The sequence below is a fragment of the Bradyrhizobium sp. HKCCYLR20261 genome (assembly GCF_051168435.1).
Taxonomy (GTDB): domain Bacteria; phylum Pseudomonadota; class Alphaproteobacteria; order Rhizobiales; family Xanthobacteraceae; genus Bradyrhizobium.
Map to the genome: position 1 here is coordinate 735497 of NZ_JBNPUZ010000002.1, position 41743 is coordinate 777239.

The window sequence follows — 41743 nt, forward strand, 5'->3', positions numbered from 1 at the left end:
GGCCTTCCGTTCCGTGATGTCCTGGACGATGCCGAAGCGCTCGCGGAACTTGCCGTCGACATCATCGATCGGCTCGGCCACCATCCGGATCCAGCGGATTTCACCGTCGGGGCGGACGATACGAACATCCTGCTGCAAGGCGCAGCCCGTGGCGATCGTGCGCTCGCGCGCGCGGATGAAGGTGCTGACGTCGTCGGGATGGATGATCTCGATCATCTTGGAGACGGCAACGCTGGACTGCGGCTCAAGACCGGTGATGTCGAACAGCTGCTCCGACCAGACGGACGATTCGCCCCCCTGTTCTGCCGTCCAATGGGCGATACGGCCGATCCGCTGCGCCTCGTTCAACAGGCGGGTCGTGTGCGCCAATTGTTCGTTCTGCCGCGCCAGGGCCTCCGCCATCGCAACCGCATGCCGGCTGTTGCGGATCAGCATCGATGTCAGCACGGCCATGACGATGATCGCGGCGACAGCGAGCATCAATAGCGAAACGATCAGGTCCGGCTGCAGGTCCGCGATCAACTCCACGGCCAAGATCACGAAGGAGGCGGTCGCGACGGAGATCGCCATCGTCCAGAATCGCGTGCGCGGCTCGGCGACAGCGGAAACGCGGCCGTCCATGCCGGTGCCGGACCTCGTGAGGGTCTCGTCGGAGACGACCTGGCTCATGCGCATTCCGCCGCACGTTTCAACGCGTCGGTCGTGGCGCCGATCGTATCGCTCATCAGCGGCAGCTGCGCCGCGATCTCCTCGGCCGTCGCCAGATCGAGTTCGATCACGCGCGCGATCTCGGCCAACCGTGCGGCGCCCAGGCTCGAGGAGGACCCTTTCAAAACATGGGCCGCCTTGCGCACCTGGTCCAGATCGCCCTTCGCGAGCGCCGTCCGGATGCCGGCGAATGTCTCGGCCGCGACCACAGGAAGCTGGGACAGCATGGCCCGCAACTCATCGGGATCGAGCGCGGCCTGCAGCAGGTCCAGTTGGTCCTGATCGATCAGCGGAACGTCGGAAGCCCCCGTCACGTCAGCGGCCTCCGCGAGATGAAGTCGTTGCCCGCGGCTTTGCCGCGCGGTCGGGCGCTCTCTCGGCGTTGTGACGCAACCCCGCGCGCCGGTCGAGGCAGACGATCGTGGTGTCGTCGGGCAGCGGGCTGGCTTCGCCAATCCCGGCCGCGCTGCACAGCCGATCGATCACCTCCTGCGGCGCGAGCGCGGGCCCGCATGCATTGAGCGCCTTCACAAGCCCATCATCGCCGATCCGCTCGCCCTTCGCATTGGGAAACTCGGACAGTCCGTCGCTGAACAGCAGCAGCAGCGAGCCGGGCGAGAACTTGCGGCGCGAGGTGCGATACTGCACGCCGCGTTCGACTCCGAGCGGAAAGCCGCTGGTGTCGCATAGCCGCGCCCGACCATCGATGCCCTGGACGAGAATGGCGGGCGGTGCCCCGGCGGAAGCACATTTGAGCACGTTGGCCCGATGGTTGACGACGACGTACATGAAGGTCGCAAACTGGCCGGTGCGCAACAGCCGGACGAGGCGCTCGTTCAGCATCGACAGCAGGGCACCGGGATCGTCGTGCAAGGCCTTGTATTCGTGGATCAGCGCGTGCAGCCGGAACGTATTCAGGGCCGCGTTGACGCCATGCCCCGTGAAATCGGCGAGAAAGATTCCGAACGCGCCATTGCTGATCGGCAGAATGCCCCAGAGATCGCCGCCGAGTTCCGAGGATGACCTGTTGTAGGTGGCCATGCGCAGATCCGCGGTGCGTGCCGCCCACTGCAGCGTCACCGGATCCGGCAGCAGCTCGACCTGCATGCGATGGGCGGCTTCGAGCTCCCGCGAGATGCGCTCGCGATAGTCGCGCAACTCGCGCAGCGAATTCCAGCGCTCGAGATGCACGACGACGCGGGCAATCAGCTCCGACGGATTGAGCGGCTTGGACAGGAAATCCGAGGCGCCCGCGGAGAACAGCTCCCCCATCTTCTTGCGGTCGACCGTCGCAGTCTGGACCAGGATCGGCACGTCGGCGAATTCAGGCTTGGCGCGGAGCCGGCGGCAGACGTCGAGGCCGCTGATGTCCGGCATCTGCATGTCCAGCAGCATCAGGTCGGGCCGAAAGCTGTGCACCTGCTCCATCGCCGACAGGCCGCCTTCGGCAAACTCGATGTTGGTGAATTTCTGCGCGCGCAGCACTCCGGCGACCAGGCGCCGACACAGCGGATCGTCGTCGGCAATCAGGATCCGCGCATTGGCAAGTCCCTCCGGCACGGCTCTCTCGTCGGCCGCGGGTTCGACCATCGTCATGACCGGACTCATCGGAGGAACTCCAGCCGCACCGCCGTTCCGCGATCGAGCACCGTCACGGCATCGGAGAACACCTGGAGTATCTCGAGGCCGCGACCCGACGCGCCATCCTCCGCGGCCGGCCGGACGTTGCTGTAGTCGTAGCCACGGCCGCTGTCACGGACCGTGACCTGCAGGGCGGCATCGGTCCAGGACGCCGTCAGCCGGATCGGCGCGCATCCGACATCGCGGGAATTCAGCCTGTCCTCAATCACGGTCTGCGCGGCGACGAGGCCGTCGAGACTGCCGCGCATCCGGCCATCGATCTGAAGGTTGCCGTGAAGCACCGCATTCATCAGCGCTTCCTGCACGGCGCTGCACACCCTGATCCGCAGATCCTCCGACAGCTCGATCCGGGATCGAATGGCCTGGACGAAGATCCTCACGACCGAATGGCGGTAGGCCGCCCGCGTCGTGATGAGCAGATCGAGCCGGTCTGCGGCGACGCCGTCGAGCACCACGTCCGCGTCTCCGGGCACAGGCAGGCCGGCCTGGACGCAAAGTGTCGCAGGCCGCGCCAAGGCGGCCGTCAGCGTCTCCTCCGAGATGCCGTCCCAACTCGCGCTTCCGGCGATCTCCACATCGGCCGAGACGGACATCGCGGATCACTCCTCGACGGTGAACAGCGCGTTGAACTTGGTGACGGAGAACATGCGCTTCACCTGCCCGATCGGCTTGCGCAGGATCAGCTCGCGATGATTCTTCTTCGCTTCGTCGCGCGCCAGGAGCAGCATTCCAAGCCCCGCGGAATCGATGAAGTCCAGCTTCGAGAGGTCGATGACCACCGATTTGCCGGGCACGGCGAAGAGCTCCGTGACCATCTCCTTGAAGGGAACGTGGTCGGTGAAGGTGAACTCGCCGCTCATCGCAATCTGGCCGCCCGCGCGGTCGATCTGTATCTGCATGATGTCCTCCTAGAACAATTCGACGGTGCCGGTGTCCAACGGCGCGACCGCGGTTTCACCGGGATCAGCGGGCTGCCTGCCCTCCAGGATCTGCGCAACGAAGCGCGAGCGCATTTCCCCGAGCGTGAAGCGGTCCAGCATGGCCTTGACCCATTCATTGTCGGTCGACAGCTCGGCCACCGGCACGTCGAGCGTCTGCTCCGTCGTCGTCTTCAACTCGTCGAGGGCCTCATCGACCACACGCAGCGTGTCCACCACATGCTCGAGCCGCTGCCGCGTCCGGTCCTGGAACTGAATCCCGGTCACCATGCCCGCGACATCGGCGGAGATGGTCTCGGCTTCCTTCATCGCTTCGGCGACGACCTCGTTCAGGTTGCTGCTGCGCTGGATCAGCGCGTTCATCAGCAATTCGAGACGGTCCTTGGCCATCAGGTTCTGCGACATGTCGATGGTCGCGACGCGCTGCAGCGTCGCATGGCCGTTGGCAATGCCTTCGGTGACGGCCTTGAGCTCGGTATCCATGTCGACCGACAGCCGCTGCGTCGCGCCCGACAATTCGCGCACCTCGCCGGCGACCACACGGAAGGCCGCACCGGCCGCACCGGCCCGTTCCGCCTCGATGCGGGCGTTGAGCGCGAGCATGTTGGTTACGCGGTTGATCTTGTTGAGCTCCTCCATGCAGCTGTCGACGCGGTTGACGTTCGCGTTGAGCTCGCTCAGCGCATAGACCATCGACATCGCGTCCTTGGACAACAGCAGGATCTTCTCGACGACGTCGCTCAACGTCTCCTCGAGCAGGCCGGCGATCCGGTCGATCGCGACCGCCTCGCCATCGACCTCGATGCCAATCGCAAGCCGGCTCAGGCTTTCGACGCGCTCGGTCTGCTGTCCGGCGCACACGGCGAGCCGCTGGAAACGGCCGCTGAGGCTGTCCGCCTCGGTCTCGACGATCGCCGACGTCTGCTGGATTTCGCCGACCAATGTCCTGATCACGCGCTGCTGCATGCCGGCAAACGCGATCCAGCGGCGCAGCAGATCGTCCTGCTTGGATTGCTCATCCGGCGCGAGCGGCTGCGACGGCTCCGGATCCGGCGGCCTCGTCGCGGCTGCGCTGCTCTGCTTCCAACCAAACATGCGCTACACCCTGACGCCACGCGCCGCGAGGGTTTCGCACCGCTTGAGAACGTGTTCTGCAATCTTGTTGAGCGGCATTTCGGCTTCGACCGCGCCGCATTCCTTGGCGGCCTTGGGCATGCCGTAGACCACGCAGCTCGCCTCGTCCTGGCCAATGGTCGGCGCTCCCGCCGAGCGCATCTCCAGCAGGCCCATCGCGCCGTCGCGGCCCATGCCGGTCAGGATCACGCCGATCGCATTGGGGCCGGCCGCATGCGCGACGGAGCGGAACAGAACGTCCACCGAAGGGCGATGGCCCGAGACGGCCGGCTCGTCGTGAACGCGGCAGACGTAGTTCGCGCCGTTGCGCGCCAGCTCCATGTGGAAACCGCCGGGTGCGATGTAGACATGGCCCGGCAGCACGCGCTCACCGCTGACCGCCTGCTTCACCGTGACCGCGCAGAGCTGATTGAGACGGCTCGCGAACGACGCCGTGAACATCGCCGGCATATGCTGCGTGACGACCGCGGCCGGCGCGTCCGACGGAAACGCCATCACGAGTTCCTGCAGCGCCTCCACCCCGCCGGTCGACGCGCCGATCGCGATGATCTTCTCGGACGAATTATACGAGACCCCCGGCCGCTGGATCGGCCGCACCTGCTCGCCGGACCGCGCGCGAATCTTTGCCGTCGAAGCCGCCTTCACCTTGCTGACGATCTCGTCGCGCATCGCCGGCAGGCCTTCGACCAGCCCGATCACCGGTTTTGCCACGCAATCGAACGCGCCCATCTCCAGCGCCCGGACCGCCGTATCGGCACCCTTCTGGGTGAGCGACGAGATCATCAGCACGGGCATCGGCCGCAGCGCCATGATCTTGTCGAGAAACGCCAGGCCGTCCATGCGCGGCATCTCGATGTCGAGCGTGAGGACGTCGGGATTGAGGCTCTTGATCATATCGCGCGCGACGATCGGGTTCGGCGCGGCGCCCACGACCTCGATTCCGGGATCGCTCGACAGGATCTCGGTCAGAACCTGGCGCACGAAGGCTGAGTCGTCGACGATCAGAACGCGAATGGCACTCATGTCTACTGCCTCAAAAGAGCTCGACGGATCCGGCGACAGGCTCGACCTGGATCTTGGATTTATAGGATGTCTCGTGGCGGACCAGCGCCTCCTGCTCGATGCGCGGCAGCTCGAGCAGCATCACGCGGCCGGTCGCGGGGAAGTAGTGGACGCGGCGCGGCGATGAGCCACGCAGATGGCTTGCCGCGATCGGCAGATTTTCCGCCGCGAGATACTCCTCGACGAAATCCGCGTTGCGGTGGCCGACCTTGGCGACGCCGTTGAGCACGTTGGCGCCGCCGAACACCTTGATCTCGAGCCGGCGGCGCGCACCGCCGCGCGCGAGCACGTCGTTGATCAGACGCTCCATCGCGACATTGCCGTAGCGCATGCTGTCGGACGCATTGCCCCAGGCGCCGAAATTCTCCGGCAGCATGAAGTGATTCATGCCGCCGACCTTGGTCTTGGGATCGCGGATGCAGGCCGCCACGCAGGAGCCGAGCACGGTGACCAGCATCTCGTCATCGGCATCGGTGACATAGTGCTCGCCAGGAAACACCTTGATGGCGACCGCGTCGAAGCGGCTGTCGCGATAGCGCCGGCTGCCGGTGGAGACCTCATCGGTCGCCGCCCCCGCCGCCGTTGTCCGCCGTCTTGTCCTGGTCTCGGTCATCGGATCCTCCGGTAGATCGTTCGGCCGACCAGTTCGAAACGGTCGGTGACGCCGAGCAGGTTCTCCGAATGGCCAATGATCAGCCAGCCGTCCGGCTTGAGGATATCCGCGTAGCGGTCGAACAGCCGCATCTGGGTCGGCTTGTCGAAGTAGATGACCACGTTGCGGCAGAAGATGACGTCGAACGGCCCCGACATCGGCCAGGGGCCGAGCAGATTGAGGTGCGCGAAGGTGATGAGATCGCAGAGCTCGTCGTTCATCACGACGTTGCCGTCCCGCATCCGCGTGAAGCGCTTGCGGTGGGTCTCGGGAATGCTCGTTGTCCGGTCCAGCTCATAGACACCCTCTGCGGCATGGGCCGTCACGTTGGTGTCGAGATCGGTGGCGAGGATCTTCAGGTCCCAGTCCATCAGGACCCGCGGGCCGGCCGCGACCGTCATCGCGATGCTGTAGGGCTCCTCACCCGTCGAGCAGCCGGCCGACCAGATACGCACGCGCTCGGTCTGCGCATTGCTGGTGACCAGGGCGGGAAGGATCACCTGCGACAGATAGTCGAAATGGTGGGCCTCGCGAAAGAAGTTGGTGTGGTTGGTGGTGACCGCGTTGATGAAATTGCGCAGCTCTTCGTCGCCCTTCGTGCTCTCGAGCAGACGGCAATATTGCGAGAAATTGGACATGCCGAGCGCGCGCAGCCGCCGCCCGAGCCGACCATGGATGAAGGCACGCTTGCGCTCGCTCAGCACGATGCCGGCCGTGTCCATCACAAGCTTCGACAGCTTGCGAAAGTCCTTGTCCTCGAGCGCGTACTGTTCCTGCACCATGATCTCCCTGGCCTTCGGGGAGACGCCCCCGCGCAAGCGGGGGCGTCTCTACGGCTCAGAATTCCTTCCAGTCCACATCGCCCGCCCCGACCACACGCCGGCGCGCGGTCTCGCCGTCAGAACTGCGAGGCGGGGGGGACGGCGCTCGCACCGGCGCCGGTTTGGCGGTCGCGCTGCGCATCGTTGCGAGCTTGTCCTTCCCGGCGCCGAGCGAGCGGTCGACCACCGGATTGCCGGTCTTGGCCGCGTAGGGCCGCCCGCGATCGAATTCGGGCAGCATCGCGAAGCGATTGACCATCTCGGCCATCGTCTCGGTCTGCTCTTCCATCGACTTGGCGGCGGCGGCGGCTTCCTCGACCAGCGCGGCGTTCTGCTGCGTGACCTTGTCCATCTGGGTCACGGCGTTGTTGACCTGCTCGATGCCACCGCGCTGCTCCTGCGACGCCGCCGAGATCTCGGCCATGATGTCGGTGACGCGCTTCACCGACTGCACGATGTCCTCCATCGTCTTGCCGGCGGTGTCGACCAGGCGCGAACCGGACTCCACCTTGGACACCGAGTCGGAGATCAGTCCCTTGATCTCCTTGGCCGCATTGGCGCTGCGCTGGGCGAGGTTGCGCACCTCGGCCGCGACCACGGCGAAGCCGCGGCCCTGGTCGCCGGCACGCGCGGCCTCGACCGCCGCATTCAGCGCAAGGATGTTGGTCTGGAATGCGATCTCGTCGATGACGCCGATGATGTCGGCGATCTTGCGGCTCGCATGCGTGATGCCTTCCATGGTCTGTACGACCTCGGCGACCACGGTGCCCCCCTTGATCGCGACGTCCGACGCCGAGGACGCCAGCTTGTTCGCCTGCTGGGCATTCTCGGCGTTCTGCCGAACGGTCGAGGTGAGCTGCTCCATGCTGGCCGCGGTCTCTTCGAGGCTGGCCGCCTGCTCTTCGGTCCGCTGTGACAGATCGGTGTTGCCGTTGGCGATCTCGCGTGCAGCACTTGACAGCGTGTGGGAGCTCTCGGACACTTCGGCGAGCACGGCGGACATCGCGTCGAGCAGCCCGTTCACGCCTTCGCAGAGCTGGGCGATCTCGCCGCTCTTGCCCTCCATCGGGATGCGCTCACGCAGATCGTTGTTCTTGGCCGCATCGACGACGGCCTGCGTCTGCCGCACCGCGGCCTGCAGCGATTCCGACGCCCTCACCTGATCGGTGATGTCGGCGGCGTATTTGACCACCTTGAACGGCTTGCCGGATTGATCGAGAATCGGGTTGTAGCTCGCCTGGATCCAGATCTCGCGTCCGCCCTTGCCGAGCCGCTTGAACTGGCCGGCCTCATATTCACCGCGGCCAAGCTTGTCCCAGAACAGGCGGTATTCCGCGCTCTGACGGTGGGCCGGCTCGACGAACATCGAGTGATGATGGCCCTTGATCTCGGCCAGCGAGTACCCCATCGACGTGAGGAAGTTGTCGTTGGCGTCCAGGATCGTTCCGTCCAGCGCGAACATGATCATCGCCTGCGAGCGATCGATCGCGGCAAGCTGCGAGGCCTGGCTGCGGATGTCGGTCACATCGGCCCATTCGAGCATGAAGCCGTGGCTGCCCTGGGCGCCCCGCATCGCATTGACGCTCAGCGAGATCTTGAGCGGGCCGACCGAGATGTCGGTCTTGAATGGCAGATTGGCTGGGTTGGCCAGCATCGTCCGCTGGTGCGCCGGGTTGCGATGGAAGATGTCGATGCAGGTTCCGAGCATCCCGTTCGGATCGAAGCTTGGCCAGACCTTGCGGAACTCCGCGAGATGCTGGTTGAACAGCTGCTTCGAGGCGTGGTTGAGGTAGGTGATCTTGAGGTCGTTGTCGACCAGCATCACGGCGCTGGTGACGCGTTCGGCGACCATGGTCATCAGGTCGTCACGCGGGGCAGCGGGTTGCCTGGGAGCGGACGGCTTGGCGGCGGGCTGCGGCCGGCTGCTGCGCGAGCGCGAGCGCGCCTTCGGCTTTGCGCTGTCTTCGCCCGGAGCGCCGTCGGCTGTGAAGTCCTGCATGATGTTGTCCTCGTAAGTGTCGCTCATGACGATCTCGCAAAAATGTCCTGTGATGGGTTCAGGCGGCGGCCGCCGCATCGGCCGGAGCGGCCTTACGCTTGACTGACTCTGCCGACATTCCGAACAGGCCGGACAGCGACACCAACGTCACCATCCGCTCCTGAATCGCGACCAACCCCTCCAGGAACTGATCCTCGACCGGCATGCCCATCTCGGGCACGTCGCGGATCTCCTTGGGATCGACCGAGATGATGTCGGAGACGGTATCGACCAGGAGGCCGACGGTGCGCGTTCCCGCCGCAACGATGATGACCACGTGCATGCTGGTCGGCACGGTCACGCCGGTGCCGAACCGCGCGCGCAGATCAAAGATCGGCACGATGATGCCGCGCAGATTGATCACGCCGCGCACATGTGGCGGCGCGTTTGGGATCATGGTCGTTTCGGTCCAGCCCTTGATCTCGCGGACCACCATGATGTCGATGCCGTACTCCTCCGCGCCAAGCGTGAAGGTGATGAATTGCTGCACGTTCTCGCCGACGGCCGCGTCCAGGCCGAAACCGACGGCCGGCTTGTTGTCAGGCTGCATGGGTGAGGTCCTTTGCGAGTTCAGCTGTCAATGGCTCCGGCGCGGGCAGCCGTCCCGGCATGCCGCGGACGTCGATCTCGTGCAGCCGGGCGACGTCGAGGATCAGCGCAACGCGGCCGTTGCCGAGAATGGTGGCGCCGCTGATGCCCTCGACCGGCTCGTAGTTGGCCTCCAGGCTCTTGACGACGACCTGCTGCTGTCCGAGCAGCTCGTCGACGACGATGCCGACGCGGCCGGCGCTTTCGCTCTGCACGATGATCACGATGCCGCGGCAGGGATCGCCGATGGCATCGCCGATCGAGAACACGCGATGCAGATAGACCAGCGGCAGATATTCCCCTCGCAAGGCGAGGACGTGCCCGCGGCCGACCACGGGATGGATGTCGGCGGCCAGCGGCCGCAGGTTCTCGACGATCGCCACCAGCGGAATGATGAACGTCTCGCGCCCGACCGAAACCACCATGCCGTCGACCACCGCGAGCGTGAGCGGGAGCGACAAGATGAATGAGGAGCCCTGCCCGAAGCGCGAGCGCACCGAGATGCGGCCGCCGAGCGCCTGCACGTTGCGCTTGACCACGTCCATGCCGACGCCGCGGCCAGAGATGTTCGAGATCACGTCGGCGGTCGAGAATGCCGGCAGAAAGATCAGATTGTCGATCTCGTCGTCGCTCAGATTGGCGCCGGCCGGCACGAGATCGCGCGCCCTGGCCTTGGCCAGGATCTTCTCGCGGTTGATGCCGCGGCCGTCATCCGACACCTCGATGACGATGCGGCCGCTGCGCTGCGCGGCGGACAAATGGATCGTTCCCTGCCGGGACTTGCCCGCGGCGAGCCGCTCGGCCGGCGGCTCGATGCCGTGATCGAGCGCGTTGCGGATCATGTGGGTCAGCGGATCGTTGAGCTGCTCGATGACCGTCTTGTCGATCTCGGTCATCTCGCCGGAGGTGATGATGCGCACCTCCTTGCCGAGCGTGGCGGCGAGCTCGCGCACGATCCGCGGCATGCGCGCGAACACCGACTTCACCGGCTGCGCGCGGATCGCCATCACGCTTTCCTGCAACTCGCGCGCGCTCTGGGCGAGTGCTTCGATACCCTGGATGAGCTGCGGATACTTGTCGGCCGGCAGCGAAAGGCCCTGCTCCGTCAGCATCGCCTGGCTGATCACGAGCTCGCCGACGAGATTGACCAGGCGGTCGACCTTGTCGACGTCGACGCGGATCGATTGCGCGACGCTGACGGCCGAAACGGCGGGAGCCGGTGCTCCGCCGGGCTCACCGGCCACCGTCTCGACCACGCTTGCGGCCGATTCGAGCTGCTCGATCTCGAGATCGCAATCATCCTCGACGAATTCGAAGACATCCTGGATGGCGCCGCGCGGGACGGCCGTCTCCAAGGTGAACGTCCAATTGAAGTAGGCCGCCTCGGGATCGAGCTGACCCAGCGCCGGAAGGCTTGAGCCGTCAACCACGGTCGTCAGCGTGCCGAGCTTGCGCAGCTGACGGATCAGCAGCAGCGGCTCGTTGGCCTTCTTCAGCATCTCCGTGTGCGGCCGGAACTTGATGCGATATTTCTGTTCGCCGAGCGACTTCGTCTCGACGGCGACATGGGCCGGAGCTGCACCAGAGGCCTGCCCGGCGCCCTGGAGCGCGTCCTGCATGGCCACGCTGATGTCGCTGGCGAAGTTCGGCGGCAGCTGCTGCTCCAGCCGCGCTGCCGTCACGATGTCCGCCAGCGCATCGCTGGCGCGCAGCAACAGCTGCCGGATCTCCTGGGACGCGGCGATCTTGTGGTCGCGCAGGGCGTCGAGCAGGCTTTCGAACGTGTGCGAGAACGCGACCAGGTCGGTACAGCCGAACGCGCCCGCGCCGCCCTTGATCGAGTGTACCGAGCGGAAGATCGCATGCAGCGTCTCGTCGTCCTCCTGCCCGGAGGACAGCAGTTCGAGATTGGACTGCAGCGCGTCCAGCAGCTCCGCACATTCCTCGAAATAGGTCTTGCGGAACTGCGCGACGGGATACGCTTCTTGGTCTGACGTTACGGACATACGCGGTTGACCGTCGCGATCAGTTGCTCGGGATTGAACGGCTTCACCAGCCATCCCGTCGCGCCCGCCGCCTTGCCGTCGGCCTTCTTGGCGCCATCGCTCTCGGTCGTCAGGATCAGGATCGGCACCGCACGATGCTGGCTGCCGGCCCTCACATTCTTGATCAGCGTGATGCCGTCCATGTTCGGCATGTTCAGGTCGGTGATGATCAGATCGAACTTGCCGCCGCCCAGAACATTGAGCGCCGCCTTGCCGTCCTCGGCTTCCGCCACGTCGAAGCCAGCCTTCTTCAACGTGAAGGAGACCATGTCGCGCATGGTCTTCGAGTCGTCGACTGCGAGAATTCGCTTGGTCATGTCACTCCATCCAATGATCTAATTCGTCGCCAAGTCCCAGCTCGGTCACCGCCGTTCGGAACAGCTCGGATGCCTGCGTGATCTTGAAAGATTTGTGGGCCGCGCCCGCACCGCGTGCGGCGGCGAGCAGGATCTGCACGCAGGGCGTGGACATCCGCTCGACGCCGCTCGCGTCGAGCACGATATCGCCAGCGCTCGCGAGCCGGACCATCTCGTCGCGCAACTGGGAGGCTTGCGTGAGATCCAGCATCTGCGGCAGCACGTAGGCGCCGTCGGCTACGTGGTTGGTCAAGCCAGGGGCTGTCGAGTTCGCGTCCGTCATGCTCGAAATTCCATGGAGCTTTTGAGCTCCGGCCGCGGCGCCAACGCGCCACGGACTAAAAAACGATCTTTGAGTTCACCCGACAGACACAGCCCTTGCGCGTCAACTCGTTCAAACTTCGCGGAAAGCGATTGTTGGATTGTTAAATATGAGAGCCGTATTAGTACGGCTCATCTACCCTGGCGTGTTTCGCTTTCCAGAAGTGAGGTGGAACACGCGCCGCCCTCGCGACGGCACAAATGCTTTCGAACGTGCGCAGCAGCCGTCGGCGCTGCGTTGAAATGGGTGAAGAGTGAGACATGCGTGATCGCCCCGGCCGTTCCGCCAAGCGTTAGCAACGCGGGTGTTAATGGAATCCGTGTCGATTGCTGAACGGGCGGTCCGGACGATTACGGGTCCGGCGCAGCAATGACCGGGATCTTACGGGCCGGCGACGGATGCACGCTGATGTGCAAAAGGCCAGCGTCGGTGACGCTGGCCTTTTTACGTCTCTGGTGATCGCCGAAACCGAAGCGTCGGCGCGGTGCGTGGGTCGTTATCGGCGCTGGTTGTAGACGTCGATGCAGACGGCGCCGAGCAGCACCAAGCCCTTGATGACCTGCTGATAGTCGATGCCGATGCCGAGGATCGACATGCCGTTGTTCATCACGCCCATGATCATGGCGCCGATGACCGCGCCGCCGACGCGGCCGACGCCGCCATAGGCCGAGGCGCCGCCGATGAAGCAGGCCGCGATGACGTCGAGCTCGAAGCCGAGACCGGCCTTCGGGGTTGCGGTGTTGAGACGGGCGGCGAAGATGAGGCCGGCCAGCGCCGCCAGTACGCCCATGTTGACGAAGGTCAGGAACACCAGCCGCTCGGTCTTGATGCCGGACAGCTTAGCGGCCTTGGCATTGCCGCCGACCGCGTAGATCTGCCGGCCGACCACGGTGCGGCGGGTCATGAAGCCGTACAGCGCGATCAAGGCGACCATGATCACCAGCACGTTGGGCAGGCCCCGATGCGAAGCGATCAGGTAAGTGAAGTACATCAGTACGCCGGCAAGCACGACGTTCTTGGCGGCGAATACGCCGAACGGCTCGACGTCGATGCCGTGCTCGACCTCACGCGCCCGGCCCTTGACGCTGGCATAGACCAGGATGAGCGTCAGCACCGCGCCGATCGCGAGCGACGTCGGGTTGAGATTGCCGGCGCCGGAGATCAGCTCCGGAATGAAACCGGACGACAGCTTCTGAAAGGTCGCGGGGAACGGACCGACCGACTGGCCCTGCAGCAGCGCCAACGCCAGGCCCTTGAACACCAGCATGCCGGCGAGCGTCACGATGAAGGACGGGATGCCGAAATACGCCACCCAATAGCCCTGCGCCGCACCGATCGCCGCGCCGACGATCAGGCAGGCGATGATCGCGAGCGGGAAATCGATGTGGTAGCGCACCATCAGCACGGCTGCGACGGCGCCGACGAAGCCGGCGACCGAGCCGACCGAAAGATCGATATGCCCGGTGACGATCACCAGCAGCATGCCCAGCGCCATGATGACGATGTAGCTGTTCTGCAGCACCAGATTGGTGAGATTGAGCGGCTGCAGCAGGGTGCCGTCGGTCATGATCTGGAAGAACAGCATGATGACGAACAGCGACATCAGCATGCCGTAGCTGCGCAGATTGTTCTTCAGGAAGCCGGCGTGGGGCTTCTCTTCCGGGAGTGAAACCGTCTTGTCGGTCATGGCTGGTGTCCTCCCGGCCGCTTAGGCGGCCGTCTCCTGGTTCTTAAGGGCTTCGTTGCGCATGATGGCGCGCATGATCTTTTCCTGCGTCGCGTCCGGGCCTGCGAACTCGCCGACGAAAGCGCCGTCGTTCATGACGCAGATCCGGTCACAGATTCCGAGCAGCTCCGGCATTTCCGACGAGATCACCACCACACCCCGGCCGGCGTCCGCAAGCTCCTGGATGATACAGTAGATCTCATATTTGGCGCCGACGTCGATGCCGCGGGTCGGTTCGTCCAGGATCAACACCTTGGGATCGGTCATCAGCCATTTCGACAGCACGACCTTCTGCTGGTTGCCGCCGGAGAGCTGGCCCGCCTCCTGATAGACGTCCGAGCAGCGGATGCGCATGCGGCCGCGGTAGCCGGAGGCCGCCTTGAGCTCGGCGATGTCGTCGATCACGCCCTTCGGCGCGACTTGGGAGAGGCTGGCGAGCGTGATATTCTTGCGGACGTCGTCGGCCAGGATCAGGCCGAGCTGCTTGCGGTCCTCGGTGACATAAGCGAGGCCGGCATCGATCGCGGCGGGCACGCTGGTGAGGTTGACATCCTTGCCCTCGAGCCGGGCGCGGCCCGAGATGTTCACGCCCCAGGAGCGGCCGAACAGGCTCATCGCGAACTCGGTGCGGCCGGCTCCCATCAGCCCGGCGATGCCGACGATCTCGCCGCGGCGCACCTGGAAGTCGACGTTCTTGATGACGCGGCGGTCCGAGTGCTGCGGATGGAACACGGTCCAGTTCTCGACCGTGAACACCGGCTCGCCGATCTTCGGCTGGCGCTCCGGGAAGCGATGCGCCATGTCGCGGTTGACCATGCTCTTGATGATGCGGTCCTCGAGCACCGGCTCGGCGCGGCAGTCGATGCCGTCGACGCTGCGGCCGTCGCGCAGCACAGTGATGCGGTCGGCGACGCGGGAGACCTCGTTGAGCTTGTGGGTGATCAGGATCGAGGAGATGCCCTGCTCGCGGAAGGCGACGAGACGATCGAGCAGCGCGGCGCTGTCGGCCTCGTTCAGGCTGGCGGTCGGCTCGTCCAGGATGAGAAGCTTGACTCGCTTGGACAGCGCCTTGGCGATCTCGACCAGCTGCTGCTTGCCGACGCCGAGATCGGTGATCAGGGTGTCCGGGGATTCCTTCAGGCCGACCTGCGCGAGCAATTGCTGCGTCCGGCGATAGACCTCGTCGCGATCGATGACGCCGAAGCGCGACGGCGCGTGCGACAGGAAGATGTTCTCCGCGATCGACATCAGCGGGATCAGCGCAAGCTCCTGGTGGATGATGATGATGCCGAGCGCCTCGGAATCATTGATGTCGCGGAACTTGCGTTCCTCGCCCTCGAAGATGATCTGGCCCTCGTAGCGGCCGTGCGGATAGACGCCGCTCAGCACCTTCATCAGGGTCGACTTGCCGGCGCCATTCTCGCCGACCAGCGCGTGGATTTCGCCGGGCTCGACGGCAAAGCTCACGTCGCGCAGGGCCTGCACGTTGCCGAAGCTCTTGCTGACGTTGCGCATTTCCAGGATTGCGGTCATCGTGTCATGTCTCTGTTCTGACGCCACTCAGTACTAGCGCCACTCGCCCCCGCCGCGCGAGCTCCAATAAGATGTCCCTCCCCCCGGAAGACCGGGGAGAGGGCTGCTTGTCTGTTAGACCGAGATCACTCGAACTGCGACTTCTTGTAGTAGCCGCTCTCGACCAGGACCTTCTCCCAGTTGCTCTTGTCGACCACGACCGGCTTGAGCAGGTAGGACGGTACGACCTTGACACCATTGTTGTAGGTCTTGGTGTCGTTGACCGGGACTTCCTTGCCGGCCAGCGAGGCGTCGACCATGTCGGCGGTCACCTTGGCGAGGTCGCGGGTGTCCTTGAAGATGGTCGAGTACTGGTCGCCGCGCAGCATCGCCTTGATCGACGGCACCTCGGCGTCCTGGCCGGAGATCACCGGCATCGGCTGATCGGCGCTGCCATAGCCCACGCCCTTCAGCGAGGAGATGATGCCGATCGAGAGGCCGTCATAGGGCGACAGCACCGCGTCGACGCGCTTCTTGCCGTAGAAGGCGCTCAGCAGATTGTCCATGCGGGCCTGGGCGGTGGCGCCGTCCCAGCGCAGGGTCGCGACCTTGTCCATGCCCTTCTGGCCGGAGCCGATCACGAGCTTGCCGGAGTCGAGATAGGGCTGCAGCACCGACATCGCGCCGTTGTAGAAGAAGTAGGCGTTGTTGTCGTCCGGCGAACCGCCGAACAGCTCGATGTTGAACGGACCCTTGCCGTCCTTCAGCCCGAGCTTGTCGACGATCGACTGCGCCTGCAGCACGCCGACCTGGAAGTTGTCGAAGGTCGCGTAATAGTCGAGGTTCGGCGTGTCGCGGATCAGGCGGTCATAGGCGATCACGGTGATGCCCTTGGCCTTGGCCTGCTTCAGCACGTCCGACAGCGTGGTGCCGTCGATCGCCGCGATGACCAGCACCTTGGCGCCCTTGGTCACCATGTTCTCGATCTGCGAGAGCTGGTTCGGAATGTCGTCCTCGGCATATTGCAGGTCGGTGGCGTAGCCGCGATCCTTCAGCACCTTGACGATGTTGTTGCCGTCGTCGATCCAGCGCGCCGAGGACTTGGTCGGCATCGCGATGCCGACGGTGCCCTTGCTCTGCGCCATGGCGGCGCTGGACAGCGCCAGGGCGCCGAGGCCGGCCAAAGCGGCGGCCATGATGGTCTTGAAATTCAGCATGCTTCACTCCCTCTTGGATTTTCGAACTCTTGAACTTTTCGAACTCTTGGATTTTCGATTTTCAACGAGACTACGCGATTGCGTATCTTGATACCAGTTAGCTGTTAGGCTGAACGACGCTCGACTTGATTGTTCCTCCTCTCAGATCGACAGCACGACGTCGGGCTCGGCGCGTCCCCTTGCGCCGACATCGAGAAGAAAGGTCTGGCCGTGGCCGGGGTCGGCCGCCTTGGCCGCCGCGTCCATGTCCTGCCAGGCCGATGTGACCAGCAGGCGCGACAGATCGGGGCCAACGAAGGCGGGACAACTGGCCTGGCTGGCGGGAACCGCGACGCTGCGCAGATGCTCGCCCTGCGGGCTGTAGACATCGACACAACCGCCGCCCCAGCGCGCGTTCCAGATCCGCCCCTCGGCATCGACCACCGCGCCGTCGAGACCGCCGATCCCGGTATGACGCAGCAGTACCTCCGGCTCGCCGCGCGGCAGGCCGGTCTGCGGATCGAGCGCGACCCGGTAGAGCACATTCTCGTCCGTGTCGGCGAAGTAGCCGGTCGCGCCATCAGCGGTGAAGCAGATTGCGTTCGGGATGGTGACGTTCGGAAAGAGACGGACGATCTCGCCGCGATGCAGCGCATAGATCGCGCCGAGCCCGCGCTCGGCCTTACGGCCCATGGTGCCGATCCAGAACGTGCCCGAGGGATGCACGCGCGAGTCGTTCGACCGCGTCGCCGGATTGTCGGCCTCGAGCGGGAGATACAGCGACAGCGCGCCGTCGGCGATGGTTCGGATATAGAGCCCGTCCTCGGCCACGATCAGTTGCCGCTTCGCATCGATCCGGCCGAGCGCGCTTGCCATCTTCCCCAGGACATGACGGCGAACCTCGCCGTCGCCGATCTTGGCTTCGAACAGCAGGCCTTCGCGGATGTCGAACCACCAGGCCGTGTCGGTCGCGGGATCGTAGGTCGGTCCCTCGCCGAGATGGCAGTGCTCAGCGCAAAGGATGGTGGTCGGCACCTGCTCCATCATCATGCGGACGCTCCCGTGGTCGAGAAGCGATAGATGGTCTGATGCTTGTAGACGTCATCAGGCGAGAGCTTGGCGCTCGGGAAATCCTGGCGGTTCGGCGTGTCCGGCCAGACCTGCGGCTCCAGGCAGAGCGCATCGGACTGCCGGAACACCCTGCCCTTGCCGCTCACGGTCGCGTCGATGTAGTTGCCGGAATAGACCTGGAGGCCGGGCTGATCGGTCAGCAGCTCCATGACGCGGCCCGAGCGCGGCGATTCCAGCCGGGCCGCGAAGCGCACGCCGTCACCCGCGCGCAGGCAGAAATTGTGGTCGTAGCCGCGGCCGCATTTGATCTGCGCATCGTCGGCGCGGATGCGCGCGCCGATCGCCTGCGCGTCGCGGAAATCGAACGGCGTGCCGGCAACGTCGTGCGGCGGTCCCGGCAGCGGAATCGCCGTCTCGTCGATCGCGAGATAGTGGTCGGCCGCCAAGGTCAGTCGATGATCGAGAATGCCGGTGCCGGCCGCGAGGCCATCAAGATTGAAGAAGCTGTGGTTGGTCAGGTTGACGATCGTGGTGCGGGTGGTCCGCGCCGCGAAGGTCACCGACAATTCCATCGGCCCAGTGAGCTGATAGGTGACGCGGACGTCGAGCCGTCCCGGATAGTTCGCCTCGCCGTCCGGGCTGACATAGAGCAGCGTCACCGAGGGCTGCTCGCCGTCCTCGATGGCGACGATCTGCCAGAGCTTGCGGTCGAAACCATCCGGGCCGCCATGCAGCGCATGCGCGCCGTCATTGGCCTCCAGGCGCACGTCGTCGCCATCCAGCGTGAAGCGCGCGCCGGCGATGCGGTTGGCGTAGCGTCCGACCGTGGCGCCGAAGAACTTGCGGAGCTTGACGTAGCTCAAGAGGTCGTCATGGCCGAGCACGACATCGTCGACGGCGCCGTTCGCGTCCGGCACCAGCAGCGCCTGCAGCGCGGCGCCGAAGGTGATGATCCGCGCCTCGAAGCCGCCGGCGCCACGCAAGGTGACGCGCTCGACCTCGCGGCCATCAGGCAGGCTGCCAAACACATCCCTGGTGATCCGGGTCTCGGCCATGGCTTAGTCCTCGAACGGCTCGACGATGTTGCGGCGGCCGAGCAGGAAGGAATCGGCCACCAGTCGGAGCGGCGCCAGATCGACGTCGCTGGCGCCAGTCTTGGTCAGCTCGACGAAGCGGCGATAGAGCCCGGGATATTCCCGCTCCTTCTCGTCGATCATCACTTGATCATCCGCTGTCATGCGCGCGCCGCCGAGCGACAGCTTCAGCTGCCCGGCATCGGTCTCGATGCGGATGTCCCAGCTCTGCGGCCCGGTCTGACGGAAGTCGAACTCGGCCGCGATCGGCAAATCGCTGGCTGTGGACATCGAGAGATTGGCTGCGATTGGCGCCTGGCAGTTCGACGGGAACGACAACTCGGCCTCGGTGACGAACACCGGCTCGGGCAGGATGCGCGTCAGGATCGACAGTGCGTTGATGCCCGGATCGAACACGCCGAGCCCGCCCGGCTGCCAGATCCAGGCCTGACCGGGATGCCAGACGCGGACGTCCTCCTTCCAGTCGATGCGGACGCTGCGGATCTCGCGCTGCGACAGCCACGCGCGCGCAGGCTCGACGGCCGGCGCGTAGCGAGAATGCCAGGTGGCGAACAGCGTGCGCTGCTTCTTCGCCGCCAGCGAGACCAGCGGATCGAGCTCGCTCACGGCGGCGCCCGGCGGCTTTTCCAGCATGACGTGCTTGCCGGCCTCGAGCGCGACCAGCGCCTGGGCGCGGCGCACCTGCGGCGGCGTGCACAGCGACACCGCATCGATCTCCGGCCCATCGCGCAGCAGCTCCTCGATCGAGCCGAAATGCGGCAGGCCCGGCAGAGAAGCGTTGCGGCTCGCCACCGCGGTCAGGGTCACGCCGTCGGTGGCGGCGATCGCCGGCACGTGCTGGTCTTTGGCAATCTTGCCAAAGCCGACGATGGCGACACGAAGCTCGCTCATGGCTCAGCGTCCCCAGCGCAGCACGAGCGGATCGAGCCGGCGCGCGATCTCGATCAGGCCCCTTTGCGTCGCCGGATGGATCGGCGGCTGCGGCGCGCGCAGCGTGTCGTGCTTGATCACGCCGCCCTCCTTCATCAGGATCTTGCAGGTCGCAAGGCCGCACTGCCGGTTCTCGTAGTTGATCAGCGGCAGCCAGCGCTCATAGGCCGCGGCCGCGGCGTCGCGATCGCCTGCGAAATAGGGATCGATGATCTTGCGGATGCCGTCGGGATAGCCGCCGCCGGTCATCGCGCCGGTGGCGCCGGCGTCGAGATCGGCCATCAAAGTGATCGCCTCCTCGCCGTCCCACGGGCCCTGGATGTCAGCGCCGCCCGCCTCGATCAGCGCGCGCAGCTTGTCGGCGGCGCGCGGCACCTCGATCTTGAAATAAGCGAGGTTCTCGATCTCCTTGGCCATGCGCGCGAGCAGCGGCACCGACAGCGGCGTGCCTGCCACCGGCGCGTCCTGCACCATGATCGGAATCGAGATCGCATCCGACACGCCGCGATAGAACTCGGTGATCGAGCTGTCGGGCACGCGGAAGGTGGCACCGTGATAGGGCGGCATCACCATGACCATCGCGGCGCCCTTGTCCTGCGCCCGGCGCGAACGCTCGGCGCAGACGAAGGTCGAGAAATGCGTCGTCGTGACGATGATCGGCACGCGCCCGGCGACATGCTCCAGCACTGTCGTCATGACGAGATCGCGTTCGTCATCGGTCAGCACGAACTGCTCGGAGAAATTGGCGAGGATGCAGATGCCGTGCGAGCCGGCATCGATCATGAAGTCGATCGCGCGCTTCTGGCCCTCGAGGTCGAGGCGGCCGTCGGCGTCGAAGATGGTCGGCGCGACCGGGAAGACGCCCTTGTAGAGCTTTTTGGCGGAAGCGGTCATGGGCCCCTCTTTAGTGATTGTCGCGCGGCACCGGCGAGCCGGTGCGGCCGACCAGGAAGTCGAAATCCACGCCGCGATCGGCCTGCAGCACGTGATCGATGTAGAGCTTCTGATAGCCGCGATCGGCATGCGGCTTCGGCGGCGTCCAGGCGGCGCGGCGCGCGGCCAGCTCCTCGTCGCTGACATGCAGATGCAGCCGGCGGCCGGGAACGTCGAGCGTGATCATGTCGCCGTTCTTCACCAGCGCCAGCGGTCCGCCGACGGTGGCTTCGGGCGCGACATGCAGCACCACCGTGCCGTAGGCCGTACCGGACATGCGCGCGTCGGAGATGCGGATCATGTCGCGCACGCCCTGGCGCAGCACCTTGGCCGGCAGCGGCATGTTGCCGACCTCGGCCATGCCCGGATAGCCCTTCGGGCCGCAATTCTTCAGCACCATGATGCAGGAGGCGTCGATGTCGAGATTGTCGTCGTCGACCGCGTCATGCATCTCCTCGACGCTCTCGAACACCACCGCGCGACCGGTGTGGTTCATCAGCTCAGGCGAGGCCGCCGACGGCTTGATGACGGCGCCGTTGGGCGCGAGGTTGCCGTTGAGAATCGCGATGCCGGCCTCCGTCTTGAACGGCGTCTCGAACGGCGTGATCACCTCGGCATTGTAGTTCGGCGCTTCCGCAACGTTGTCCCACAGCGTCTTGCCGTTGACCGTGCGCGCGTCCTTGTGCAGTAGGCCGCGCTCGCCGAGCGCGCGCAGCACGGCCGGCAGGCCGCCGGCGTAGTAGAAGTCCTCCATCAGGAAGCGGCCCGAGGGCATCAGGTCGACGAGGCAATGCACATCGCGGCACAGGCGGTCGAAATCGTCCAGCGTCAGCTCGACGCCGACGCGGCCGGCGATCGCGAGCAGATGCACCACGGCGTTGGTCGAGCCACCGATCGCCGCCAGCGTGCGGATCGCGTTCTCGAACGCCTGGCGCGTCAGAATGTCCGACGGCTTGAGGTCCTCGTTGACCATCTCCACGATGCGGCGGCCGGCCATGCGGGCCAGCAGATTGCGGCGCGCGTCAGCGGCGGGGATCGCGGCGTTCTCAGGAAGGCCGATGCCGAGCGCCTCGACCATCGAGGCCATGGTCGAAGCCGTGCCCATGGTCATGCAGCTGCCGGCCGAGCGGTTCATGCCGGCCTCGGCCTCGTGGAATTCCTTCAAGGTGATCTCGCCGGCGCGCAACTGCTCGCTCATCGAGATGATGTTGGTGCCGGAGCCGATGATCTGGCCGCGATAGACGCCGCGCAGCTGCGGACCGCCGGAGACGCCGATCGCCGGCAGGTCGGCTGAGGCCGCGCCCATCAGGAGCGCCGGGGTGGTCTTGTCGCAGCCCATCAGCAGCACCACGCCGTCGAGCGGATGCGCGCGGATCGCTTCCTCGACGTCCATCGAGGCGAGGTTGCGGAACAGCATCGCGGTGGGGCGCATCGTCACCTCGCCGAGCGAGGAGACCGGGAATTCGAGCGGATAGCCGCCGGCATCGAGCACGCCCTGGCGGACGTGCTCGGCAATGACGCGGAAATGCGCGTTGCAGGGCGTCAGCTCCGACCAGGTGTTGCAGATGCCGATGACAGGCCGGCCTTCGAAACGGTCCTGCGGCGTGCCGCTGTTTTTCAGGAATGAGCGATAATAGAAGCCCATCTTGTCCTGGCGGCCGAACCACGCCTGGCTGCGCAGCTGCTTGTCTGATTTGTCGTTGCTCATTCCTGGTCCGTTCGTGCAGCCGATTGCGCATGACGCCGCCGGCCGTTGTAGATGACTTCGATCATGGCTTCCGAGGCACCCTCGGGGTCTCCATTGGCGATCGCATCGATGATGCGCTGGTGCCAGACCAGCACGGTGTCGCGATCGGCGGTCTCGACCGGTGCGCTCAACACGAAGGAGGCACGCAGTGCCGCCTCGATGACCGCGCCGATCGAGCGCATGAAGGGATTGCCGGACGCGTTGGCGATCGCGATGTGCAGGGCGAGGTCGGCGTCGGCGAAGGCGACCGAGGTCGACGGCTCGCGCTCCATCTTCGCCATCGCCGTGCGCATGGCTGCGACGTCGTCCTCGCTGCGGCGTTCGGCCGCGAGCGCCGCCGCGCGCGGCTCGATCGCCAGCCGGATCTCGGCGAGGTCGGCGAGGAAGCGTTTGTCGATCCCTGCGTCGAGGTGCCACGCCAGCACGTCCGGGTCGAACATGTTCCAGGCGGAGCGCTCGCGCACCACGGTGCCGACGCGGGCCTTGGTCGAGAGCAGGCCCTTGGCCACCAGCGTCTTGACGCTCTCGCGCAGCACCGGCCTGGACACGCCGAACGTCGCGGTCAGCTCGGCATCGCCGGGCAGCCGCGCACCTTCGCCAAGACGGCCCGAGATGATGTCGATACCGATGCTGCGGGCGACTTCGGCGTGATTGGAATGTGCCCGCCGCGTCGGAATCGAGACGATGTGCGACGACGTCATGTCGGCGCCCCTGCAGGCTTGACCTCAGCGGGCTTGACGCCCGCCAGCTTGGCCCCTGCGGGCTTGACGGATGAGCGGCGCGCAAGCGCCATCAGACCTTGCTGCAGCGCAATGAAGACGAACAACAGAACCCCCGTGGCGATCTTGGTCCACCAGCTCGACAGCGTGCCGTCGAAGTTGATGTAGGTCTGGATCATGCCCTGGATCAGGACGCCAAGGAAGGTGCCGATGACCGAGCCCTGCCCGCCGGTCAACAAAGTTCCGCCGATCACGACGGCCGCGATGGTATCGAGCTCGACACCGACCGCCGACAGCGAATAGCCGGCGGCGGTATAGAAGGAGAAGACGATGCCGGCGAGGCCCGCGAGCACGCTGGACAGCATATAGATGCGGATCGTCATCGGCCCGACCGGGATGCCCATCAACGCGGTCGCGGCACGGCTGCCGCCGAGCGCATAGACATTGGCGCCGAACCGCGTCAGGTGCAGCAGCAGCGCGCAGAGCACCAGAATCACCAGCATCGCAATCGCGATCGCCGTGAGCCGCCCGCCGCCGGGCAATTTGATCGCGAAATCCGAAACGGCGCTGTAGATCGGCGCGGTGATCGGGATCGACTCGGTGGACAGAAGGAAGCTGATGCCGCGCGCCAAAAACATGCCGGCGAGCGTCACGATGAAGGACGGCAGCTCGAAGACATGGATGACCGTGCCCATCGCGGCGCCGAACAGCGCGCACAGCACCAGCACCAGCGCGAACGCGGCAAACGGCGGAATGCCCCAGCGCTCGATCGCAAGCGCGGTGAACACGGTGGTGAAGCCGATCACCGAGCCGACCGAGAGGTCGATGCCGCCGGAGATGATGACGAAGGTCATGCCGGCTGCGACGATGCCGAGGAAGGCGTTGTCGGTGAGCAGATTGGCGACGACGCGGGTCGAGGCGATGTTCGGGAATTGCAGCGCGCACAGCGCGAAGCCGGCGACCAGCACGAAGGCGGTGATCGTAACCGAGGTCGAGGCCTTCATCACTTCGTCCTCCGCCAGCGCGCGGTGAAGCGCGAGAGATCGCCGAGCCGCGGCGACTGCGCCAGCAGCACGGCCAGCACGACGACGGCCTTCACCAGCAGATTGAGCTCCGGCGGATAGCCCGACAGCAGAATGCCGGTGTTCATGGCCTGGATGATCAGCGCGCCGGCCACCGCCAGCACCAGGCTGAAGCGGCCGCCGAACAGCGAGGTGCCGCCGATCACGACCGCGAGGATGGCATCGAGCTCGAGCCAGAGCCCGGCATTGTTGGCATCGGCGCCCATGATGTCCGCCGCGGCGATCACGCCGGCGAGCGACGCGCACAGGCCGCACCAGACATAGACAGAGAGAATCATCGCGCGGGTGCCGACGCCGGAGAGCTCGCTGGCGCGCGCATTGCCGCCGGTCGCTTCGATCAGGAGCCCGAGCGCACTGCCGCGCACGACCGCCGCCGTCACCAGCAGCATGCCCAGGGCGATCACCACGGGGGTCGGCAGGCCGAGCACGGCGCCATTGCCCATCCACACCAAGTCCGGCGAGGTGAAGGTGACGATACGGCCTTCGGTGATCAGCTGCGCGATGCCGCGGCCCGCGACCATCAGGATGAGTGTCGCGACGATCGGCTGGATGCGCAGCACGGCCACGAGGATGCCGTTCCACAGCCCGCAGGCCAAGCCGACGGCGAGCGCCGAGGCCAGCACGACCGGGAGCGAATGGGTATCGGCGAGGCTCGCCGCTGTCGCACCCGCGATCGCCATCACCGCGCCGACCGAGAGGTCGATGCCGCCGGTCGCGATCACCAGCACCATGCCGAGCGACAGCAGCGCCACCGGCGTGCCGCGGTTGAGCACGTCGATCACGCTGCCGAAGAGACGGCCATCCTGCAGATGCAGGTTGAAGAACTGCGGCGACACCAGGCGATCGATCATCAGGATGATGATCAACGCCAAGGCCTGAGCCATGCCGCGGCGGGGAATGCGGAGCGTCATGATGCGGCCTCGTGCGCCGGCGCGGTGTCGGCGGCGATCGCCGCGAGGATGCTGGAGACCTCGATGGCGTCGCCCTTCAGCTCCTCGACATGCTCGCGATCACGCAGCACCACGACGCGGTTCGAGTAGGTGACGATCTCGTCGAGCTCCGAGGAGATGACGAGCAGCGCCAGGCCCTGGTCGCACAGCTCGCGGACCAGACGGATGATCTCAGCATGCGCGCCGACGTCGATGCCGCGCGTGGGCTCGTCGAGCACGAGAAGCTTCGGCGATGTCGCGAGCCAGCGGGCGAGCAGCGCCTTCTGCTGATTGCCGCCGGACAACAGCCCGATCGGCCGTTCCGGATCCGGCGGCCGGATGTCGAGCATGCGGATGTAGCGCATCGCGATCTCGTCCTGCTCGCGCCGCGACAGCGGACGGTGCAGCCCGCGCCGCGCCTGCAGCGCCAGCACGATGTTCTCGCGCACCGTGAGATCGGCGACGATGCCCTCGGTCTTGCGCTCCTCCGGGCAATAGCCGAAGCCGAAGCCTGCGCCATCGCGCGGCGAATTCAGCTTGATCGCCTTGCCGTCGATCGTGGCCTCGCCGCTGTCGGCGCGCTCGGCGCCGAACACCAGCCGCGCCGTCTCGGTCCGGCCGGAGCCAAGCAGGCCCGCGAGTCCGACGACCTCGCCACGGCGCAGCTCCAGATCGAACGGCGCGACATAGCCCTGCTTGCCAAAGCCCTTGAAGCTGACGCAGACCTCGCGCGCCGTGTCGGGCTGGCTCGCAGCGCGCTCATGCGTCGTTTCGGCAAGCTCGCGGCCGAGCATCATGCGGATGAGATCGAGCCGCGGCAGGTCGGCGATGTCGCGCGACCCGATCAACCGGCCATTGCGCAGCACGGTGACGCGATCGCAGATCTCATAGACCTGATCGAGGAAATGGCTGACGAAGACGATGCCGATGCCGCGATCGGCCAGCTTGCGCATCACGCTGAACAGGATCTCGACCTCGTGACGATCGAGGCTCGCGGTCGGCTCGTCCAGGATGAGCACGCGCGCCGACAGATCGACCGCGCGCGCGATGGCCGTGATGTGCTGGACCGCAACCGAAAAGCTCGCAAGCGGCGCGCCGACGTCGATGTCGAGACCGTAGTCGAGCAGAAGCGCACGCGCCCGCCGCTTCATCTCGCCCTCGCGCACGACGCCGAAACGCGTCGGCTGGCGGCCGAGAAACAGATTCTGCGCCACCGACAGGTTCGGCAGCAGATTCACTTCCTGATAGACGGTGGCGATCCCGGCATCGACGGCGTCCTTGGCCGAGCGCGGCGCAATCTCGCGATCTGCGAGCCGCACAGTGCCGGCGTCGCGCGCGAACACGCCGGTGACGACCTTGATCAGGGTCGACTTGCCGGCGCCATTTTCGCCGAGCAGCGCATGGATCTCGCCTTCACCCAGCGTGAAGTCGACGCCATCGAGCGCTTTCAGCGTACCGAAGCTCTTCGACAGGCCACGGATGTCCAGGAGCGAGGGACGCGTCGCCGGCGGAGCTGAAGGATCAGACATCATGGACTACTTGGCGAGACGATTGGAGATCAGCCAGAAAGCTGACGTCCGCTTAGAATGCGGACGCCAGCACCTGTTTTCGTCGTCCCGGCGAACGCCGGGACCCATACCGCGGATGGGTTGATTGAGGCACTTGGCCAATACCGTGCGCCTCATCAGCTTCGGTGGCTATGGGTCCTGGCTCCAGGTGCGCATTTGCGCACAAGGCCAGGACGACGGAGAGTTCATAGGCTCAGTAGCCCAGGCCCTTCTTGCTGTCGTAGACCTTCATCGGCTCGTCAGCCGAGGTGTAGAGCTTCGACTCGGTCTGGATCCACTTCGGCGGCACCGTGCCCTTCTCCTTGAAGGCGACGATCGCATCGAAGGCCGGGCCGGCCATGTTCGGCGTCAGCTCGACGGTCGCATTGGCCTCGCCGGCGGCGATCGCCTTGAAGATATCCGGCACCGCGTCGATCGAGACGGTCAGGATGTCCTTGCCCGGCTTCAGGCCGGCTTCCTTCATCGCCTGGATCGCGCCGACCATCATGTCGTCGTTGTGGGCGTAGACGGCGCAGATCGACTTGCCGCCGTTCTCGGCCTTGATGAAGCTCTCCATCACTTCCTTGCCCTTGGCGCGGGTGAACTCGCCGGTCTGGCTGCGCACGACCTTCAGGTTGGCGTTCTTGGCGACGACGGAGTCGAAGCCCTTCTTGCGGTTGGTCGCGACGCTGGCGCCGACGGTGCCCTGCAGCTCGACGACGTTGCAGTCCTTGCCGCCGACGGTCTTGGCGAGCCACTCGCCGGCGACCGCGCCTTCATGCACGCTGTCGGAGGTGACGGCGGTCAGATAGAGGTCCTTGCCCGCGGGATCGATGTCGCGGTCGAGCAGCACGACCGGGATCTTGGCTTCCTTGGCTTCCTTCAGCACAGCGTCCCAGCCAGAGGCCACGACCGGCGCGAGGAAGATCGCGTCCACGCCCTGGGCGATGAAGGAGCGGATCGCCTTGATCTGATTTTCCTGCTTCTGCTGGGCGTCGGCGATCTTCAAATTGATCTTGCGCTTGGCGGCTTCCGACTTCGAGACCGAGGTCTCGGCGGCGCGCCAGCCGGATTCCGATCCGATCTGCGAAAAGCCGACGGTCAGCTCAGCGGCGCTGGCGGAGGTGGCAAGCAGCAGGGCGGCCGTTGCCGAGGCCGCAAACAGGGCTTTCAGGGTCATCAGACGTTCTCTCCCACACAATAAAATCTGTTTTCGATGCGCCACCGCGATCCGCGGTGTCTTCGCACCGTTTCACCGGCCTCGACGGCCGACGGGGTCCGTTATTCCACGGAACCTCGGGGCTGACTAGTCATATTATTTGACTGTAATACTTTTTATGGGAGCAAATTGGCGCGCCGAAGCACCGCCTGGGAGCGGCGGCAATGCGGTTGATATTTGAAGTTGTAGCTACGGACGTTCAGCGCAGGGGCGCCGCCTCGCGGGCCCGCTGCTCGATCGCGGCCCAGGCCCCCGCCTTGATGTCGGATGCCGGAGCGACCCAGGAGCCGCCGATCGCGACGACCTTCTTGTGCGCGAGCCATTGCGCGGCATTGCCGGCGTTGATGCCGCCGGTGGGGCAGAAGCGCACGTTGGGGAACGGACCGGCCAGCGCATCGAGCGCGGCAAGTCCACCGGCCGGCACGGCAGGAAAGAACTTCACCAGTCCATAGCCGCGCGTCACGCAGGCGATCAGATCCGACGGCGTCTGAATGCCCGGCGCGAATGGCAGCTCGCCAGCGTTGGCCGCGTCCAGCAGTTCGATCGACATGCCCGGACTGATCGCAAATGCCGCGCCAAGCCTGGCGGCGCGCTCGTAGTCCGCCGGTGTCAGCACCGTGCCGATGCCGACCTTCGCCTCGGGTACCTCATCGATGATGGCACGCGCGGCATCAAAGCCGGCCTGCGTGCGCAACGTGATCTCGATGACGCGGAGGCCACCCGAGACCAGCGCGCGCGCCAGCGGCACGGCGCGGCCAGCGTCCTCGATCGTGATCACCGGGATCACCGGCGCCAGTGCGAACACCGCCTCGAGCTTCGCGCGCTTGTCCTGATTGTTCATCACGCCTCGCTGAGTGCCAAAATGTCCGTGGGCATCGCCGCAGCCGGGATCACCGCACCAGGCGACATGATCACAGCGCCTGCGAGCCGGTGGCCGGCCAACGCCGCCTTGCGCGGCGGCGCGCCGTTGATGCGCGCGGCGAGATAGCCGGCATTGAAGGAATCGCCGGCCGCCGTCGTGTCGACCGGCTGCAGCACGGCGGGCGGCGCGATATCGACCAGCACGCCATCGGCATGGATCAGGCAGCCGCGCGGGCCGCGTTTGATCACGACCTCGCTCACCCCGGCATCCCTGAAGCGGCGCAGGCAGACCGAGGCATCGGCGTCGTCGAACAGCATCTGCTCGTCCTCGAGCGTCGGCAGCGCGATGTCGACCAGCGGCAGGATGGCGCGGAAGGCGCGCTGCGCGACCTCCCGGCTGGCCCAGCCGCGCGGCCGGTAGTTGCCGTCGAACACCACGCGCGCGCCGCGCTTGCGCGCCACCGTCAGGAGCTCGCGCAGCTTGGCCTTGCCGGTCTCGCCATACAGCGAAAGACTGATGCCGGAGAGATAGATCACGTCGTAGCGCGACAGACGGTCGAGCATCGCCGGGTCGGCGCGATCGAACAGCTCGCGCGCCGGCGCCCGGTCGCGCCAGTAGAGGAAACTGCGCTCGCCCGCGGCGTCGCGCTCGATCATGTAGAGGCCGGGCACCCGGCCCTCGACCCGGAGCACTTGCGAGATATCGATGCCCTCGGCCTGCCAGGCCGCCAGCATCATCGCACTCAGGGGATCGTCGCCGAGCGCCGTCACGTAGGAGGTGGGCACGCCGAGCCGGGACAGATAGAGGGCCGTGTTGAGCGTGTCGCCACCGAAGCCGCGCCTGAACAGGCTGCCGTTCTCCTGCGCGAACTCCACCATGCACTCTCCGATGCAGGCGACTCTCATCGGCGTAATCCCACGATCAAAACGTCAAATGAACCTTCATCGCGCGGCTTCGATCGCTGGCGAGCTCGAAGGCGGAAATTGCCTCCTGGAACGGCAGCGTGGCGGAGATCAGCGGCTTCACGTCGAGCAGACCCTCGCCCATCAGCCGCACCGCCAGATCGAATTCACGGTCGAACCGGAAGGTGCCGCGCAATTGCAGCTCCTTCGTGACCAGCGTGTTGAGCGGCAGGGTCATTTCGCCGCCGAGCCCGAGCTGCAGGATGACGCCGCCCGGCCTCATGACGTCGAGCGCCGCCCGCAACGCGGCCTGGTTGCCGGAGGCCTCGAACAGCACGTCGAACGTGCCTTTGCCGGCGCGCCACGGATCGAGCGCTGCGGGTTCGGCACCGACATTGAAGGCGTGGCTCGCGCCGAGCTTGCGGGCCACCGCGAGCGGGGCCTCGGCGACATCGGTCGCGACGATCTCGGCCGCCCCGCCGTAACGCGCGACCAGGATCGCCAGCGCGCCGATCGGTCCGCAGCCGGTGACCAGCACGCGCTTGCCGAGCAGCGATCCCGCCTGATGCGCGGCGTGCAGGCAGACCGACAGCGGCTCGGCCATCGCCGCCTCTCCCAGCGACAGCGACGGCGCGATCGGCACCGCCTGCGAGGCATGAACGGTGATGAATTCGCGAAAGCCGCCCTGCACGTGCGGATCGCGCATCGCACTGCCCATGAAGCGCATGTCCAGGCACTGGTTGCGCAGCCCCTCGCGGCAATAGGCGCAGTGGCCGCAGGGCAGGCTCGGATTGACGGCAACGCGGGTGCCCTCGGCGATCCCTGTCACCCCGGCCCCCACCGCAGCGACCACGCCCGCGATCTCGTGCCCAAGCGCCATCGGCTGCTTGATGCGGACCGTACCGAAGCCGCCATGATGGTAGTAATGCAGGTCCGAGCCGCAGATGCCGCCGGCCGCGATCTTGACCCGGACCTGCCCCGCGTCCGGCGCCGGGTCGGGGAAGCTGTCGATGCGCAGGTCCTTGGGCGCATGTATCACGACGGCACGCATCAGCCGGGTCTCCCTGTGTTTCTCTTATCTGCCGATCCTAGACCACGAGCAGCCGGGGCCGGCAAGCGCTTCGTTGCGAGGACTGCCCGCCTCGACCGCCGGGCCGGCGCGCCAGCCTGAACAGCCGCGACAACATTGGACCAGAAAGTTAAGGTTGTTTGCCAATCACGGGGTCTCGTCTCAATGCGCCACTTCAGTCTGTTTCTTCTCGTTCTGCTGTCGATATCCGGCACGGCGTTCGCGGACGAGATGGCATTCAAGCGGCAGCTTCAACAGCACCTCTCGGAAAACAGCTGGGTCATTCCGAGACGGTTGCAGACCAAGGCCGTTGATGTCGGAGTTGTGTTCTCGATCGGCCGGGACGGGAAGCTCTTGGATGCGACTGTCGATCAAAGCTCCGGCTCGCCCGCCGATGATGCGGACCTTCTCGCCAGCGTCAGGCGCATCCGCGCGTTTCCGCGGGTTCCTGACGAGCTGAACGCCCCCTATGAAATCAAGACCACGTTCAATCTGGGGATGCAGCGGCGGATCGGCCACGTCGACCTGCAATGGCCTCCGACCGGTCAGACACCGGCTCGGGAGCTCGCCTATCGCAGCGATGTCCAACACCATTTGCGGCTTCATCTAAGCACCTTGCCAGACGACGCCAATATCCCCGGGGAATCGCATTCGACCATCGCCTTCTCACTCGATCGCGACGGCCACCTCGTCGAGGCCAAGATCACCAAGAGCTTCGGACGGAAAGCGTTTGATGATCAGACCCTCACCTGGCTCAGGTCGATTGAACCCTTCCCCCACATGCCCTCGGAGCTGATTTCACCGATCAAACTGACAGCCGAATTGGTGTTCGCTCCCAGGGGTATCTGGAACGACGAAGACGCCCGACGAAAGGTCAACGGCGTCTGCCGGGGCTGCTGATCCGCGCGAAGGTCTGTCTTAAGCCTCGGGCAGCAGCTTGCCCGGGTTCATCAGCCCGTGCGGATCGAGCGTGCGCTTGAGCTGAAGCATCAGCTCGAGCTCGAGCGGCGGCTTGCACAGCGGCATCTCGGAGGTGCGGAGCTGGCCGATACCGTGCTCCGCGCTGATCGAGCCGCGGCGGCGGGTGATCTCGTCGTGGACGAGGCGGGTGATGCGCGGGCCGCGCTGGTAGAACTCGGCCTCGCTCATGTCGAGCGGCCGCATCAGATTGTAGTGCAGATTGCCGTCGCCGAGATGGCCGAACACCATGGGGCGGATGCCGGGCAGCGCGGCGCCGACGGCGGCATCCATCACATCGACGAAGTCGGCGATCTCGGCGACGGGCACGGCGACGTCGTGCTTCAGCGCCTTGCCCTCGCGTACCAGGGCTTCCGATACGCTCTCGCGCACGCGCCAGAACGCCTTGGCCTGGGTGCCGTCCTGCGCGATGACCGCGTCGGCGACGAGTCCTTCTGCCATGGCGTCGGTCAACGTCGTTTCGAGCCGCGCCGTCAGCGCGGCCTCCTCGCCGATGTCGCTGAGCTCGATCAGCACGGCGGCCTCAGGCAATGCCGGAAACGGCAACCGCGCATCCGGCATCTGCCGCGTGATCATTTCGAGCGTTGCCGCGGTCAGGAATTCGAACGCCGTCAGGCGATCGCCGCAACGGGCGCGCGACCGCTGCAGCAGCTTGAGCGCGGCGGCGGCATCGGCGACGGCAACGAAGGCGGTCGCGCGTGCCGTCGGCTGCGGAAACAGCTTCAGCACCGCGCCGGTGATGATGCCGAGCGTGCCTTCCGAGCTGATGAAGAGATCGCGCAGCGCATAGCCGGTGTTGTCCTTGCGCAGGGAGCGCAGGCCATCCCAGACGCGCCCGTCCGGCAGCACGACTTCGAGCCCGAGGGTCAGCTCGCGCATCACGCCATAGCGCAGCACGGCGACGCCGCCGGCATTGGCCGCGAGGTTGCCGCCGACCGTGCAGCTGCCCTCGGAGCCCAGGCTCAGCGGAAAGAACAGGCCCGCCTCGCGCGCCGCATCCTGCACCTTGGCGAGCACGACGCCGGCATCGACCACGATGGTCTGTCCGATCGCATCCACCGCGCGGATGCGGTTCATCCGCGACAGCGACAGCACGATCGCGCTCCCGCTCGCATCCGGCGTGGCGCCGCCCGACAGGCTGGTGTGACCGCCCTGCGGCACCACGGCGACGCGCGCCTCGGTGCAGGCCGCCATCACGGCCGCGACCTCTTCGGTCGACGCGGGCCTGACCACAGCGATTGCTGCACCGTGATACTTGCCGAGCCAGTCGCGCAGATAGGTCGCCTGATCCTCGGCTGCGGTCAGGACATGAGAGGCACCGACGAGCCCCTGCAACGTGGTGATCAGCTTCGTCATGACGCGCGCGGAGACCCTTGTCGGTGATCGTTTTTGCGATAACCGCAAACTAACAGGATGGGCGGCGCAGCCCCCAATACCAAGTTGTCCGCCGTCCATAATCGATTGTTATGGGTTCGGACTCAGGCCGTCGCCAGCGCCATCGGCGGGGCGATATGCGGGACCGCGTCGACCAGCTCGCGGGTGTAGTCGGTCTGCGGGTTGGCGAACAGCGCCCGGCTCTCGCCCTGCTCGACGATGGCGCCGGTGCGCAGCACGATGGTGCGGTCGCACATCATGCGCACCACGTTGAGATCGTGGCTGACGAACAGGAAGGCGAGATTGTCCTCGCGCCGGAGCTTGTTGAGAAGCTGCAGCACCACCGCCTGGACGGAGACGTCGAGCGCGGCCGTCGGCTCGTCCAGCACCAGCAGGCGCGGCTTGCAGGCGATCGCGCGGGCGATGCCGACACGCGCCTTCTGCCCGCCGGAGAGCTGGTGCGGAAAGCGCTGCAGCAGCTCGCGCGGCAGGCCGACGCGCTCGGCACATTCCTCGACGCGCTGGCGCATCGTGTCGCCCGAGCGCATGTTCATCAGCCGGTACAGCGGATGCGCGATACAGTCGAACGCGGTGTAGCGCGGATTGAGGCTGTCGTTCGGATCCTGGAAGACGATCTGGATGTCCTTGCGCAGCTCCGAGCGGTGGAAGTCACGCGCCGGAATGCCGCCGATCGACTGGCCGTCGAACAGGATCTCGCCCTCGCTCGGGTCGAGCAGCCGGCAGATCATCCGCGAGGTCGTGCTCTTGCCCGAGCCGCTCTCGCCGACCAGGCCGACGCTTTCGCCGCCGCGCATCGTCATCGAGAAGTCGGCGACGCCGATGGTGCCGTCGTCGAAGCGCTTGACGATGCTCTTGACGTCCAGCAGCAGCGGCGTGCCATGCGGCGGAGACGGCAGCTCGGTCACCTCGACCAGCGGAATCGTCTCGCCGTCCGGCACGAGATCCTCGATGCGCGAGGTCGCGGTCGGGGATGCTGCGACCAGCCGCTTGCTGTAGGGATGTTGCGGCCGGTGGAACAAGGTCAGCGGCTCGGCCTCCTCGACCAGCCTGCCCTGCTCCATCACCACCACGCGCGCGCAATAGCGCGCGGCGAGGCCGAGATCATGCGTGATCAGGATCGTCGCCATGCCGCGGTCGGCCGCGATCTTGGCGAGCAGGTCCATCACCACCTTCTGCGTGGTGACGTCGAGGCCGGTGGTCGGCTCGTCGGCGATCAGCAGCGACGGATTGCAGGAGATCGCGACCGCGATCATCACCCGCTGGCACATGCCGCCGGAGAGTTCGTGCGGATACGCGCTCATGCGCCGCTCGGGATCGCGGATCTGCACGGCCTTGAGCAGGTTCAGCGCCTCGGCCAGCGCCTCCTGCCGCGACAGCCGTCGATGCGCGAGGATCGCATCCGCGACCTGCTGGCCGATGGTGCGGATCGGGTTCAACGCCGCGCGCGGGTTCTGAAAAATCATCGACATCGCAGCCCCATGCAGGCTGCGCAGATCGGCGCCGCCGGCGCGGGTGATGTCCTGGCCCTTGAAGCGGATGCGGCCGTCGGCGATACGGCCGGCCTTGTCGAGCAGATGCGTGATGGCAAAGCCGGTGACCGACTTGCCCGAGCCGCTCTCGCCGACCAGACCCAGCATCTCACCCGGGGCAAGCGACAAGGAGACGCCGCGCACGGCCTCGACGAGGCCGCGGCGCGTGGAGAAGGTAACCTTGAGGTTCTCGACCTCCAACAACGGCGCGGTCACGTGCGCATCCTCGGATCCAGGATATCGCGCAGGCCATCGCCAAGCAGGTTGAAGCACAGCACGGCGCTCATCAGGGCGAGGCCGGGGAAAGCCACCAGCCACCAGCGCCCCGTCGAGATGAAGCGCGCGCCCTCGGCGACCATGATGCCCCATTCCGGCGTCGGCGGCTTGACGCCGAGACCGATGAAGGAGAGGCCCGCGGCATTCAGGATCGCCCAGCCGAGATTGAGCGACATCTGCACCGCCATCGCCGGCAGCACGTTCGGCAGCAGGAAGCGCAAGACCACGGCGACGTGGCTCTCGCCGCAGGCGCGCGCGGCCTCGACCCAGCCGAGGTTGCGGCGGATGTTCACCTCGGCGCGCGCGAAGCGGATGTAGAACGGCAGGTTGATGATCGCGGTCGCGATCACGATGTTCTCGACGCGGTTGCCGAGCGCGGCGACCATCGCCATCGCCAGCACGAACAGCGGGAACGCCATCAGCACGTCGACGAACCGCCCGACCGCCTTGTCGAGCCGGCCGCCGGCATAGCCACAGAGCGCGCCGATCACCGAGCCGATCGCGAACGACACCGCGACCGCCGTCACGGCTATGGTGAGGTCGAGCCGGCTCGCCACGATCAGGCGGCTCAGCACGTCACGGCCGAGTTGGTCGGTGCCGAACCAGTGCGCCGCGCTCGGCGGCTGTAGGGCCGCGGGCACATCCGAGGCGATAGGATCGTAGGGCGCGAGCCACGGGGCAAAGATCGCCATCAGTGCCAGGAGCACCGCGCCGCCGGCTGCGATCGCGGTGACAGGGTTGCCGCGCAGCACGAAGGCGGTGTGACGCAGCGTGGATGAGGTCTCGATCGTGGTCATGCTCATGCCACCGTCGCGCGGGGATCGGCCATGCCGTAGAGCAGATCGACCAGCAGATTGACGATCACGAAGATCGTCGCCATCAGCAGCACGAAGCCCTGCACCGGCGCGTAGTCGGAGACCAGCAGCGCGTCGAGCGCGTAGGACGCGACGCCGGGCCAGGAGAACACCTTCTCGACCAGCACGTTCGCGCCCAGCATGGTGGAGAACACGATGCCGGCGATGGTAATGACGGGGAGGATCGCGTTCCGCAAGGCGTAGGTCACGACGATGCGCCACCACGATAGCCCGACCGAGCGCGCGGTGCGGACGAAATCGCTGCCGAGCGAGACCAGCATCGACGCGCGGGTGATGCGCGCCAGCGGCGCGATCACGAACAGCGCCATCGTGACGGCCGGCAGCATCAGCTGCCGCGCCGCCGCCCACCAGCCCTCGATATCGCCGGCGAGCAGGAAGTCGATGATCAGGAAACCGGTGCGCTGCGGCGGCAGGCTCGCGAAGATGTCGATGCGGCCCGTGGGATCGGGCGCAATGCCGAACAGATAGTAGAACACGTAGATCAGCAAGAGACCGGAAACGAAGGTGGGCACGCAGACACCGAGCGAGCAGAACAGCCTCACGCCGTGATCGATCAGCGATCCCGGCCTGAGCGCTGCGATGACGCCGAGCGGCACCGCCGAAACCAGCGCGATCAGCAGCGCCGTCAAGGTCAGCTCCAGCGAGGCCGGCAGGCGCTCCTTGAGATCCTTGGCGACCGCCTGCCCCGTCATCATCGAGCGGCCGAGATTGCCGCGGGCGACGTCGGTCAGATAGATCACGAGCTGGTTCGGCAGCGGCTTGTCGAGCCCGAGCTGCCGGCGGATGACCTCGATCTCCTCCTTGCCGGCATTGGGACCGGAGGCGAAGAACACGGCCGGATCCCCGGGCAGGACGCGCATCAACAGGAAGGTGAAAACCAGGACGCCGAACAGCGCCGGCAGCGACGAGACGAAGCGTCGTCCCGCCCGCAGCAGAGTTGCGCCGATCGTGTTCATGGGTCTTCCGTCTCCTAAACTTCATCATCATTGACGCACACCGGGGCGCCGCGCTCGGTATCACCTCTCCCCGCCTGCGGAGAGAGGTCGGATTGCATCGACAGATGCAATCCGGGTGAAGGGGTACAGGTCTATCAACTCGCACCGCCCGTGCGGCTGCCCCTCACCCCAACCCTCTCAGCGCGAGCGAAGCTCGTCGCGCCCCCGTAAGAACGGGGAGAGGGAGCGCAGTTGCAGCGCGGCACGAGCTTCAGCCGAACTGCAGAAGAGGATTACCCTCCCAACGACAGCGAGGTGGAGCGCCGCTACGCGGCTGCGCTCCACCGATGATCGTCCTACTTCCGGCTCAGGTTACGATAATCGACCTGCCGCGTGAACTGGTAGACGTAGCCATCCACCGTCGGCTGCATCACCGCGTCCTGCGCCGCCTGCCAGATCGGGATCTGGAACATCTGGTCAAAATGGATCGCGTTGAGCGCCTTGCCCTCGGCCTCGTATTTCGCCTTGTCGGCCTCGAAACGCGCCTCCTGGGCGATCTTCTCCAGTTCGGCATTGTCGGTCGAGGAGTAGTTCCAGCGCTGCTTGCCGGTGTAGAAGTTGCGGTAGAAATAGTCGGTCGACGGCAGCCAGGCGACGATGCCCTCGATGAAGAACGGCAGCTTCTTCTCGTTGATCGCGGTCGACATCTGCGCATCCGGCAGCTTCTGGATATCGACCTTGATGCCGATCTTGCCGAGCGATTCCTTGACGAGCGCGGCCATCGGCTCGGCGGTCGCAGCCTGGCCGACGTTGAAGCTGAACGTCGTGGAGAACCCGTCCGGCATGCCGGCGTCCTTCAGATAGGCCTTCGCCTTCTCCAGGTCGAGCTTGATCGGCTGCGGGATCGGATAGCCGCCGCTCGGCGGCTTGCCGTCGGCCCAGGTCGCGCCGTACAGCGGCGCGCCGCGGCCGAACAAGGCGGCCTTGAACATGTCGTCATAGGGCAGCGCGTAAGCAATGGCGCGGCGCACATTGACATTGTCGAACGGCGGAATGGTGTTGTTCATCGAGATGAAGGTCACCGCATTGTATTGCGGGGTCGAGATCACCTTCAGCTTGCCCTTGCCTTCGAGCGACTGCACGTCGCTGGCCTGCAGATCGATCACCAGATCCGCGTCGCCGCGCTCGACGAGGTTGGCGCGCGTCGCCGGCTCCGGCACCGACTGGATGATCAGGCGCTTGAACGCCGCCGGCTTGTCCGGCGTGCCGCGGTTCCAGGCGTCGTTGCGCTTGGCGATCACCTGCTCGCCGGGCTTGAATGTCTCGACGATGTAGGCGCCGCTGCCCGCCGCGTTCTCCTTGGTCCAGTTCAGCGCCCACGGATCTTCAGCCGTCGCATGCGCCTTGGCGAGCTTGGAGTTGATGATGATCGGATAGACGGTGGCGAGGTTCGGCAGCGCCAGCTTGTCCGGCTTCGGCAAGGTGACTTCGATGGTCAGGGGATCGATGACCTTGAACTGGTCGGCCGAGGTCAGCGAGCCCGTCAGCAGCTGCGCCTTGCCGAGGATCGGCGCGGTGACGCAACGGTCGAGCGACCATTTGACGTCCTCGGCCGTGACCGGCGAGCCGTCCTGGAACTTGGCATCGGGACGCAGCTTGAAGGTGATCTTCAGGCCATCCGCGCTGACCGAATAGGATTCGGCGAGCTCGCCGGTGATGGTGTCGAGATCGAACACCCACTTACCATTGAGCTGCTTGCGGCCGAACGACACCAGCCGGTCGTAGCTCGACATCGACAGCGCGAAGGCTTCGCGCGTCGAGCCCGGAATGTTCGGATCGAGCGTATTGACGGTCGCACCGGTGACATAGCGCAACGTCTCCGCACGGCTCTGCGCATGCGCCGACGGCGCCGCGAGTGTCACCGCAAGCAACGCGGTCGCCGCGAACAACGAACGTTTGGACATTTCGAAACTCATCGCCCTTGTTCCCTCATCAGTCTCAAAATCCGGGACTAAAAACATCTGCCGCCAGTCACCGACACTGCCGGCTCATCTGATGCACGCGCATGGTTCACGCGCAGCAGCAAATCACGTGCCACGACGAACCTCGGCCTGTCTCACATCATAGGCCTGGAAGTTGGCCCAATGCTTGTCGATATCAGCCGTGAACAATCCACGCGTCAGTCCATGCACGAGCTTCGGCACCGCCGTCGTCATTGCGTTGATGGATGATCCCGATGCGCCGAAGCTCATCGTCGAGGCGATGGCGAACACATGGATATCGCGGATCCACGGCGTCTCGCCTGCCTTGCGCTCTGAAAGCGCGTAGTCGTCGGCGAGATAGGGGAAGGCGCCGAGCCGATCGTTGCGCTCGCTCTCATCCGGCGTGTAGCGGTCCGACCAGCGTGCGATGTTCGTCGCGAAGCGCTGCAGCTCCGGCCGCTTGGTGAAATCCATCGAGATCCCGGTCGCGCTGATCACGAAGTCCGCCGTGATCTCACCCTTCGCCGTCTGCAGCACGACGCCATCGGAGGTCTCGCGCGCAGCGACCAAGGGCGCTCCTTCATGCAAATGGAACGCGGCGTGGCGGGCGCAGCGATCATAGGTGTGCTGCGGAAAGCCTTCGCGCAGCCCAAGGACGGCATTCATGAAGCGCCAGCGCCAGGCATCGTCGAGCTCGGAGAAGTGCCGCAGGAAGCCGCGGAACGTCAGCCAGCGGTACGGCTGGATCAGCTGGATTTCCGCGCGACGGCACAACAGATCGACGCTGTCAGCACCGGCCTCGAGGGCAACGGCCGCGTTGTCGAACGCGGACGCGCCGGCGCCGATCACCGCGACGCGGCGGCCGCGCAGAGCATCGAAGTCGATCTCGGCGCCGGAATGCGCGCAGCGCGTCGCGGGGAGACTGCGAAGCGGCTCCGGGATGCTCCAATCGCCCATGCCTTCCTGGCCGGTCGCGAGCACGATCTTGCGCGCATAGAGCGCGGTGTCGCCGTCCTTGCTGCGCACCGTCGCCTTGAGCAGTCCATCAGCCGCCGGCGCGATGTCGACGACCTCGCAGCCGTTGCGCATGGGAATGTCGAGCACCTCACGATACCAGGCGAGATAGTCTGCCCAATATTCGCGCGGGATCAGGTTAAGATCGCGCCAGCTGTCACTGCCGTACTTCGCCTCGTGCCACGCCTGATAGGTCAGGCACGGAATATCGAGATCGGGCCCGGTGAAATCCTTCGGGCTGCGCAAGGTCGGCATGCGCGCATAAGTGAGCCACGGCCCTTCGCGGCCTTCCTCGGCCTTGTCGAGCACGAGGATGTTGCTGACGCGCGAGCGCAGCAGCGCGAACGCGGTCGCAAGACCCGACTGGCCGCCACCGACGATCAGCACGTCGAGTGCAGCCCGGCCGTCGGGACCGGTGACGGGCGTCAACCATGGCATGGTGGGATGGGCGATCTTGGCAAGATCGCTGCGAACCTGGGCTGTCAGCCTGGCGAGACCGTCGCTCATGCTGGCCACCGGATGAAACACGCGCAATCGCGGTCGACACGCTTGCTGTCGCTCACGCTCTCTCCATCAGTCATGTCACCCGGCACATGAAGCTTAGCAAAGCGGACCTGAAGCCTTCCATACCGATTTGTCCGCTGCCCATAACAGCTTGTTATGGGAGGGCCGGCGCGGCTACAGTTGATCCGCACCCGCAGCGAGACAAGAGGTCGCATGCCGCTCAATCTGCGCCAGATCGAGGTCTTCCGCGCCATCATGATCACCGGCTCGATCAGCGGCGCCGCGCGGCTGTTGTCGGTGTCACAGCCTGCCATCAGCCGGCTCTTGGCCTACACCGAGGACGGCCTCAAGCTGAAGCTGTTCGAGCGCATCAGCGGCCGGGTGCAGCCGACGCCGGAGGCGAAGCGGCTGTTCGCCGAGGTCGAGCACATCCATCGCGGCGTCGCGCGCATCAACGATCTCGCCGACGAATTGCGCGCCGGCGGCACCGGCACGATCCGCGTCGTCGCCAGCCCCAGCGCGGGATACGGCATGGTGCCGGACGCCCTGGCGCGGCTGCGCAGCCGTTTCCCCGACCTGCGCGTCGAGTTCGAATCATTGACGCTTCTGGAAATCGTCAACCGCGTCGGCACCGCGCGCGCCGATGTCGGCGTCACCGTGCTGCCGGTCGACGAGCCCACGGTGGCGGTCGAGACGATCGCGGAAGGCGCGCTCCACGTGATCATGCCGGCGGATCATGCGCTGGCAAAACTGCGCAGCATCCGGCCGAAGGATATGCTGCCCTATCCATTGGTCGGCTTCGGCCCGCAGACGCCCTACGGACACATCGTGACATCAGCGCTCGCCGGCGGCCCCGAGCCCACGACGACCGTGCGCTACACCCCCGACGCCTGCGCCATGGTCCGCGCCGGCGCCGGCCTCGCGGTGGTCGACGAATTCGTCCTGCGCGGCCGCGCCTGGCCCGACCTCATCGCGCGTCCGCTGCTGCCGAAGACCCCGATGCGCGCCTATCTGCTGACACCGCGCTTCGAGCCGCTATCACGGAATGCCGCGGCGCTGGCGGACATTTTGCGCGGACGCGATCGGAAGGCGACAGCGGGAAAGCGGTGATCGACTTGCCTGTTGGGATCCGACATCCCTCCGCGCAACCGGTGATCTCCCCTCCCCCTTGCGGGGAGGGGTCGGGGGTGGGGGGCCACGAGTCCCGCTCGATGCGAGGTGCTCGAACAATTGCTGAAGATCGAACAGCGCGGAAAGGAGCCTTGCTCTCAGGCCCCAGATCCGGAAGGGCCGGGGGATTTCACGAAGTTCAGCGCCCGGGGACCCCCACCCCCAACCCCTCCCCGCAAGGGCAGGGCTATCGCATGTGACCGAGGAGTTCGAAAAAGAATTCATCGTTCCAACCGGCGCGC

At 66.0% G+C, this 41743-nt stretch carries 38 protein-coding genes (1 of these 38 only partly in view); 2 read left to right on the top strand and 36 right to left on the bottom strand.

Annotated elements, in window-relative coordinates:
- From ACQR1L_RS07025 to ACQR1L_RS07170, 30 genes are all read right to left on the bottom strand, one after another.
- Nucleotides 1–669, bottom strand: partial view of an ATP-binding protein gene (locus tag ACQR1L_RS07025; RefSeq protein ID WP_434857191.1) — the 5' end (the start) only. 1722 nt of this gene lie to the left of the window's left edge; 669 of the gene's 2391 nt are visible here — the first part of the coding sequence; its start codon is at nucleotides 667–669; its stop codon lies off the left edge, out of view.
- Nucleotides 666–1022 carry an Hpt domain-containing protein gene (locus ACQR1L_RS07030; RefSeq protein ID WP_434857192.1) on the bottom strand — a complete coding sequence of 119 codons (357 nt, stop codon included), beginning with the start codon at nucleotides 1020–1022 and terminating at the stop codon, nucleotides 666–668. The genes ACQR1L_RS07025 and ACQR1L_RS07030 overlap by 4 nt, the downstream gene beginning before the upstream one ends.
- A 1-nt stretch (nucleotide 1023) precedes the next feature.
- Complete coding sequence (locus tag ACQR1L_RS07035) at nucleotides 1024–2304, bottom strand: PP2C family protein-serine/threonine phosphatase (protein ID WP_434857193.1); 1281 nt, start codon at nucleotides 2302–2304, stop codon at nucleotides 1024–1026.
- An 8-nt stretch (nucleotides 2305–2312) separates the two neighbouring features.
- Nucleotides 2313–2942, bottom strand: a complete 630-nt coding sequence (locus tag ACQR1L_RS07040; protein ID WP_434857194.1) for an ATP-binding protein — start codon at nucleotides 2940–2942, stop codon at nucleotides 2313–2315.
- Nucleotides 2943–2948: 6 nt separating this feature from the next.
- Nucleotides 2949–3248, bottom strand: a complete 300-nt coding sequence (locus ACQR1L_RS07045; protein WP_434857195.1) for an STAS domain-containing protein — start codon at nucleotides 3246–3248, stop codon at nucleotides 2949–2951.
- A gap of 9 nt (nucleotides 3249–3257) precedes the next feature.
- A complete protein-coding gene (locus ACQR1L_RS07050; RefSeq protein ID WP_434857196.1) occupies nucleotides 3258–4382 on the bottom strand; it encodes a methyl-accepting chemotaxis protein in 1125 nt (374 codons plus the stop codon).
- A 3-nt stretch (nucleotides 4383–4385) separates the two neighbouring features.
- On the bottom strand, nucleotides 4386–5444 hold the full coding sequence (locus tag ACQR1L_RS07055) for a protein-glutamate methylesterase/protein-glutamine glutaminase (RefSeq protein WP_434857197.1): 1059 nt from the start codon (nucleotides 5442–5444) through the stop codon (nucleotides 4386–4388).
- Nucleotides 5445–5454: 10 nt separating this feature from the next.
- Entirely contained in the window at nucleotides 5455–6096 is a 642-nt protein-coding gene (gene cheD / locus ACQR1L_RS07060; protein ID WP_434857198.1) for a chemoreceptor glutamine deamidase CheD, read from the bottom strand.
- On the bottom strand, nucleotides 6093–6917 hold the full coding sequence (locus tag ACQR1L_RS07065; RefSeq protein WP_434857199.1) for a CheR family methyltransferase: 825 nt from the start codon (nucleotides 6915–6917) through the stop codon (nucleotides 6093–6095). The genes cheD and ACQR1L_RS07065 overlap by 4 nt, the downstream gene beginning before the upstream one ends.
- A gap of 55 nt (nucleotides 6918–6972) precedes the next feature.
- Nucleotides 6973–8982 (bottom strand): methyl-accepting chemotaxis protein, encoded by a 2010-nt coding sequence (locus ACQR1L_RS07070; protein WP_434857200.1) that lies wholly within the window; start codon nucleotides 8980–8982, stop codon nucleotides 6973–6975.
- A gap of 31 nt (nucleotides 8983–9013) precedes the next feature.
- Nucleotides 9014–9544 carry a chemotaxis protein CheW gene (locus tag ACQR1L_RS07075; RefSeq protein ID WP_434857201.1) on the bottom strand — a complete coding sequence of 177 codons (531 nt, stop codon included), beginning with the start codon at nucleotides 9542–9544 and terminating at the stop codon, nucleotides 9014–9016.
- Nucleotides 9534–11588 (bottom strand): chemotaxis protein CheA, encoded by a 2055-nt coding sequence (locus ACQR1L_RS07080; protein ID WP_434857202.1) that lies wholly within the window; start codon nucleotides 11586–11588, stop codon nucleotides 9534–9536. Before ACQR1L_RS07080 ends, ACQR1L_RS07075 begins: the two co-directional genes overlap by 11 nt.
- Nucleotides 11579–11944 (bottom strand): response regulator, encoded by a 366-nt coding sequence (locus tag ACQR1L_RS07085; protein ID WP_434857203.1) that lies wholly within the window; start codon nucleotides 11942–11944, stop codon nucleotides 11579–11581. Before ACQR1L_RS07085 ends, ACQR1L_RS07080 begins: the two co-directional genes overlap by 10 nt.
- Before the next feature lies 1 nt (nucleotide 11945).
- Nucleotides 11946–12266: an STAS domain-containing protein gene (locus ACQR1L_RS07090; protein ID WP_434857204.1), complete on the bottom strand. Its 321-nt coding sequence runs from the start codon at nucleotides 12264–12266 to the stop codon at nucleotides 11946–11948.
- A gap of 535 nt (nucleotides 12267–12801) precedes the next feature.
- Nucleotides 12802–13992, bottom strand: coding sequence for a multiple monosaccharide ABC transporter permease (gene mmsB / locus ACQR1L_RS07095; protein WP_434857205.1), 1191 nt, complete (start codon nucleotides 13990–13992; stop codon nucleotides 12802–12804).
- A gap of 21 nt (nucleotides 13993–14013) precedes the next feature.
- Nucleotides 14014–15564, bottom strand: coding sequence for a multiple monosaccharide ABC transporter ATP-binding protein (mmsA, locus tag ACQR1L_RS07100; RefSeq protein WP_434857206.1), 1551 nt, complete (start codon nucleotides 15562–15564; stop codon nucleotides 14014–14016).
- Nucleotides 15565–15689: 125 nt separating this feature from the next.
- The gene (gene chvE / locus ACQR1L_RS07105) at nucleotides 15690–16760 is read right to left on the bottom strand and encodes a multiple monosaccharide ABC transporter substrate-binding protein (protein WP_315721474.1); all 1071 of its coding nucleotides are present in this window, start codon (nucleotides 16758–16760) and stop codon (nucleotides 15690–15692) included.
- A 141-nt stretch (nucleotides 16761–16901) separates the two neighbouring features.
- Nucleotides 16902–17783, bottom strand: coding sequence for an SMP-30/gluconolactonase/LRE family protein (locus ACQR1L_RS07110; RefSeq protein WP_434857262.1), 882 nt, complete (start codon nucleotides 17781–17783; stop codon nucleotides 16902–16904).
- 2 nt (nucleotides 17784–17785) lie between these two features.
- Nucleotides 17786–18865, bottom strand: a complete 1080-nt coding sequence (locus tag ACQR1L_RS07115; RefSeq protein ID WP_434857207.1) for an aldose epimerase family protein — start codon at nucleotides 18863–18865, stop codon at nucleotides 17786–17788.
- A 3-nt stretch (nucleotides 18866–18868) separates the two neighbouring features.
- Nucleotides 18869–19795 (bottom strand): Gfo/Idh/MocA family protein, encoded by a 927-nt coding sequence (locus ACQR1L_RS07120; protein ID WP_434857208.1) that lies wholly within the window; start codon nucleotides 19793–19795, stop codon nucleotides 18869–18871.
- 3 nt (nucleotides 19796–19798) lie between these two features.
- Nucleotides 19799–20728, bottom strand: coding sequence for a dihydrodipicolinate synthase family protein (locus ACQR1L_RS07125; RefSeq protein WP_434857209.1), 930 nt, complete (start codon nucleotides 20726–20728; stop codon nucleotides 19799–19801).
- Between the two features lie 10 nt (nucleotides 20729–20738).
- Nucleotides 20739–22475, bottom strand: coding sequence for an IlvD/Edd family dehydratase (locus ACQR1L_RS07130; protein WP_434857210.1), 1737 nt, complete (start codon nucleotides 22473–22475; stop codon nucleotides 20739–20741).
- On the bottom strand, nucleotides 22472–23215 hold the full coding sequence (locus ACQR1L_RS07135) for a FadR/GntR family transcriptional regulator (RefSeq protein WP_434857211.1): 744 nt from the start codon (nucleotides 23213–23215) through the stop codon (nucleotides 22472–22474). The genes ACQR1L_RS07130 and ACQR1L_RS07135 overlap by 4 nt, the downstream gene beginning before the upstream one ends.
- Nucleotides 23212–24237 carry a galactofuranose ABC transporter, permease protein YjfF gene (yjfF, locus tag ACQR1L_RS07140; RefSeq protein ID WP_434857212.1) on the bottom strand — a complete coding sequence of 342 codons (1026 nt, stop codon included), beginning with the start codon at nucleotides 24235–24237 and terminating at the stop codon, nucleotides 23212–23214. The genes ACQR1L_RS07135 and yjfF overlap by 4 nt, the downstream gene beginning before the upstream one ends.
- Nucleotides 24237–25226 carry an ABC transporter permease gene (locus ACQR1L_RS07145; protein WP_434857213.1) on the bottom strand — a complete coding sequence of 330 codons (990 nt, stop codon included), beginning with the start codon at nucleotides 25224–25226 and terminating at the stop codon, nucleotides 24237–24239. Before ACQR1L_RS07145 ends, yjfF begins: the two co-directional genes overlap by 1 nt.
- The gene (locus ACQR1L_RS07150; protein ID WP_434857214.1) at nucleotides 25223–26773 is read right to left on the bottom strand and encodes a sugar ABC transporter ATP-binding protein; all 1551 of its coding nucleotides are present in this window, start codon (nucleotides 26771–26773) and stop codon (nucleotides 25223–25225) included. Before ACQR1L_RS07150 ends, ACQR1L_RS07145 begins: the two co-directional genes overlap by 4 nt.
- A 232-nt stretch (nucleotides 26774–27005) precedes the next feature.
- On the bottom strand, nucleotides 27006–27971 hold the full coding sequence (gene ytfQ, locus ACQR1L_RS07155; RefSeq protein WP_315721483.1) for a galactofuranose ABC transporter, galactofuranose-binding protein YtfQ: 966 nt from the start codon (nucleotides 27969–27971) through the stop codon (nucleotides 27006–27008).
- A gap of 238 nt (nucleotides 27972–28209) precedes the next feature.
- Entirely contained in the window at nucleotides 28210–28854 is a 645-nt protein-coding gene (gene eda, locus ACQR1L_RS07160) for a bifunctional 4-hydroxy-2-oxoglutarate aldolase/2-dehydro-3-deoxy-phosphogluconate aldolase (protein ID WP_434857215.1), read from the bottom strand.
- A complete protein-coding gene (locus ACQR1L_RS07165; protein WP_434857216.1) occupies nucleotides 28851–29777 on the bottom strand; it encodes a sugar kinase in 927 nt (308 codons plus the stop codon). Before ACQR1L_RS07165 ends, eda begins: the two co-directional genes overlap by 4 nt.
- 16 nt (nucleotides 29778–29793) lie before the next feature.
- Entirely contained in the window at nucleotides 29794–30825 is a 1032-nt protein-coding gene (locus ACQR1L_RS07170) for an L-idonate 5-dehydrogenase (RefSeq protein WP_434857217.1), read from the bottom strand.
- Nucleotides 30826–31008: 183 nt separating this feature from the next.
- Between ACQR1L_RS07170 and ACQR1L_RS07175 the strand changes: the two genes are divergently transcribed.
- Nucleotides 31009–31743 (top strand): TonB family protein, encoded by a 735-nt coding sequence (locus ACQR1L_RS07175; RefSeq protein ID WP_434857218.1) that lies wholly within the window; start codon nucleotides 31009–31011, stop codon nucleotides 31741–31743.
- An 18-nt stretch (nucleotides 31744–31761) separates the two neighbouring features.
- Here ACQR1L_RS07175 and ACQR1L_RS07180 read toward each other — a convergent pair whose 3' ends face one another.
- From ACQR1L_RS07180 to ACQR1L_RS07205, 6 genes are all read right to left on the bottom strand, one after another.
- Nucleotides 31762–33177 carry an FAD-binding oxidoreductase gene (locus ACQR1L_RS07180; protein ID WP_434857219.1) on the bottom strand — a complete coding sequence of 472 codons (1416 nt, stop codon included), beginning with the start codon at nucleotides 33175–33177 and terminating at the stop codon, nucleotides 31762–31764.
- Nucleotides 33178–33299: 122 nt separating this feature from the next.
- The gene (nikE, locus tag ACQR1L_RS07185; protein ID WP_434857220.1) at nucleotides 33300–34961 is read right to left on the bottom strand and encodes a nickel ABC transporter ATP-binding protein NikE; all 1662 of its coding nucleotides are present in this window, start codon (nucleotides 34959–34961) and stop codon (nucleotides 33300–33302) included.
- The gene (locus tag ACQR1L_RS07190; protein ID WP_434857263.1) at nucleotides 34958–35818 is read right to left on the bottom strand and encodes an ABC transporter permease; all 861 of its coding nucleotides are present in this window, start codon (nucleotides 35816–35818) and stop codon (nucleotides 34958–34960) included. The genes nikE and ACQR1L_RS07190 overlap by 4 nt, the downstream gene beginning before the upstream one ends.
- A gap of 2 nt (nucleotides 35819–35820) precedes the next feature.
- The gene (locus tag ACQR1L_RS07195) at nucleotides 35821–36852 is read right to left on the bottom strand and encodes an ABC transporter permease (RefSeq protein ID WP_434857221.1); all 1032 of its coding nucleotides are present in this window, start codon (nucleotides 36850–36852) and stop codon (nucleotides 35821–35823) included.
- 335 nt (nucleotides 36853–37187) lie between these two features.
- On the bottom strand, nucleotides 37188–38807 hold the full coding sequence (locus ACQR1L_RS07200) for an ABC transporter substrate-binding protein (RefSeq protein ID WP_434857222.1): 1620 nt from the start codon (nucleotides 38805–38807) through the stop codon (nucleotides 37188–37190).
- Between the two features lie 111 nt (nucleotides 38808–38918).
- Nucleotides 38919–40334: an FAD/NAD(P)-binding protein gene (locus ACQR1L_RS07205; protein ID WP_434857223.1), complete on the bottom strand. Its 1416-nt coding sequence runs from the start codon at nucleotides 40332–40334 to the stop codon at nucleotides 38919–38921.
- 210 nt (nucleotides 40335–40544) lie between these two features.
- Between ACQR1L_RS07205 and ACQR1L_RS07210 the strand changes: the two genes are divergently transcribed.
- Nucleotides 40545–41441, top strand: a complete 897-nt coding sequence (locus tag ACQR1L_RS07210) for a LysR family transcriptional regulator (RefSeq protein WP_434857224.1) — start codon at nucleotides 40545–40547, stop codon at nucleotides 41439–41441.
- Nucleotides 41442–41743 lie beyond the last annotated feature (302 nt).

Coding starts and splice junctions, on each gene's coding strand:
- ACQR1L_RS07035 (WP_434857193.1), bottom strand. CDS start 2,304: ATGACGATGGTCGAACCCGCGGCCGACGAGAGAGCCGTGCCGGAGGGA.
- ACQR1L_RS07040 (WP_434857194.1), bottom strand. CDS start 2,942: ATGTCCGTCTCGGCCGATGTGGAGATCGCCGGAAGCGCGAGTTGGGAC.
- ACQR1L_RS07045 (WP_434857195.1), bottom strand. CDS start 3,248: ATGCAGATACAGATCGACCGCGCGGGCGGCCAGATTGCGATGAGCGGC.
- ACQR1L_RS07050 (WP_434857196.1), bottom strand. CDS start 4,382: ATGTTTGGTTGGAAGCAGAGCAGCGCAGCCGCGACGAGGCCGCCGGAT.
- ACQR1L_RS07055 (WP_434857197.1), bottom strand. CDS start 5,444: ATGAGTGCCATTCGCGTTCTGATCGTCGACGACTCAGCCTTCGTGCGC.
- cheD (WP_434857198.1), bottom strand. CDS start 6,096: ATGACCGAGACCAGGACAAGACGGCGGACAACGGCGGCGGGGGCGGCG.
- ACQR1L_RS07065 (WP_434857199.1), bottom strand. CDS start 6,917: ATGGTGCAGGAACAGTACGCGCTCGAGGACAAGGACTTTCGCAAGCTG.
- ACQR1L_RS07070 (WP_434857200.1), bottom strand. CDS start 8,982: ATGAGCGACACTTACGAGGACAACATCATGCAGGACTTCACAGCCGAC.
- ACQR1L_RS07075 (WP_434857201.1), bottom strand. CDS start 9,544: ATGCAGCCTGACAACAAGCCGGCCGTCGGTTTCGGCCTGGACGCGGCC.
- ACQR1L_RS07080 (WP_434857202.1), bottom strand. CDS start 11,588: ATGTCCGTAACGTCAGACCAAGAAGCGTATCCCGTCGCGCAGTTCCGC.
- ACQR1L_RS07085 (WP_434857203.1), bottom strand. CDS start 11,944: ATGACCAAGCGAATTCTCGCAGTCGACGACTCGAAGACCATGCGCGAC.
- ACQR1L_RS07090 (WP_434857204.1), bottom strand. CDS start 12,266: ATGACGGACGCGAACTCGACAGCCCCTGGCTTGACCAACCACGTAGCC.
- mmsB (WP_434857205.1), bottom strand. CDS start 13,992: ATGACCGACAAGACGGTTTCACTCCCGGAAGAGAAGCCCCACGCCGGC.
- mmsA (WP_434857206.1), bottom strand. CDS start 15,564: ATGACCGCAATCCTGGAAATGCGCAACGTCAGCAAGAGCTTCGGCAAC.
- chvE (WP_315721474.1), bottom strand. CDS start 16,760: ATGCTGAATTTCAAGACCATCATGGCCGCCGCTTTGGCCGGCCTCGGC.
- ACQR1L_RS07110 (WP_434857262.1), bottom strand. CDS start 17,783: ATGGAGCAGGTGCCGACCACCATCCTTTGCGCTGAGCACTGCCATCTC.
- ACQR1L_RS07115 (WP_434857207.1), bottom strand. CDS start 18,865: ATGGCCGAGACCCGGATCACCAGGGATGTGTTTGGCAGCCTGCCTGAT.
- ACQR1L_RS07120 (WP_434857208.1), bottom strand. CDS start 19,795: ATGAGCGAGCTTCGTGTCGCCATCGTCGGCTTTGGCAAGATTGCCAAA.
- ACQR1L_RS07125 (WP_434857209.1), bottom strand. CDS start 20,728: ATGACCGCTTCCGCCAAAAAGCTCTACAAGGGCGTCTTCCCGGTCGCG.
- ACQR1L_RS07130 (WP_434857210.1), bottom strand. CDS start 22,475: ATGAGCAACGACAAATCAGACAAGCAGCTGCGCAGCCAGGCGTGGTTC.
- ACQR1L_RS07135 (WP_434857211.1), bottom strand. CDS start 23,215: ATGACGTCGTCGCACATCGTCTCGATTCCGACGCGGCGGGCACATTCC.
- yjfF (WP_434857212.1), bottom strand. CDS start 24,237: ATGAAGGCCTCGACCTCGGTTACGATCACCGCCTTCGTGCTGGTCGCC.
- ACQR1L_RS07145 (WP_434857213.1), bottom strand. CDS start 25,226: ATGACGCTCCGCATTCCCCGCCGCGGCATGGCTCAGGCCTTGGCGTTG.
- ACQR1L_RS07150 (WP_434857214.1), bottom strand. CDS start 26,773: ATGTCTGATCCTTCAGCTCCGCCGGCGACGCGTCCCTCGCTCCTGGAC.
- ytfQ (WP_315721483.1), bottom strand. CDS start 27,971: ATGACCCTGAAAGCCCTGTTTGCGGCCTCGGCAACGGCCGCCCTGCTG.
- ACQR1L_RS07165 (WP_434857216.1), bottom strand. CDS start 29,777: ATGAGAGTCGCCTGCATCGGAGAGTGCATGGTGGAGTTCGCGCAGGAG.
- ACQR1L_RS07170 (WP_434857217.1), bottom strand. CDS start 30,825: ATGCGTGCCGTCGTGATACATGCGCCCAAGGACCTGCGCATCGACAGC.
- ACQR1L_RS07175 (WP_434857218.1), top strand. CDS start 31,009: ATGCGCCACTTCAGTCTGTTTCTTCTCGTTCTGCTGTCGATATCCGGC.
- ACQR1L_RS07180 (WP_434857219.1), bottom strand. CDS start 33,177: ATGACGAAGCTGATCACCACGTTGCAGGGGCTCGTCGGTGCCTCTCAT.
- ACQR1L_RS07190 (WP_434857263.1), bottom strand. CDS start 35,818: ATGACCACGATCGAGACCTCATCCACGCTGCGTCACACCGCCTTCGTG.
- ACQR1L_RS07195 (WP_434857221.1), bottom strand. CDS start 36,852: ATGAACACGATCGGCGCAACTCTGCTGCGGGCGGGACGACGCTTCGTC.
- ACQR1L_RS07200 (WP_434857222.1), bottom strand. CDS start 38,807: ATGAGTTTCGAAATGTCCAAACGTTCGTTGTTCGCGGCGACCGCGTTG.
- ACQR1L_RS07205 (WP_434857223.1), bottom strand. CDS start 40,334: ATGAGCGACGGTCTCGCCAGGCTGACAGCCCAGGTTCGCAGCGATCTT.
- ACQR1L_RS07210 (WP_434857224.1), top strand. CDS start 40,545: ATGCCGCTCAATCTGCGCCAGATCGAGGTCTTCCGCGCCATCATGATC.